General features: G+C 69.0%; 48 protein-coding genes, 1 tRNA gene and 1 other RNA gene (1 of these 50 cut by a window edge). 26 read left to right on the top strand and 24 right to left on the bottom strand.

All coding sequences use genetic code 11. The annotated features are described in order from the left end of the window. Positions 1-196: hypothetical protein (locus BJP32_RS17670; protein ID WP_233126789.1), on the top strand; the 196-nt coding region annotated here is incomplete at its 5' end. 151 nt (positions 197-347) lie between these two features. Here the strand turns inward: BJP32_RS17670 and rnpB are convergent. The 5 genes from rnpB to BJP32_RS09255 form a co-directional block, all read right to left on the bottom strand. Next, positions 348-726, bottom strand: an RNA gene (gene rnpB / locus BJP32_RS09275) — RNase P RNA component class A. 79 nt (positions 727-805) lie between these two features. Continuing rightward, entirely contained in the window at positions 806-1567 is a 762-nt protein-coding gene (locus BJP32_RS09270; RefSeq protein WP_003165841.1) for an N-acetylmuramoyl-L-alanine amidase, read from the bottom strand. A 10-nt stretch (positions 1568-1577) separates the two neighbouring features. Then, positions 1578-1901 (bottom strand): hypothetical protein, encoded by a 324-nt coding sequence (locus tag BJP32_RS09265; RefSeq protein WP_040345987.1) that lies wholly within the window; start codon positions 1899-1901, stop codon positions 1578-1580. Positions 1902-2022: 121 nt separating this feature from the next. Further along, positions 2023-3822: a signal peptide peptidase SppA gene (gene sppA, locus BJP32_RS09260; RefSeq protein WP_040345990.1), complete on the bottom strand. Its 1800-nt coding sequence runs from the start codon at positions 3820-3822 to the stop codon at positions 2023-2025. A 151-nt stretch (positions 3823-3973) separates the two neighbouring features. After that, positions 3974-4744, bottom strand: coding sequence for an SIMPL domain-containing protein (locus tag BJP32_RS09255; RefSeq protein ID WP_076223754.1), 771 nt, complete (start codon positions 4742-4744; stop codon positions 3974-3976). A 189-nt stretch (positions 4745-4933) separates the two neighbouring features. Between BJP32_RS09255 and BJP32_RS09250 the strand changes: the two genes are divergently transcribed. The 9 genes from BJP32_RS09250 (at position 4934) to BJP32_RS09210 (ending at position 12664) form a co-directional block, all read left to right on the top strand. Beyond that, positions 4934-5009 (top strand) — tRNA-Ile (locus BJP32_RS09250). 36 nt (positions 5010-5045) lie between these two features. Then, complete coding sequence (locus BJP32_RS09245) at positions 5046-5801, top strand: hypothetical protein (RefSeq protein ID WP_076223753.1); 756 nt, start codon at positions 5046-5048, stop codon at positions 5799-5801. A gap of 20 nt (positions 5802-5821) precedes the next feature. Beyond that, positions 5822-6316: a GAF domain-containing protein gene (locus tag BJP32_RS09240; RefSeq protein ID WP_040346014.1), complete on the top strand. Its 495-nt coding sequence runs from the start codon at positions 5822-5824 to the stop codon at positions 6314-6316. Next, positions 6313-7209: an ROK family protein gene (locus BJP32_RS09235; RefSeq protein WP_040346019.1), complete on the top strand. Its 897-nt coding sequence runs from the start codon at positions 6313-6315 to the stop codon at positions 7207-7209. The genes BJP32_RS09240 and BJP32_RS09235 overlap by 4 nt, the downstream gene beginning before the upstream one ends. A 63-nt stretch (positions 7210-7272) precedes the next feature. Next, positions 7273-7950, top strand: coding sequence for an SDR family NAD(P)-dependent oxidoreductase (locus BJP32_RS09230; protein WP_076223751.1), 678 nt, complete (start codon positions 7273-7275; stop codon positions 7948-7950). After that, entirely contained in the window at positions 7950-8768 is an 819-nt protein-coding gene (locus BJP32_RS09225) for a CoA ester lyase (protein WP_076223750.1), read from the top strand. Before BJP32_RS09230 ends, BJP32_RS09225 begins: the two co-directional genes overlap by 1 nt. A gap of 172 nt (positions 8769-8940) precedes the next feature. After that, entirely contained in the window at positions 8941-11004 is a 2064-nt protein-coding gene (locus tag BJP32_RS09220) for a capsular polysaccharide biosynthesis protein (protein WP_233126788.1), read from the top strand. Positions 11005-11153: 149 nt separating this feature from the next. Next, entirely contained in the window at positions 11154-12299 is a 1146-nt protein-coding gene (locus BJP32_RS09215) for a beta-ketoacyl-ACP synthase III (protein ID WP_046653144.1), read from the top strand. Positions 12300-12397: 98 nt separating this feature from the next. After that, positions 12398-12664 (top strand): hypothetical protein, encoded by a 267-nt coding sequence (locus tag BJP32_RS09210; protein ID WP_003165854.1) that lies wholly within the window; start codon positions 12398-12400, stop codon positions 12662-12664. 75 nt (positions 12665-12739) lie between these two features. Here BJP32_RS09210 and BJP32_RS09205 read toward each other — a convergent pair whose 3' ends face one another. From BJP32_RS09205 to ctrA, 4 genes are all read right to left on the bottom strand, one after another. Beyond that, positions 12740-13267: a porin family protein gene (locus BJP32_RS09205; protein ID WP_046653142.1), complete on the bottom strand. Its 528-nt coding sequence runs from the start codon at positions 13265-13267 to the stop codon at positions 12740-12742. Positions 13268-13477: 210 nt separating this feature from the next. Then, positions 13478-14011 (bottom strand): porin family protein, encoded by a 534-nt coding sequence (locus BJP32_RS09200; RefSeq protein ID WP_003165856.1) that lies wholly within the window; start codon positions 14009-14011, stop codon positions 13478-13480. Positions 14012-14363: 352 nt separating this feature from the next. Beyond that, entirely contained in the window at positions 14364-17054 is a 2691-nt protein-coding gene (ppdK, locus tag BJP32_RS09195; protein ID WP_076223746.1) for a pyruvate, phosphate dikinase, read from the bottom strand. Positions 17055-17289: 235 nt separating this feature from the next. Continuing rightward, positions 17290-17991 carry a response regulator transcription factor CtrA gene (ctrA, locus tag BJP32_RS09190; RefSeq protein WP_003165857.1) on the bottom strand — a complete coding sequence of 234 codons (702 nt, stop codon included), beginning with the start codon at positions 17989-17991 and terminating at the stop codon, positions 17290-17292. A gap of 373 nt (positions 17992-18364) precedes the next feature. Here ctrA and BJP32_RS09185 point away from each other — a divergent pair, with 373 nt between their 5' ends. The 4 genes from BJP32_RS09185 (at position 18365) to BJP32_RS09170 (ending at position 21465) form a co-directional block, all read left to right on the top strand. Continuing rightward, a complete protein-coding gene (locus BJP32_RS09185) occupies positions 18365-18736 on the top strand; it encodes a chromosomal replication initiator DnaA (RefSeq protein ID WP_076223745.1) in 372 nt (123 codons plus the stop codon). Further along, entirely contained in the window at positions 18733-19449 is a 717-nt protein-coding gene (locus BJP32_RS09180; protein WP_076223743.1) for a DUF6456 domain-containing protein, read from the top strand. The genes BJP32_RS09185 and BJP32_RS09180 overlap by 4 nt, the downstream gene beginning before the upstream one ends. A 113-nt stretch (positions 19450-19562) precedes the next feature. Further along, the gene (locus BJP32_RS09175) at positions 19563-20366 is read left to right on the top strand and encodes a hypothetical protein (protein WP_076223741.1); all 804 of its coding nucleotides are present in this window, start codon (positions 19563-19565) and stop codon (positions 20364-20366) included. A 40-nt stretch (positions 20367-20406) separates the two neighbouring features. Continuing rightward, positions 20407-21465: a linear amide C-N hydrolase gene (locus tag BJP32_RS09170; RefSeq protein WP_076223740.1), complete on the top strand. Its 1059-nt coding sequence runs from the start codon at positions 20407-20409 to the stop codon at positions 21463-21465. 22 nt (positions 21466-21487) lie between these two features. Here the strand turns inward: BJP32_RS09170 and BJP32_RS09165 are convergent, their stop codons facing one another. Both BJP32_RS09165 and BJP32_RS09160 read right to left on the bottom strand, forming a co-directional pair. Beyond that, positions 21488-21781, bottom strand: coding sequence for a hypothetical protein (locus BJP32_RS09165; protein WP_003165862.1), 294 nt, complete (start codon positions 21779-21781; stop codon positions 21488-21490). A 72-nt stretch (positions 21782-21853) separates the two neighbouring features. After that, positions 21854-22291 (bottom strand): SufE family protein, encoded by a 438-nt coding sequence (locus BJP32_RS09160; protein WP_040346929.1) that lies wholly within the window; start codon positions 22289-22291, stop codon positions 21854-21856. 146 nt (positions 22292-22437) lie between these two features. Here BJP32_RS09160 and BJP32_RS09155 point away from each other — a divergent pair, with 146 nt between their 5' ends. Next, positions 22438-24075, top strand: a complete 1638-nt coding sequence (locus BJP32_RS09155) for a HAMP domain-containing sensor histidine kinase (RefSeq protein ID WP_198935271.1) — start codon at positions 22438-22440, stop codon at positions 24073-24075. Between the two features lie 3 nt (positions 24076-24078). On the opposite strand, the gene BJP32_RS09150 is transcribed toward BJP32_RS09155, so the two are convergent. Continuing rightward, a complete protein-coding gene (locus tag BJP32_RS09150) occupies positions 24079-24702 on the bottom strand; it encodes a LysE family translocator (RefSeq protein ID WP_040346032.1) in 624 nt (207 codons plus the stop codon). A 101-nt stretch (positions 24703-24803) separates the two neighbouring features. Between BJP32_RS09150 and BJP32_RS09145 the strand changes: the two genes are divergently transcribed. Then, entirely contained in the window at positions 24804-25244 is a 441-nt protein-coding gene (locus tag BJP32_RS09145) for a DUF6389 family protein (RefSeq protein WP_076223738.1), read from the top strand. Here BJP32_RS09145 and BJP32_RS09140 read toward each other — a convergent pair. Then, positions 25241-26104, bottom strand: a complete 864-nt coding sequence (locus BJP32_RS09140) for a hypothetical protein (RefSeq protein WP_076223736.1) — start codon at positions 26102-26104, stop codon at positions 25241-25243. The two genes, BJP32_RS09145 and BJP32_RS09140, sit on opposite strands and share 4 nt — an antisense overlap. 55 nt (positions 26105-26159) lie before the next feature. Here BJP32_RS09140 and BJP32_RS09135 point away from each other — a divergent pair, with 55 nt between their 5' ends. Then, positions 26160-26489 carry a DUF1491 family protein gene (locus BJP32_RS09135; protein ID WP_076223735.1) on the top strand — a complete coding sequence of 110 codons (330 nt, stop codon included), beginning with the start codon at positions 26160-26162 and terminating at the stop codon, positions 26487-26489. A gap of 370 nt (positions 26490-26859) precedes the next feature. Continuing rightward, positions 26860-27240 (top strand): hypothetical protein, encoded by a 381-nt coding sequence (locus BJP32_RS09130; protein WP_076223733.1) that lies wholly within the window; start codon positions 26860-26862, stop codon positions 27238-27240. Here the strand turns inward: BJP32_RS09130 and BJP32_RS17500 are convergent. Continuing rightward, entirely contained in the window at positions 27237-27377 is a 141-nt protein-coding gene (locus BJP32_RS17500) for a hypothetical protein (protein WP_198935270.1), read from the bottom strand. The two genes, BJP32_RS09130 and BJP32_RS17500, sit on opposite strands and share 4 nt — an antisense overlap. Before the next feature lie 158 nt (positions 27378-27535). Between BJP32_RS17500 and BJP32_RS09125 the strand changes: the two genes are divergently transcribed. Next, complete coding sequence (locus BJP32_RS09125; protein WP_076223732.1) at positions 27536-29164, top strand: peptide chain release factor 3; 1629 nt, start codon at positions 27536-27538, stop codon at positions 29162-29164. Between the two features lie 3 nt (positions 29165-29167). Here the strand turns inward: BJP32_RS09125 and BJP32_RS09120 are convergent, their stop codons facing one another. From BJP32_RS09120 to BJP32_RS09110, 3 genes are all read right to left on the bottom strand, one after another. Then, a complete protein-coding gene (locus BJP32_RS09120) occupies positions 29168-29932 on the bottom strand; it encodes an SDR family oxidoreductase (RefSeq protein ID WP_076223730.1) in 765 nt (254 codons plus the stop codon). Between the two features lie 77 nt (positions 29933-30009). Continuing rightward, positions 30010-30612 carry a YitT family protein gene (locus BJP32_RS16915; RefSeq protein WP_233126787.1) on the bottom strand — a complete coding sequence of 201 codons (603 nt, stop codon included), beginning with the start codon at positions 30610-30612 and terminating at the stop codon, positions 30010-30012. Positions 30613-30647: 35 nt separating this feature from the next. Continuing rightward, positions 30648-31799: an MFS transporter gene (locus BJP32_RS09110; protein WP_076223729.1), complete on the bottom strand. Its 1152-nt coding sequence runs from the start codon at positions 31797-31799 to the stop codon at positions 30648-30650. A 56-nt stretch (positions 31800-31855) separates the two neighbouring features. Between BJP32_RS09110 and BJP32_RS09105 the strand changes: the two genes are divergently transcribed. The 5 genes from BJP32_RS09105 to BJP32_RS09085 all read left to right on the top strand — a co-directional run bounded on the left by BJP32_RS09105 (position 31856) and on the right by BJP32_RS09085 (position 35491). Beyond that, on the top strand, positions 31856-32758 hold the full coding sequence (locus BJP32_RS09105) for a LysR family transcriptional regulator (protein ID WP_076223727.1): 903 nt from the start codon (positions 31856-31858) through the stop codon (positions 32756-32758). Between the two features lie 121 nt (positions 32759-32879). After that, positions 32880-33248: a hypothetical protein gene (locus BJP32_RS09100; RefSeq protein ID WP_076223780.1), complete on the top strand. Its 369-nt coding sequence runs from the start codon at positions 32880-32882 to the stop codon at positions 33246-33248. Between the two features lie 128 nt (positions 33249-33376). Next, a complete protein-coding gene (locus BJP32_RS17855; RefSeq protein ID WP_076223725.1) occupies positions 33377-34624 on the top strand; it encodes a hypothetical protein in 1248 nt (415 codons plus the stop codon). Between the two features lie 85 nt (positions 34625-34709). Further along, a complete protein-coding gene (grxD, locus tag BJP32_RS09090) occupies positions 34710-35060 on the top strand; it encodes a Grx4 family monothiol glutaredoxin (RefSeq protein ID WP_003165880.1) in 351 nt (116 codons plus the stop codon). A 5-nt stretch (positions 35061-35065) separates the two neighbouring features. After that, positions 35066-35491: a thioesterase family protein gene (locus BJP32_RS09085; RefSeq protein ID WP_076223723.1), complete on the top strand. Its 426-nt coding sequence runs from the start codon at positions 35066-35068 to the stop codon at positions 35489-35491. A 152-nt stretch (positions 35492-35643) separates the two neighbouring features. Here BJP32_RS09085 and glyS read toward each other — a convergent pair whose 3' ends face one another. Continuing rightward, the gene (gene glyS, locus BJP32_RS09080) at positions 35644-37713 is read right to left on the bottom strand and encodes a glycine--tRNA ligase subunit beta (RefSeq protein ID WP_076223722.1); all 2070 of its coding nucleotides are present in this window, start codon (positions 37711-37713) and stop codon (positions 35644-35646) included. Continuing rightward, on the bottom strand, positions 37713-38612 hold the full coding sequence (locus BJP32_RS09075) for a glycine--tRNA ligase subunit alpha (RefSeq protein ID WP_083673952.1): 900 nt from the start codon (positions 38610-38612) through the stop codon (positions 37713-37715). Before BJP32_RS09075 ends, glyS begins: the two co-directional genes overlap by 1 nt. A 111-nt stretch (positions 38613-38723) precedes the next feature. Between BJP32_RS09075 and BJP32_RS09070 the strand changes: the two genes are divergently transcribed. Next, positions 38724-39470, top strand: a complete 747-nt coding sequence (locus tag BJP32_RS09070; protein WP_083673946.1) for a polysaccharide deacetylase family protein — start codon at positions 38724-38726, stop codon at positions 39468-39470. A gap of 100 nt (positions 39471-39570) precedes the next feature. On the opposite strand, the gene BJP32_RS09065 is transcribed toward BJP32_RS09070, so the two are convergent. From BJP32_RS09065 to BJP32_RS09045, 5 genes are all read right to left on the bottom strand, one after another. Then, positions 39571-42768: an autotransporter domain-containing protein gene (locus tag BJP32_RS09065; protein WP_083673945.1), complete on the bottom strand. Its 3198-nt coding sequence runs from the start codon at positions 42766-42768 to the stop codon at positions 39571-39573. A gap of 425 nt (positions 42769-43193) precedes the next feature. Next, the gene (locus BJP32_RS09060; RefSeq protein WP_076223718.1) at positions 43194-44093 is read right to left on the bottom strand and encodes a hypothetical protein; all 900 of its coding nucleotides are present in this window, start codon (positions 44091-44093) and stop codon (positions 43194-43196) included. Between the two features lie 35 nt (positions 44094-44128). After that, positions 44129-45028: a 4-(cytidine 5'-diphospho)-2-C-methyl-D-erythritol kinase gene (locus BJP32_RS09055; RefSeq protein WP_046652059.1), complete on the bottom strand. Its 900-nt coding sequence runs from the start codon at positions 45026-45028 to the stop codon at positions 44129-44131. A gap of 7 nt (positions 45029-45035) precedes the next feature. Next, positions 45036-46913, bottom strand: coding sequence for a tetratricopeptide repeat protein (locus tag BJP32_RS09050; RefSeq protein ID WP_046652061.1), 1878 nt, complete (start codon positions 46911-46913; stop codon positions 45036-45038). A 101-nt stretch (positions 46914-47014) separates the two neighbouring features. Further along, a complete protein-coding gene (locus tag BJP32_RS09045; protein ID WP_233126793.1) occupies positions 47015-48670 on the bottom strand; it encodes an electron transfer flavoprotein-ubiquinone oxidoreductase in 1656 nt (551 codons plus the stop codon). A gap of 191 nt (positions 48671-48861) precedes the next feature. On the opposite strand from BJP32_RS09045, the gene BJP32_RS09040 reads away from it, so the two are divergent. After that, positions 48862-49539, top strand: partial view of a uracil-DNA glycosylase family protein gene (locus BJP32_RS09040; RefSeq protein ID WP_076223716.1) — the 5' portion only. It continues 132 nt past the right edge of the window; only the first 678 of its 810 coding nucleotides appear in the window; its start codon is at positions 48862-48864; the stop codon falls past the right edge of the window.

Below are 49539 nucleotides of genomic sequence, written 5' to 3'. Positions count from 1 at the left end.
CGGTTCGATCAGCGTCGTGGAGACTGTAAAATCAGAACATACACAGAACAAAATGAGTATTCACAGCCTGTGGACGGGTTCTAACGCCTTGATTTCAACGGAATGGTTAATGAGCATCCCTCTCCCGATTGGAGAGGGCTTGAGCCTCCAAGAGCGTAGCGATTGGCAAGGCGAAAGGGTGAGGGTTCGCGGCTGAAGTCGGCCGAAGGCCGTGGCTGAGCGTCAACACGACGGCTTACGCCGACTGACTGGACAAGCCCCTCACCCTTTCGCGCAAGAACGATCGCTGACGCTCTCGTGCGCTCAAGCCCTCTCCCGCCGGGAGAGGGTCAGTTGTTCCTGAAATAAACACCAGACGGCCTGTAAGCCGGGTTCTGTTCCGCCCGAAAGCGGCGACGATCATTCCTCTGGGCCGCCCATTGCTGGACGGCTCTCGCGACCTACCCGGACGCCTGGGGCGGTGAGCCCTGCGGAGCGAGCCCCGCGCGACGTCCCTATTTGGTCTTGCTCCAGGCGGGGCTTGCCATGCCGTCGACGTTGCCGCCGACGCGGTGGGCTCTTACCCCACCCTTTCACCCTTCCCTGAGCCGAAGCCCAGGCGGTTTGCTTTCTGTGGCGCTATCCCTCGGGTCACCCCGGGCGGGCGTTACCCGCCGCCTTTTCACCGTGGAGCCCGGACTTTCCTCGACAGGAGCAAGCCCCCGCCGCGACCGCCCGGCCGTCTGGCGAGCGCTAGATGCGCGCGAATGGGCGGAAGGTCAATGCGGATGAACAGCCCCTCTCCCGATGGGAGAGGGTCATGTTTTTAATCCAGCACGCCGGTGACGCTCTCGACCGAAGCCAGCTGGAGCAATCCCACCAGTCGCGCTCGCGTCTCGCCGTCGGCGATCCCATCGACGCGATCGGGCCGCCAGTGGCGCTGGAAGGCCTCGACCGTCAGGCGGGTTTCCTCGTCATAGGCCCCGCCCGGCTGCACCCCATAGCCCAGTCGGTGCAGGCCCGAGCGCAGGACGATGACGCCCAGCCCTTCGTCGCCGGGCGACAGGGGCGCGCCCAGGGCGCCGATGCGTTCCGGCGCCGGGTCGAACCACAGGCCGTGTCCCGCCTCCGCCAGACGCTTCCACGGGAACAGCTCGCCGGGATCCTGCTTGCGCTCGGGCGCCAGGTCGGAATGGGCGATGATGCGGGCGTCGGGGATGGACCAGCGGGTGCGGATGTCGCCGACCAGGGCGATCACCGCCTCGATCTGCGGCTCGGGGAAGGGGCGATAGCCGAACTCATGGCCCGGATTGACGATCTCGATGCCGATGGAGGCGGCGTTGACGTCGGTCTCGCCCTGCCAGGCGCCGCGCCCGGCGTGCCAGGCCCGGCGCTCCTCCGGCACCAGACGCAGGATGGAGCCGTCCTCGTCGACGACATAGTGGGCCGATACCTTGGCCTCTGAGTCGCGCAGACGCGCGATCGCCTCCTCGGCGGTCTCCATGCCGGTGTAGTGCAGCACCAGAATGTCCGGCGGGCCGCGCCGGGCGTCGAAGTTCGGGGACGGCGCGTCGGTGAAGGCGATCATGAGGGGCCGATCAGCGCCCTTCCTTTTCCCAGCCGTAGGCCACCCAGGTGTCGCCGACCTTCTTGGCGTCGATGACGCCGTCGTCGCGACGACGGCGGGCACTCATGGTGCGGCGGGCGCGCAGGGCGAAACCGGCGAAGAAAACCAGCACTCCGCCGACGACGGCGATCATGGCCACGGCGGCGGCGGTGAAGACGGCCAGCAGGGCGCCGACCGTCACGGCCAGTGCGGTGGCGATCAGGCCCGCGACCCAGACGAAGGGCGCCAGCAGGCCGGAACCGGGCCGACGGCGCGCGTTGAAGCCCAGCTGGCCCATCGGGTCGGAGTTGATCATGAACTCAAAGCCTCTCTCAGCGTCCTGATGAACGCCTGAAGCGCAATGTCGGTCCATCGACCTGAACGGTCAATGCACTGCGACATCACGCGCCAGTCACATTTGTTGTCCCGGTCAAGCCTCAGAAGGCCGGCTGATCCGCCAGGACCACCGCGCCGCGGCTGCGCATGCGATCGGCCTCGACGCGGGTCAGCACGGCCTGGGCGGCGGGATCGCCCATCACCTGACCGACCTTGACCATGGCCTCGGCGGCCTGACCCGAGGCGCCGAAGGCGGTCGCCAGGGCCTCCCACGGCGTCTGCGGTTGCGGGAAGCGCTTGAAGCGGACCGTCTCGGACGACGGGATTTTGGCCAGCTGACGCGCCTTGGCGACAGCCTCTTCCAGACCGCCCAGCTGGTCGACCAGACCCAGGCCGTGCGCCTGAGCGCCGGTCCAGACACGGCCCTTGGCGATCTCACGCACGCGCTCGACCGGCATCTTGCGGCCCTTGGCCACACGGGCCACGAACTCTTCGTAGATGCGGTCCATCGAGGCGGCGAAGGCGGCGCGCTGCCCCTGATCGAAGCTCTGCGTCGTGGAGAAGGCGTCGGCGTAGTCGCCGCCGACCGACAGGCCGCGCATGTCGACGCCGAAGCGGCCCAGGGCGTCGGCCAGGACGAACTTGCCGCCGAAGACGCCGATCGAGCCGGTCAGGGTCGAGGGTTGGGCCACGATCCAGTCGGCTTCCGAACTGATCCAGTAGCCGCCGGACGCGGCGTAGGCGCCCATCGACACCACCACCGGCTTGCCCGCCGCCTTGGCCGCACGCACGGCGGCCAGAACCTGTTCAGACGCTTCCGGAGAACCGCCCGGCGAGGAGACGCGGAAGACGATGGCCTTCACGTCCTTGTCCTCGATGGCCTCATAGATGGCCTTGGCCGTGTCGTCCGAGCGGATGCTGGTCCCGCCGCCGAAGGGCGAGTCGTTGTCGCCGCGGCCGGTCATGATGGCGCCCTCGCCGCCCACGATGGCGATGGCCGACTTGGCCGAGCCGGAGCCTGAGGTGTTACGCGTTCCCTTCAGCGAGGCGTATTCGCCGAATTTGACGATCTTGGCGTTCTTGCCCGCCTTGGTCTTGGCGGCGGCCTCGGCTTCTTCGACCTGGCCGATCTTGTCGACCAGCTTCAGCGACAGGGCCTGCTCCGCCGGATAGGGGCCGGCCTCGATCACGGCCTTCAGGGCCTCGGGCGTGGTCTTGCGGTCGCGGGCGATATTGGCGATGGCGCTGTCGTAGATGGAGCCCATCCAGGCGACCATGGCCTCGCGGTGCGGAGCGGTGAAGTCGCTCTGCGTGAATTCGTTGACGGCGTTCTTGTACTCATACCGCTGCTCGAAGTCGGCCTTGACGCCGTACTTCTGGAAGGCGCGGCCCAGGAAGACGCTGTCGACAGCCAGACCCGTCGCCTGGAAGTTCGCCGTGTTCTGCAGCCACAGCTGATCCGCGCTGGCGGCGACCATATAGCTGGACGTCACGGCGCCGATCGGCGCAAAGCCCTGGCTGTGAGCGATCACCGTCTTGCCCGAGGCGCGGAAGCGAGCGATCGCCTGGCGCACTTCGTCGGCCGAGGCGGGCGTCATCCCGACTTCAGGCGCGCGCACCAGCAACACCTTGACGTTGTCGTCGGCCGCCGCCTGAGCCAGCACGTCCACGACCTGAACCACCGACAGGCTGGAGCCGCCGAAGGACGCAAAGGGATTGACCGGCGTCTGATCCGTCAGGCCGCTGCGCAGATCCAGCTCCAGCACCGTATGGGCGGGCGTGGTCGGCTTGGAGGCCCCGGCCGCCATGGCGAAGAAGATCAGCGCCACCACGGGCAGAACGACGAAGAAGGCCACAAGCCCGGCGAAGACGCCCAGCATGGTGAGGAAGAACTGCTTCATGGAAAGGCGGACGTCCAGGATCGCGGCCAGAGGCGGCCAAGCGTGAGGATAGAGGCCGAGCCCGGCGCGTCAAATGAACGGACGGTAATAAACTCATGAAAAAGGGGCCCGCCGTCGCCGGCGAGCCCCCTCCTTCATCGCAAGGTCGCGATCAGCGGCCGATGTCGTAGGTTCCGCTGATATCGATGCGAACCGTCAGCTCGCCCGCTGAAACCGGGGTCGAGGCGCCGCCCGCGTCCATGGCGACGCGGGCGTACATGACCTCAGGACGCGGCTGCGGCGCATAGCCCCCGCCCTCGGTCAGGGAACGCACCGGCCCCAGGTCGACGCCCAGGGCCTGGGCGTACAGGCGCGCCTTGTCCTGCAGGGCGCGCACGGCCAGCACGCGGGCCTGGTCCTCGGCCGCCTTCGGATCCTTCAGGCCGAAGCTGATGCCGTCGATCTGATTGACGCCTGCCGTGACCACGGCGTCAGCGGTCGTCCCGACCTTGCTCAGGTCGTTGATCGTCACCGTGACGCGGTTCGCGGCCTGATAGCCGCGCAAGCGGGGCGGTTCGTTCTGCTGATAGTCGTATTGGGCCGACAGGTTCAGCCCCGAGGTCTGAATGTCGCGCTCGGCGATCCCGGCGCGGCGCAGGGCGGCGACGACGCGGGTCATCTGCTGGGCGTTCTGGGCCATGGCCTCCTGAGCCGTCGGGGCCTCGGTCACCACGCCGAAGTTGATCGTGGCCTGATCCGGCGCGACCTTGACCTCGCCATAGGCCGACAGGTTCAGGGCGGGTTGTTGAGCCATGGCGTGCACCTGCATGGGGGAAGCGCCGCCGGGCTGGGATTGGGCGCCAGAAGCGGCAGACGCGACGGCCGGCGCCGCCAAGGTCATCAGGGCCGTGCCCAGCATCAGGGCGCGTGCGGTGCGGGTCATTACGAGGTCTCCGTCGAATTCATTTGGGCGGGCGTGTTCGCCAGCCACGGCCTAACTTGACCGTTTCAAGCTGAACGAACGCAAAAGACCCCTGTGCAGGTTCCGTTCATCGGCGTGAAAAGCGTGACAGGTCCAAGGCGGCTTTGCAGCCGACGCCCCGCCTGCTAGGCACCCCTTGCTGTGCTTCGGGGGCCCGTAGCTCAATGGTTAGAGCCGACCGCTCATAACGGTCTGGTTGGGGGTTCGAGTCCCTCCGGGCCTACCAAATCCGAACGCCTTCATCTCCATACAAGGACGCGTCATGACCGCCCTTCTCCTCGCCGCCCTTCTGGCCTCCGTTTCCCCGGAGCCCGCCTTCGAGGCTCTGGAGCCGCTTCCGGCATCCGCTCAGGGCGAGGCCATCCCGGCCTGCACCGTCGATCGCCGCTGGTGCGCCCTGATCGAGACGGACGAGACCCAGGAGCGCCAGGTGCTGCGCGTCTATGACGGCCTGCCCGGCGGCCGGGCGCCCGTGGCCTCACACCTCATCGAGAGCGAGAACTCGGAAGGCTTCTGGAGACCGAGCGCCATCTTGCGTCGCGCGGAAAGCGACGACGTCATCCTCGGCGCCGACATGGAGCTGCAGGCCATGTATTCGGGCGGCGGGGGCATGTCGTCCTATCGGACGCTGGTGCGGTTCACGCCGGGCGCGGCGCCGCAGGAGATGCTGACCGTTCCCATGTTCGGGTCGCTGATGATCCGCGCCTGCTTCGGCGAAGAGGACATGAAGCAACGCGCCGGCGCCTGCCACGACGAATATGAGTTCGCCGCCGAGCTGAAGGCCGAGGGCGACGCCTTCCCGCCGCGCCTGACCTACGCCTCCACCGCGACCACCTTCCCCGGCCGGGTGTCGCGCAATGAGGACTCCCTCGCTAAGCCGCCGCTGAAGCCGAAGGATCTGGTCAAGGTCGTCGACGCCAAATGCTCCGTGCACCGCGTCTTCACTTTCGATCCGGCGGCGAACGCCTATGTTCCCGACGCGCCCCTGCCTGACTGCGGCGACTATACCGTTCCCTAGATTGCGTTGAGCCCCACCTGATGTCCTACGTCGCCCGTGACGACCGCCCCGCCGACAAGGCTGAACGCTACGCCGAGGTCGAGGCCGAGATCCTGGCCGTTCTGGACGGCGAACCGAACCTGACGGCGCGCATGGCGACGGTCGCGTCGATGCTGGCGGACGCCTTCCCCGTCTTCTTCTGGACCGGCTTCTACGTCGTGGACGCGGCCAAGGGCGATGAACTGGTCGTCGGTCCGTATCAGGGCACGCTGGGCTGCCTGCGCATTCCGTTCGGGCGCGGCGTCTGCGGCGCGGCGGCCAGGACGCGCGAAACCCAGGTGGTCGAGGACGTCCACGCCTTCCCCGGCCACATCGCCTGCGACAGCCGCTCGGCCAGCGAGATCGTGGTTCCGGTGCTGGACGCGGCGGGCGGGTTGATCGCCGTGCTGGACGTGGACGCGACCGAGACGGCCGCCTTCGACGCTGTGGATGCGGCGGCGCTGGAACGGCTGATGGCCAAGGTGTTCGGCGCCTGATGCGGATCGGCGTCGACTTCGGCGGCACCAAGATCGAGGCGGCGGCGCTGGATGCGTCCGGGGCCTTCGCCGCGCGAATCCGCGAGCCGAATCCCGGAACCTATGACGCCGCCCTCAACCTCGTCGCCGACCTGATCGCGCGAGTCGAGGCCGAGGCCGGACCGGCGCGATCGATCGGCCTGGCCATTCCCGGCTCGCCCTCGCCGCGCACCGGGCTGATCCGCAACGCCAACTCCACCTATCTGAACGACCGCCCTCTGGCCGACGATCTGCAGGCTGCGCTGAACCGCCCAGTGCGGCTGGCCAACGACGCCAACTGCCTGGCCCTGTCCGAGGCCGCCGACGGCGCAGGCGCGAGCGCCGCCAGCCTGTTCGGCGTTATCCTGGGCACCGGCTGCGGCGGCGGGCTGGTCATCGACGGCAAGCTGGTCGAGGGGGCGCACGCCGTCGCCGCCGAGATCGGCCACATCTCCCTGCCGTGGCCCTCGGCGGAGGAGGCGCCCGGCCCCGCCTGCTGGTGCGGCCTGAGCGGCTGTCTCGAGACCTGGATTTCCGGCACGGGCTTCCAGCGCGATCATGAAGCCGCGGCCGGGCGGGCATGGACGGCGCAGGCGATCGTGGACGCGGCGCGTGCAGGCGACGCCCAGGCCGCTGCGGCGCTGGACCGCTACATCGACCGGCTGGGACGAGGCCTGGCCATGATCGTCAACCTGACCGACCCGGAGGTCTTCGTGCTGGGCGGCGGCATGTCGAACGTGGTCGAGCTTTACGACCGCCTGCCTGACATCGTGGCGCGCTACGTCTTCTCCGACAGCTGGGAGGGGCGGATCGTTCCGGCCAGATGGGGCGATTCCTCGGGCGTGCGCGGCGCCGCGCGGCTGTGGGACGCCTGATCGCCGATTGATCCCGCGACGCGCGACGCTATGGTCCGCGCCGAACCATTCAGGAGCGAGACGATGGGCGAACGGGTTGCAGCAATCACCGGCGGGCACGGCGCCCTGGGGCGGGCCGTGGTCGAGGCCGCGCAGGCCGCCGGCTGGACCGTCGCCGTCATCGATCACGCCAGCGGCCACGTCGTCCCTGACGGCGTGCTGGAGGTCGGCGGCGTCGACCTGACCGACGCGGCCCAGGCCAAGGCCGCGATTGAGGCCGTGGTCGCCCGCTTCGGCCGTCTGGACGCCCTGCTGAACATCGCCGGCGGCTTCGTCTGGAGCCCGGTGGAGGGCGACGGCGACGAATTCGACCGGATGCACGCCCTCAACGTCAAGACGACGCTGAACGCCAGCCGCGCCGCCCTGCCCCATCTGAAGGCCTCAGCCGAGGGCCGCATCGTCAACGTCGGCGCCAACGGCGCGATCAAGGCCGGGCACGGCATGGGCGCCTACGCCGCCTCCAAGGCCGGGGTCCACCGCCTGACCGAGGCGCTGGCCGAAGAACTGAAGTCGACCTCGGTGACGGTCAACGCCGTCCTGCCCTCCATCATCGACACGGCGACCAACCGCGCCGACATGCCCGACGCCGATCCGGCCAAATGGGTCGCGCCCGCCGATCTGGCCGCCGTCATCCTGTTCCTGGCCTCGCCCGAGGCGCGGGCCGTGACGGGCGCCCTGATCCCCGTCACGGGCAAGATCTGATGCGCGCGCGCAGCGTCCTCTACCTGCCCGCCTCGAACGCTCGAGCGATCGAGAAGGCGCGCACCCTGCCGTGCGACGTGGCGGTGCTGGATCTGGAGGACGCCGTCGCGCCCGAAATGAAGACTGAGGCTCGCGCGGCCGCCGTCGCGGCGACTCAAGAAGGCGGCTTCGGCCCGCGCCTGGGCGTGCGGATCAACGGTCTGGACACGCCGTGGGGCGCCGACGACCTGAAGGCCTTGCGCGCGGCGCCGGTCGAACTGATCGTCGCGCCCAAGGTCGAGAGCGCGGCCATGGTTCACGCCCTGTCGGCGGCGCTGCGTCCCGGCGTAGACCTGTGGGCAATGATCGAGACGCCGCGCGCCCTTGTGGACCTGCGCGACATCGCCGGGGCGGACGGGGCCCTGAGCGGCCTGATGCTTGGCGTCAACGACCTGGCCAAGGATATGAAGACCGGCGCCGCGCCCGACCGGGAGCCGCTGAAGCCGTGGCTGGCGGCGATCGTGGCCCACGCCCGCGCCAACGGCCTGAGCGTCATCGACGGCGTGTTCAACCGCATCAAGGACGAGACGGGCTTCGCGGCGGAGTGTGTGCAAGGCAGGCTGTATGGTTTCGACGGCAAGAGCCTGATCCATCCGTCGCAAATTGAGGGGGCGAACGCGGCGTTCGGCCCGTCGCCCGACGAGATCGAATGGGCGCGCAAGATCGTCGCCGCCTTCGCCGCGCCCGAAGCCGCCGGTCTGGGCGTCATCCGCGTCGAGGGCGAGATGGTGGAGGGGCTGCATCTGCAACAGGCGCAGGATTTGCTGGCGGCGCTGTAATCCCTTCTCCCCTTGTGGGAGAAGGTGGCGGCCGAAGGCCGACGGATGAGGGGTTTCACCGTCGGTTGAGAGACCCCTCATCCGACCTCGCTCCGCTCGCCCACCTTCTCCCACAAGGGGAGAAGGAAGCATGGGGTGGCGCCCTGACTCTACAAACCGTAGACACCATCCCATGACCGCACCGCTTCCGCCCTCGTCGAAAACCCGCGCCTGGGTCTGTGCGCCGGGGGTGTTGAAGGTGCCGTTCCTCTCCGCCTTCCTGCCCGATTACGACCTGTCCGCCCTGCCGGGATCGTCGATCGAGGCCGTCCTCGGCTGGGGCATGAAGCCGACGGCAGAGGCGGGCCGACGCTGGGCGGCGAAGCACGACAAACCCTACATCGCGCTGGAGGACGGCTTCCTGCGCTCGGTCGGCATCGGCGAGAGCGGAGCGACCAGCCTCAGCCTGATCGTCGACGATCTGGGCGTCTATTACGACGCCACCCGACCCAGTCGGCTGGAGCATCTGATCCAGACCGCGCCCGACTGGTGCGACGCCGCTATGAAGGCCCGCGCGCGGGGCCTGATCGACCGCATCGTCGCCTCCGGCCTGTCCAAGACCAATATGGGCGGGCCGCTGGACGCAAGCCTGCTCAAGCCCGGCCGCCGGGTGCTGATCGTGGACCAGACCTTCGGCGACGCCTCCATCGGCTATGGACTGGCGACCGAGGCCAGCTTCTCCGACATGCTGGCGACAGCCCGACGGGACGAGCCGGACGCCCAGCTGATCGTCAAGCGCCACCCCGCCGTGGCCGCAGGGCGCAAGCAGGGCTGCATCCCGGCGGATCAGCTTCAGGGCGTCACCCTGATCGACACGGACGTGCGGCCCGCCGATCTGCTGGCGGCGGTGGATGCGGTCTATGTCGTGACATCGGCGCTGGGGTTCGAGGCCCTGTTGCGCGGCCTGCCGGTGCGCTGCTTCGGCGCGCCCTTCTATTCAGGCTGGGGGCTGACGACCGATGCGGTGCAGACCGGACGGCGCGGCGCAGCGCGCGATCTGGAGCAGATCGCGGCGGCAGCCCTGATCGCCTACACCCGCTATGTCGATCCCGTCACCGGCCAGCGGTGCGAGGCTGGACAGGCGCTGGAACGGCTGATCGCCCTGCGCGACCGGGCCGACCGGCTGGCGGGGGACTGGGCGGCCGTCGGCTTCGCCCCGGCCAAGCGGCCGCCGGTGCGCCGTCTGCTGAACTCGCCCAAGGGCCGCGTCCGCTATTTCTGGCGCTCCCCCGCCGCCGTCGCCCATGCGCGGGCGACGGGCGGCAAGCTGATCTGGTGGGCCGGCAAGGAGACGCCGCAGATCCGCGCCGCCGCCGACGTCTTCGAGGGGCCGGTCGTGCGGATGGAGGACGGCTTCATCCGCTCGCGCGGCCTGGGCTCCGACTTCTTCGGCGCCCTGTCGGTCGCTCTGGACGATCAGGGCGTCTACTACGACCCGACCCGGCCCAGCCGTCTGGAAAGCCTGATCGAGGCGGGCGAACCCTCGCCGGATCAGGCCGCGCGCGCCGAGGCGCTTCGTGTTCGGGTGGTCGAGGCGGGCCTGTCGAAATACAATCTAAAGGGCGCGGGCGTCCCGGCCCACTGGCCGACCGACAAGCCCATCCTGCTGGTCGTGGGTCAGGTCGAGAACGACCGCTCGATCATGATGGGCTGCGGGCCGGACCTGCGCACCAACTCCGGCCTGGTGAAGGCGGCGCGGGCGGATCATCCCGACGCCTTCCTGATCTATCGCAACCACCCGGACGTGACGGCGGGCAACCGGCCCGGCCTGCTGGACCATGCGGCGATGGAGGAGGTCGACGCCTCGGCCGACGATCTGGACATCGTGGACTGCCTGAACGCCTGCGACCGGCTGGCCACCCTGACCTCCCTGACCGGGTTCGAGGCCCTGATGCGGGGCAAGCCGGTCAGCGTCTACGGCCGCCCCTTCTATGCCGGATGGGGTCTGACCGACGACCGGCTGGCGTTTGAGCGCCGCACCCGTCGCGCCAGCCTGCAAAGCATCATCCACGCCGCCCTGATCGGCTATCCGGTCTATGTCACGCCGGACGGCTGGCCGTGCGAGGCCGAGGATCTGGTCGAAGCCCTGATCGCCGCGCGCGACCATCCCCTGCCCGCCCCGCCGCGCGGCCGCATCAATCGCTGGTGGCGCGGCATAAAGGCCAGTCTCGACCGCAGCCCTCCCCCGGCCTATTGAGGACGTTCGTCATCGCAACGGACTGAGTCCGGCCCGCGAGGCGCCCGAACTTCGCCGCGAGGCGCCGACATAAGGCTTGTCGAGCGCCGGGGACTCCATGTTCCCTCATGCAGCGAGGCGCCGCGCGCCGAGCGTCAGGGAACTACACAGTGCAAAAAGCCGTCATCTCCGCCACCGGCCTGTTCACCCCGGAACAGTCGATCTCGAACGAGGAACTGGTCGGCGCCTACAACGCCTGGGCCGAAGACTGGAACGCCGCCAACGCCGAGGCCATCGCCGCCGGAGAGATCGAGGCCAAGACGCCTTCGTCCGAAGCCTTCATCGAGAAGGCCTCGGGCATCAAGGCGCGCTATGTCATGGACAAGTCGGGCGTCCTCGACCCCGAGCGGATGCTGCCCAGCCTGCCCGCGCGCGGCGACGACGAACTGTCCATCCTGGCCGAAATGGCGGTGAAGGCCGCTGAGGACGCCATCAGGGCCTGGGGCAAGCCGGTCAGCGAGATCGGCGCCGTCATCTGCGCCGCGTCGAACATGCAGCGCCCCTACCCCGCCATGGCCATCGAAGTGCAGCAAGCTCTGGGGATCGAGGGCTTCGCCTTCGACATGAACGTGGCGTGCAGTTCCGCCACCTTCGGCATCAAGACGGCGGCGGACTTCGTGGCCTCCGGCTCGGTCAAGGCCGTGCTGATGGTGAACCCGGAAATCTGCTCGGCGCACCTGAACTTCAAGGATCGCGACAGCCACTTCATCTTCGGCGACGTCGCCACCGCCGTCATCATCGAGGCCGAGGATCAGGCCGGACCGGGCGGCTGGGACATTCTGGGCACCAAGCTGCAGACCAGCTTCTCAAACAACATCCGCAACAATTTCGGCTTCCTGAACCGCGCCGCCCTGCCGACCGACGGGCATGAGCCGGTCTCGTCCGACGGCCTGACCGACAAGATGTTCGTCCAGCAGGGCCGCAAGGTCTTCAAGGAGGTGGTGCCGATGGTGTCGACCATGATCCTGGATCACGCCGCCGAGCTGAACCTGGACACGCACGGGCTGAAGCGCCTGTGGCTGCACCAGGCCAACATCAACATGAACACCCTGATCGGCAAGAAGGTGCTGGGTCGCGAGCCCGAGCCGAGCGAGAACGTCATCATCCTGGACGACTACGCCAACACCTCTTCGGCCGGGTCGATCATCGCCTTCCACCTGCACAACGACGGCTTCGCGCCGGGCGAGACGGGCCTGATCTGCAGCTTCGGCGCAGGCTATTCTGCGGGCACGGTTTTTGTGCAAAAGCGCCCCTGATCGCCCTGATCAGGAATCAATATTTCCGGCGCCGCTTGCACTGTTCGGAAATTTTTGCAAACCGTAACGCGTCGAGAAGCAGGGGGGACGGCGCCCGAATGACTCAGACAGCTTCGCCTTGGGCTGAAAAACTCAGTGATCCGCTGGCGCACGATGTGGCCACGGTGTTGCAACGCATGGGCGGTTCGGCCCATCAGGATATGGTGATCAATTGCGTCGCGGCGCTGAAACGCCAACGCGGCGAGTCGGTGACTCAAGACCTCAAAATGAAGATCATCGAGGTGTTCGAACGCTATCGCGACTTCTTCATCCGCCCCTTCGGCGAGGGGTCGCTGCGCTGGGCCCTGGCGCCGGGCGTCGCCTGACCGCCTAAAAAATCGACCAACGAAAAAGGCCCGCTCCGACTGGAGCGGGCCTTCGTCATTTCAGACCATCCGCGCTTAGAAGCGTCGGATGTAGCTGACCGAATAGGCGTCAGCCTCGCCGCGATCGTCGCGGAAGTCGCGGCGGGTCCAGTCGGCGCGGACGCCGTTGACGCCGTCCAGGTAGTAGTTGGCGCCGACGCCGTAGTTCCAGCTGTCGCCGCCGACCTTGCTCTCAGAGCCGGCCAGCTCCTGCTTCAGCTCCGTGTGGCCGTAGCCGCCGCGGGCGAACAGCTCCAGCTTGTCGCCGACGGGATACTTGCCGACGACATAGCCGGCCGCGTCCCACTCGTGCTTGATCTGACCGTCGACGCCGGCGACGGTGATGTCCTTGTCCTTGACCCCCACGCCGACCTCGGTCTCCACGGCCAGGTAGCGGTTCAGGTTGACGCCCAGGCGGCCGGATACGGCGCCGGTCTGGGCCGTATCGCCTTCCATGTGCGTGTAACCCAGCGAACCATAGCCACGCGGCTCAGGGTTCGATTGAGCAAACGCCGGAGCGGCGAGAACAGACATAGCGGCGGCGGCGAGAAGAACGTTACGCATTATTTCATACTCCTTAGATGATGTGACTTCTGTGATCACATGCCCCATCCAACGAATCTTAAATGGTTGCGTCGCCACACTCGTTCCATAGGCGAAGCGACCAAACACGACATGAGTTACGCAAAAGACACACACGCCGTTACCTAAATGACGCAAAAGAAGGGCGCGCTCCGCCGGGAAGCGCGCCCAACCGATCCGCCGGGAATCGGATCAGAAACGACGGACGTAGTTGACCGAGTAGACGTCCACTTCGCCGCCGTCGTCGGTGAAGTCGCGACGGGTCCAGTCGCCGCGCAGGCCGTTCTGGCCGTCGAAGTAGTAGTTGGCGCCGACGCCGTAGTTCCAGCTTTCGCCGTCGGCCTTGCGCTCGACGCCGGCCAGTTCGGCCTTCATCTGCGTGGTGCCGTAGCCGCCGCGTGCGAACAGTTCGAAGTTCGGCGTGACCGGCAGGGTCCCGACCGCATAGGCGGCCAGATCATAGTCGTGCTCGATCTTGCCCTTAGCGCCGGCGATGGTGAAGTCGTCGTCCTTCACCCCGATCGAGCCTTCGCCCTCGACGCCGAAATAGGGGTTGAACTTGGCGCCCAGACGGCCGGTGACGGCGCCCAGGTTCCCATCCGAATGGTCCAGCTGCGAATAGCCGAGCGTGCCATAGTAGGTGGGGCCGCCCGGCTGCACGACCTGGGCCGCGGCCGGCAGGGCGAATACAGAAAGGGCGGCGGCGGCGAGAATAACGTTACGCATGAGCTTCAATCACTCCTTATTGTGATGAACAGGCCGGGCCTGACCACCTTGCGGAGAAACAAAGCTCAAGCGCACAGCGCCGTTCCCTGTGCTTGATACAGCAGTCTATGACTGTGCGAACAGAAGCACACACCGCGTTCCGCCAAGGATGACTATTTTGCGACATGAAAAAGGCGAGCGTTTATTCTCCCTCCCCTTCATGGGGAGGGTGGCTGAGCCCGCAGGGCGAAGCCGGGTGGGGGCGGTAAGGCAAATCAAGCGCTGAGGTCGAGACCTGGATCACCCGGCCCTCCCCACCCGGTCGCTTCGCGACCACCCTCCCCATGAAGGGGAGGGAGAGGCGTCCGTAGCCTCAGCGGTCCTTTTCACGCTCCTCGCCCGAGCGCGCGCTCAGCGCGGCCTGCGCCGCCGCCAGCCGGGCGATCGGCACCCGGTAGGGCGAGCAGGAAACGTAGTCGAGGCCGACCGTCTCGCAGAAGGCGATCGACGACGGGTCGCCGCCGTGTTCGCCGCAGATGCCCATCTTCATGCCGGGCTTGACCGAACGGCCCCGCTCCTCGGCGATGCGGATCAGGTCGCCCACGCCGTTCTGGTCCAGACGGACGAAGGGGTCTGTTTCGAAGATGCCCTTGTCCAGATAGGCCTGCAGGAAGTGGCCGGAATCGTCGCGGCTGATGCCGAAGGTCGTCTGCGTCAGGTCATTGGTGCCGAAGCTGAAGAACTCGGCGTGCTCGGCCAGATCGGCGGCGCGCAGGGCGGCGCGGGGCAGCTCGACCATGGTGCCGACGAGGTAGTCCACGCTGTCCCCGGCGTCCGCGAAGACGGCTTTGGCCGTGCGGTCGGTCAGTTCGCGCAGATACTTCATCTCCAGACCCAGGGCGACCAGCGGATGCATGATCTCCGGGATCGGGGCGACGCCCGAGGACGCCTTCACCTGCAGCGCCGCCTCCAAGATGGCGCGGACCTGCATCTCGTAGATTTCCGGATAGGCCACGCCCAGACGGCAGCCGCGGTGGCCCAGCATGGGGTTGGTCTCATGCAGTTCGCGGGCGCGGCGCTTCAGCTTGGCGGCGTCCAGGCCTTGCGTGGCGGCCAGGGCGTCGATGTCGGCGTCAGTGTGCGGGATGAACTCATGCAGCGGCGGGTCCAGCAGACGCACGGTGACGGGGAGCCCGCTCATGATGGTGAACAGCTCGACGAAGTCGGCCTTCTGGAACGGGGCGATCTTGGCCAGGGCCACGCGGCGGCCCGCCTCGTCGTCGGCCAGGATCATCTCGCGCACGGCGGCGATGCGGGCCTCGTCGAAGAACATGTGCTCGGTGCGCGACAGGCCGATGCCCTCGGCGCCGAAGCCGCGCGCGGTGCGGGCGTCCAGCGGGGTCTCGGCGTTGGCGCGGACCTTGAGGCGACGAATGCCGTCGGCCCAGCCCATCAGGGTCTGGAAGTCGCCCGTCAGCTCCGGCTCGATCATGGCCACGGCGCCGTCCAGCACCTCGCCCTTGCCGCCGTCGATGGTGATGACCTCGCCCGCCTTGAAGGTGCGGCCGCGCGCAGTGAAGGTTCCGGCCTTCTCATTGATCGAGATCTCGCCCGCGCCCGAGACACAGGGGCGCCCCATGCCGCGCGCCACGACCGCTGCGTGGCTGGTCATGCCGCCGCGCGCCGTGACGATGCCGCGCGCCGCGTGCATGCCGTGAATGTCTTCCGGCGAGGTCTCGTCGCGGACCAGGATGACGGCGTCGCCGTTCTGGCCCAGACGCTCGGCTTCGTCGGCGTCGAAGACGATCTTGCCGGTCGCCGCGCCCGGCGAGGCGGGCAGGCCCGCCGCGACGACAGTACGCGCCGCCTTGGGGTCCAGCGTCGGGTGCAGCAATTGGTCCAGCGCCGCCGGTTCGACGCGGCTGACGGCCTCATCCTGAGAGATGACGCCTTCGGAGGCCAGATCAACGGCGATCTTCAGCGCCGACTTGGCCGTGCGCTTGCCGTTGCGGGTCTGCAGCATCCACAAGCGGCCCTGCTCGACCGTGAACTCGATGTCCTGCATGTCGCGGTAGTGGCTTTCCAGCCGCCCCACCACGTCCACGAACTGGGTGAAGACCTCGGGCATCGCCTCTTCCATCGACAGCGCCGTCTCGCCCATCTCCTCGCGGCCCGCCTTGGTCAGGGACTGCGGCGTGCGGATGCCCGCCACCACGTCCTCGCCCTGGGCGTTGATCAGGAACTCGCCGTACAGCTTGTTCTCGCCGGTCGAGGGGTTGCGGGTGAAGGCGACGCCCGTGGCCGAGGTCTCGCCCATGTTGCCGAACACCATCGACTGGACGTTGACGGCCGTGCCCCAGCTTTCGGGGATGTCGTGCATGCGGCGATAGAATTTCGCCCGGTCGTTCATCCAGCTTTCGAACACGGCGCCGACGGCGCCCCACAGCTGGGCCTGCGGATCCTGCGGGAAGGGCTTGCCCAGTTCGCGCTCGACCAGGGCCTTGTAGTCCGCGACCACCTTCTCCCAGTTCTCGGCGGTCAGTTCGGTGTCGACCGAGACGCCCAGACGATCCTTGTGGTCGTCCAGCACCTCTTCGAAATAGTCGTGGCCCAGACCCAGCACCACGTTGGAGTACATGGTGATGAAGCGGCGATAGGAATCGAAGGCGAAGCGACGGTCGCCCGACAGCTTGGCCAGACCCTCGACCGTCTCATCGTTCAGGCCCAGGTTCAGGACGGTGTCCATCATGCCCGGCATGGAGGCGCGGGCGCCCGAGCGCACCGACACCAGCAGGGGGTTGGCGGCGTCGCCGAAGGTCTTGCCCACCACGCCCTCGACGTGGGCCAGGGCGGCCTTGACCTGATCGGTCAGGTCGGACGGATAGGTTTCCTGATTGGCGTAATACCAGGTGCAGACCTCGGTGGTGATGGTGAAGCCGGGCGGCACCGGCAGGCCGAGGGACGACATCTCGGCCAGGTTCGCGCCCTTGCCGCCGAGAAGGTTCTTCATCGACGCGTCGCCATCGGCGGAGCCGCCGCCGAAGCCATACACCCACTTGGTCATTTCGTAGTTCCTGAACCGTGGTCTCGCGAGACTGAGTCCCGCCTTATGCGGGGTTTCACTAGCGCGCTGCACCTGCGAAGGCGAGGCCGTAGGCGTAACAATCCGTGAGAGGATGTATCCGCTCGCCATCGTCTTCAGCCCCAAACCATGGAGCGGACAAAGGAAAACGCCCGCCGGTTTCCCGACGGGCGTTTGCATTCGTTCAATCCTGAGTGGAGGCTCAGGCCGGATCCGTTCAGGCGGCGACGGTGATCGCGCCTTCGGCCGGGTCGCGCAGGACATAGCCGCGGCCCCAGACGGTCTCGATGTAGTGCTTGCCGCCGGCGGCCGTCGCCAGCTTCTTGCGCAGCTTGCAGATGAAGACGTCGATGATCTTCAGTTCCGGCTCGTCCATGCCGCCGTACAGGTGGTTCAGGAACATTTCCTTGGTCAGGGTCGTGCCCTTGCGCAGGGAGAGCAGCTCCAGCATCTGATATTCCTTGCCGGTCAGATGCACGCGGTGGCCGTTCACTTCGACGGTCTTGGCGTCCAGGTTCACCGCGATCTCGCCGGTATGAATGATGGCCTGGGCGTGGCCCTTGGAGCGGCGGACCACGGCGTGGGTGCGCGCGATCAGCTCGTCCTTGTGGAAGGGCTTGGTCAGATAGTCGTCGGCGCCGCCGCCGAAGGTCTTGACCTTGGTGTCGATCTCATGGCTGCCCGAGAGGATCATCACCGGCGTATTGATCTTGCCGTTGCGCAGCTGGCGCAGAACCTCAAGCCCGCTCATGTCCGGCAGGTTCAGGTCCAGCAGAATGAGGTCGTAGTCATAGATCTTGCCCAGATCGATGCCTTCCTCACCCAGGTCGGTCGTATAGACGTTAAAGCCTTCCGACTTGAGCATCAGCTCAATGCTTTGGGCTGTCGCGTGGTCGTCTTCGATCAGCAGGACGCGCATTCTTGCCCCTCCAGGCAAAACTTGGGATAGCCGCGCGGGAGCGGCGGCCAGGTAACCTTGTTCCAACGTTAACGGGCCAAAACCTTAAGAAGGGTTAACGCATCCCGATATGAAACGCCTAAGGTGATTTGCGAATCGCCGTCCAGAGTCCTGAGTCAAGGATTCGTTAATTTATTTGGCGCCGCCCCCTCATTCCCCTGTTGACGTCTGGCGCGTCTTCCACAGGGGACGTGCACAACCGCCCCCGCCGATGCCGGACCCCGCCTGGGGAAGCGACCGTTTCTGACGCTTGATAGGATAACATTCCTACCTCGGTCGCCGAACGCACTCATAATGGCGACATCCACAGGAATGGCGGGAGGAAGCGCAGATCATGGAACCCTATCGCGTGCCGGTGACGGAGGGCGACCGCATCCGGGCGGACGCGGCCCTGTCGCTGGCGGCCCTGGCGCTGGGCGTGCCCGTCGCCGAAATGACCCGGCGCGAGCGGGTGCGGCCTCGGGCCTGTCGGGCGCGCTGGTCGGCCATGTATGTGGCGCACGTCTCCTATGGCTGGCCGCTGGAGCGGGTGGCCCACGCCTTCGGCCTGAACCGGGCGACGGCCGGCGCCGCCTGCCGCTGGGCCGAGGATGAGCGCGATCGGCCTGATTACGATGTCCTGATGGACGGGCTGGAGGGGGCGCTGCGCGCGGTGATGGAGCTGCCCCTGGTCGATCTGGCGCCCGAGATCGGAGCCCGCCGATGAGCCGCCAACTGGAACGCGCCCGCAGCCTGCTGCAACGCCCCGGCGCCTGGCTGGATCAGGCGAACGGCGCCTATCCCTTACGCCTCGGCGGCGACCGGCGCAGCCGGGTGGTGCTGACCCTGGACGAGGCCGTCTTCCGCGCCGTGATCGAGCAGCCGGGCCTGCGCCTGCGCGAAGGCGGCGGCTGGCTGCCTCGCGCGGCCAACGACCATGCTCCCGCCTCGGCCCCGCCCGGCCGCCCCGGCGTCATCGAGGGCGAGCGCGCGGTGATGGAGGGCGACGGCCGCCTGACGATGCGCCGCGCCAATCTGGGCGAGAGCCCGATCCTGTGGCTGGCCCGGCGCAAGGATCAGTCGGGCCGTCCGTGGCTGACGCCGGCCGAGGTGGCGGCGGGCGAGCGCCTGCGCGCCGAGGCCGAGATCGCGGCGGCCGGTCCGTCTCTGACCATGCGCTGGGACGCCTTGCCGACCTCGCGTTCGGGCGGCGGAGGCGTGCGGATCGAGCCGGGCGACCGCGCCCTGTCGGCCTCGGCGCGGGTGCAGGCGGCGCTGGACGCCTGCGGCCCGCGCCTGCGCGCCATGGTCGAACAGGTCTGCATCCACGGCACGTCGCTGCAACTGGCGGAACAGGCCCTGTCCCTGCGCCGCCGACAGGGCAAGACCCTGCTGAAACAGGGTTTGCAGGCTCTGGCCGAGCACTACGGCCTCGCATGACGGCGCGCCGCCGTCATGCGGGACGCACAATCAAAGATTACTGATCTACGATTACTTAAGCATGGCCGTTCTACCCAAGGGCGATCCTCCCGGTCGCAGTGAGTAGACTCCCCATGACGTTCCTCCGCCCCGCCTCGCTTCTTCTCGGACTGGCGGGCCTCGCCGTCGCCGGGTCCGCCAGCGCCCAGACCGGCGTCAAGGCCGGCGCCGACGACCAGTGGCGCGTCACCGTCAGCCCCTATGTCTGGGCGACTTCGCTGGACGGCAATGTCACCCTGGCCGGGCACAAGGCGCCGGTGGACGTGTCCGCCTCGGACGCCTTCGACCAGCTGGAGAGCGTCGTCATGGGCGACGTCGAGGTGCGCAAGGGCCGCTGGGGCGCCTTCGTCGACTATCAGTACGCCAAGACCCATGAGGGCGTGTCCCTGATAGGCGTTCCGGCCGAGTTGGGCACCCGCTCGACCACCGTCTCGGGCGGGGTGCTGTTCCGCCTGATCGACGATCCCGTCGGCGGCCGCACCGCCTTCGGCGACGCGCGCAGCTTCCGTGTCGAGCCGCTGATCGGCGCCCGCTGGAGCAAGCTGCGGGCGGAGTTGAACACGCCGCTGGGCGCCACGCAGAAGGGCGCCGAATGGACCGACCTGCTGCTGGGCCTGCGGGTCGAGAGCGACGTGTCCGAACGCTGGACCCTGCGGACCCAGGTCGACGCCGGCGGCCTAGGCGATGACGACCGTCACAGCCTGGCCTGGCAGGCGCTGGCCTCATACCGCACGCCGCTGGCGGGCGGCGCCGTCTCGGTCAACGCCGGCTATCGGATGCTGCACCAGAACTATGAGCAGGACGATTTCACCGGCCAGCGCTTCGACTGGAAGGTGACTCGCCACGGCCCGGTGCTGGGCCTGTCGCTGACCTACTGATCCTCCCTCCCCCGATGATCCGCTCACCTCAGGAGACGACATGCGTAATGGAATGAAGAAGGGCGTCGCCGCCCTGGCCGCCGCCTTCATGCTGGCCGTTCCGGCGGCCGAGGCCTGCACCCGCCTTGTCTATCACGGCCACGACGGCGCGGTGATCACCGCCCGGTCGATGGACTGGAAGGACGAGATCATGACCAACCTCTGGATCTTCCCGCGCGGCATGGCGCGGGACGGGTCTGGCGGTCCCAACTCCCTGACCTGGACGTCCAAATACGGCAGCGTCATCGCCAGCGGCTATGACATCTCGACCGTCGACGGCGTGAACGAGATGGGCCTGGTCGCCAACGTCCTGTGGCTGGTGGAGTCGGAATACCCGACGTATGACCCGAACAAGCCCGCCCTCAGCATCGCCGCCTGGGCGCAATACGCCCTCGACAACTACGCCACCGTGGCCGAGGCGGTCGAAGGCCTGCGCGACGAGCCGTTCGTTCTGGTCAGCGACAATGTGCCGGGGCAGGAACGCCTGACCACCCTGCACCTGTCCCTGTCGGACAGCAGCGGCGACAGCGCCATCTTCGAATACATCGACGGCAAGCTGGTGATCCACCACAGCCGCGACTACCAGGTGATGACCAACTCGCCGACCTTCGATCAGCAGTTGGCGCTGAACACCTATTGGCAGGGCATCGGCGGCACGGTCATGCTGCCGGGCACCAACCGAGCGGCCGACCGCTATGCGCGCGCCTCCTTCTACGCCAACGCCATTCCCAAGTTCGAAGACCAGAACATGGCCGTGGCCAGCGTGTTCAGCGTGATCCGCAACGTCTCGGTGCCGTTCGGCATTTCGACGCCGGACCAGCCGAACATCTCCTCGACGCGCTGGCGCACGGTCGTGGATCACAAGCGTCAGCTGTACTTCTTCGAGTCGGCCCTGACGCCGAACACCTTCTGGGTGGACCTGAAGAAGATCGACTTCTCTGCGCGCGCCCCGGTCAAGCGGCTGGAGCTGGGCGAGAACCAGATCAACACCCACGCGGGCGACGCCACCGCCAAGTTCAGCAACGCGCGAGCCTTCCCCTTCCTCGGCCCGCAACAGTAGGCCGCGACAAGGCGGTCGGGGCTCAGAAAATCCCGACCGCCGCCTCGGCCCAGATCACCAACACGGCCAGGACCACCGCCCCGGCCAGCGCCAGCCGCACCAACGGCGTCCGCGCCTTCCACAGCAGCAGCTCCAGCAGCAGGCCCGCCCCGATCAGCAGGACGGCGGCGAACAGGAAGTCCTGCGCGTCCCAGGCGACCTCGGAGGTGAACTGCATGGCCGCCAGCGGCGTCAGCAGGATCAGCCCGACCGCGCTCCAGCCGGCCGTTCGGATCGGATTGAAGAAGGAAGGCGCGCGTTTCGTCAGGACCGGCATCGGACCGCTCCGCACAGGATAGAACGCCTCATCATGCGCCCGATCGCGTTCGACCGGAAGCGAGAAGCGCAGTCAGCCCGCCGCCAGCGCCGCTTCGCGGATGCGGCCGACCATGCTGTTCAGGCCGTTGGCGCGTTGCCGCGTCAGGGCCGAAGGCAGGCCCAGACGGTCCAGCGCCGCCCTGGCGTCAAAATCCAGAATCTCAACCGGCAGCCGTCCCGAATAGAGCCGCAGCAGCAGGGCGATGTTGCCCTTGGACAGGGCGCTGTCGCTGTCCGCGTCAAAGAACAGGCGATCGCCCTCGGCCCGCGTCGACAGCCAGACCTGGGCGGCGCAGCCCGGCACCTTGTTCGCCTCGATCCGCGCCTCTTCGGGCAGGGGCGGCAAGTCCTTGCCCAGGTCGATGACGTATTCGATGCGTCCCTCCCAATCGCCCAGCAGGTCGAACTCCTCGACCAGTTCGGCCAGGGTCTCGTCGATGGAGCGGGCGGGAGCAGCGGTGGAGGTCATGGGCGCGACATAGGCCGCGCGCGCCCTCGCCACAACCGCCCCTCTCACACCCGGTTCTTCGCTCCCCCGACAGGCGAGCGCGCTAGGGGGCGCTTGGGGCGCAGTCTAATCTATAAGGCTGATTCAACCCCTGCGCCCGGATGGCCGTGACGTCTAGGACCGCCCTTCTCGATCCCATCCGCCGCCCCGAAGCCGCCGAGGCCGGGGACGGCGCCGCCGTGGCCGCCTGGCACGCCGGGTGGACGGCGGTGGTCGGGCTGAGCGCCCTGGGCGCCGCCTGGCTGGGGCGCCCCCTGGCCGCGCCCGAGGCGTTGGCCCTGGCCGTCATGGCCGCGCCGGGCGTGGCGGGTCTGGCCCTGCTGGCGCGCGACACCACGGCGTTGAGAACCGCCCTGACGACGCTGTGGGCCCTCGCGGCCCTGACGGCGGCGGCCCTGGCGGGCGGCGCGGCCGGACCGCTGGCCGGCTTCGTCTTCGCCCCCCTGGCGGCGGGGCTGGCGCTGGGCGGGCGTCGCCGGGCGGGCCTCGGCGCCCTGGCCTCGGTCGGCGCGGCCCTGGTCGGCGTCATCTCCACCGCTGTCGTCGGACCGGCGACGCCGGGCGGCGGCCTGGCCGGCGCCTCGGCCCTGATCACGACGAGCGCCGCCCTGCTGGGTCTGGCCCTGGGCCTGCGTCGCCAGTCGCGCCGCCTGACCGCCGCTGAAGACGCCGTGGCGCGAGTCGAGGCCGTCCTGTCGGGCCAGCCGGGCCTGACCCTGACGCTGGACGCCGACGGCCGCTATCGCGCCCTGTCCGCCTATGGCGCGGCGCCCGCCGCCCTGCCCGTCGATCTGCTGTTCGAGGACGGGCTGCTGGCCGCCGTGGACGAGGCCGACCGCGCCGCCGTCCTGACCGCCCTGGCTCGCGCACGGAACGGAGGCGAGGCGCAGGTCCGCTTCACCCCGCGCCTGGCGCTGGACCGCCGCATCCTGCTGGTCGCGCGACGGCTCGATAAGGGGCCGCGTCTGATCGTCCAGGCGCTGGACGCCACCTTGCAGCACGCGCGCGAGGCCGAACTGGACGCCGCCCGCGCCGAGGCTGAGGCGCAGAATCTCGGCAAGACCCGTTTCCTGGCTCACATGAGCCACGAACTGCGCACGCCGCTGAACGCCGTGGTCGGCTTCTCCGACGCCATGCGGCAGGAGCTGTTCGGCCCCGTCCCGCCGCGCTACGCGGACTACGCCGCCTCGATCCATGAGGCGGGCGGCCACCTGCTGGACCTGATCAACGACGTGCTGGACGTCAGCCGCATCGAGGCCGACCGCTATCAACTGTCGCTGGAGCGTTTCGACGCGCGCGAGCCGGTGCTGGCGGCGCTGGCCCTGGTCCGCATTCAGGCCGACGACAAGGGCGTCGAACTGGCCGCCGTCCTGCCGCCCGAGGCGCTGAGCGTCCGCGCCGACCGCCGCGCGCTGAAGCAGATGGCGCTGAACCTGCTGGCCAATGCGGTGAAGTTCACGCCGCCCGGCGGAACCGTCACCGTGTCGGTGCAGGCGGCCGACGACGCGCTGGAGGTGACGGTGGCCGATACCGGCGTCGGCATTTCGGCTGAAGATCTGGCGCGTCTGGGCCGCCCCTATGAACAGGCGGGCGACGCCGAACAGCGGGCGCAGGGGTCAGGTCTGGGGCTGGCGCTGGTGCGCGCCCTGGCCGGGCTACACGGCGGGACGCTGGCGCTGGACAGCGCGCTCGGCGTCGGCACGGCGGCGACGGTGCGCCTGCCGCTTGAGACGCCGGACGCCTGAGCCTCAGACCTTCGAGGCGGCCAGCTTCAGCCCGAAGCCGATGAAGACCACGCCGACCACCCGGTCCATCGTCCGCACCACGGCCGGACGGCGCAGGAACCGGCCCAGCGGCGCCGTCGCCAAAATCAGCCCGGCGAACCAGACGATGGTCAGCGCCACATGCACCCCGACCAGGAAGAAGGTGAAGGCCGCGACATTGGCCCCCTGCGGCACGAACTGGGGCAGGAAGGTCACGTAGAAGACGCCCACCTTGGGGTTCAGCAGATTGGTCAGCAGGCCCCGCCGAAAGGCGACGGGACCACTGGGGGGCAAGGCAGCGCCCGGCTCGCCCAGGCTCCTGCGCGGCTTGAACAGCATCCGCGCGCCCAGCCAGACCAGATAGGCCGCGCCCGCCCACTTCACCACCGTATAGGCCAGCTCCGACACCCGCAGCAGCGCCCCGAACCCCAGCGAAACCGCCGCGCCCCAGATCAGACAGCCCAGCAGGATGCCCGCCCCGGCGAAGACGGCCGAACGCCCGCCCTCGGCCGCCGCCGATCTCAGCACCATCGCCGTGTCCACCCCCGGCGTGATCGTCAGAATGGTGATGGCGACCAGGAAGGCGGCGAACAGGGCGGGATCGAACATGGCGCGCACTGGAACACGCCGTATCGCCCCGCCGCAACCGCCAAACTGGACGGCGCCGCGCTCGGCATAGGAAAGACGCCTCCGGCCCAGCGAGGACGCTCATGGACGAAACCGCCTATCGCGCCGCCCTGCGCGCCACGCTCGACGCCCACGACGGCCCGGCGCTGGCGCGCATCCGCGCCCTGCAGGCCGCCCTGCCCGAGGCGGCGCGCGAAATCCACGTCGTCGTCTTTCCCGATCAGGACGGCGAAGGCGCCTTCAGCGTCCACGTCAGTCTGGACGGCCCCGACCTCTACGTCCTGAACCGGGCGATCGAGCCGCACCGCACCCTGTTCGAGGTCGTCCACGGCGAGGAAGGTTGCGAGCCCGACGTGCCGATGTTCGGACGCGATCCCGGCTTCAGCGTTCAGGACGCCATCGTCGATACGGCCGCCGACTGGATCGAGGCCCTGTGGCCCCGCGGCGGGCGGGCGCCCGTGCCCGTCATGATCTATGGCGACGAGGATTACGGCTCCGCCGTCCCGCGTCGGGTGGAGCCCTAGACCGGTCCCATGGCCAGGAAGGCGCGGGCGGCGGCGAAGTCGCCCGCCTCGAACCGCGCCGTCGCCACGCTGTCGTCGCGAAACAGGAACTCGATCAGGAAAGGCTCGCGCGGGTCCAGCGTCGCCAGAGCCTCAGCCGCGCTGTCGGGAAAGCGCCAGACCTCGCCCGCCCGCGCCCCGGACGCCAGCAGGTCGCGCGGCGCCAGATCGGACCCGGCGGCGAAGACGGCGCGGCGCGCGGCCTCGGGCGGCAGGCCGTCCCCCGCCAGCCACGGCCGGGGCGAGCGCGCCGCATCGCGCATGACGATGCGCGCGGCATAGGGCCGGGGCTTGCCGACGAAGGAGACGACCGCCGCCGGGCGCGCGTCCTGCGGCGCCTTGCCGGTCAGGCCGAACCGCACGGGCGAGGCGCCGGTCGCCCCGTCCTGAAACAGGCGCCAGCCGTCGCGGGCGCTCTCGAAACGGTCGGCGCTCCACACGGCCTTGTCGCCGGGGAAGTTGATCCGCGCCGCGCGCGACCATCCGGCGAAGGCGTGGCGCACCCGCGTCTTGACCCGGCCCAGCTCGGCGTCGTTGCAGGGGGTGGCCTCGGCCCGCGCCGTGGCCCGCGCGGCTGTGGCGGCCAGTTCGGTCGCCGGGCGCCCGGCGCGCAGGGCCGCCCCGCGCGCCTGCAGGGTCGCCGCCTCCAGCGCCTGTGTCAGACGCGGTTCGAACAGGCGGCACTTGTCCTGCGCCGCCCGCACGAAGGCCCGCTCATAATAGACGTCGCCCGCCGCAGTCGCCGTCCCGGCCGCGAGGGTCAGGGCGACGATCGCGGCCAGCGTTCTGCTGACTATGCGGGGCGACAGCGCTATCTTCATGCCGCCACCCTAGCCGCCGCCGGTTCCGGGTCCGTGTCCAAACAAGGTGAACCAATTGCTTCTTTCCACTGACGTCTGGGTCGGCGCCCTGATCCGCCGCGCCGAACTAGAAGGCGCCAACGCCGTGGTGGTGAAGAAGGGCGACGCCCGCGCCGGGGCCGTCATCGTCAAGGCCTATGACACCGCCGCCCGCACCGCCCGCCTGTGGACCGAGGCGACCGGCCAGGACGGCGAGCCCTTATGGATCCAGCCCGTCGCCAGCGAATTCGAAAGCGAATTGGACGCCTATCTGGACCGCCAGCGCCGCTATGACCCCGACCTCTGGATCATCGAGATCGAGGACCGGCAGGGACGACACTTCCTGACCGAGAAGACGCAGGGCTAAACGTCGGCCCCCTCTCCCGATGGGAGAGGGCTTGAGCACGAGAGCGTCAGCGATCGTTCTTGCGAGAAAGGGTGAGGGTTCACGGATGAAGTCGGCCGCAGGCCGCGTCGCGGCGGCTTACGCCGACTGACGGGACAAGCCCCTCACCCTTTCGCCTATTCCAATCGCCTCCGGCTCTTGGAGGCTCAAGCCCTCTCCCGCCGGGAGAGGGTTTTACCGCCAGAACCGCCCTCAAGCAGCGCAAAAGCGCGTTAGGGCCGCTGAAAATGGTAACCGGCCCGTTCACCGCGTTCGTGAACCGGACCGCAAGCGCAGGCGCCCTACAACCCGTCGCATGGGGCTAGAACGGTCCTGCGAGCGGGCGCGGTCCATGCTGTTTCTCTTGAACGATGTCGTCTTTGATCTGGACGAGGCCTGCCCGGCCCCGAGCCATGACGTGCGCCGCTTCGAGACCTTATCCTGCGACTATGTGTTGGAGATGGGTTGCGAGCTGTTCGCCGAAGACCCGCTGCTGCATCGCACCGACCCGGCTCGCGCGCGCCGTCTAGCTTGGCTGATCGCGCACAAGGCGCAGGGCGTCAACGCCGCCCTGTTCGCCGCGCCCGAAGCCGGTTGCGCGCCCGAACTGGTCGAGCCGCGCTTCTGCGCCCTGCCGGAAGTCGTCCTGCGCCACCTGCAACAGCGCGCCCGTCGCGGCGCGCTGACCGCCGCCACGGCGGACAAGGCGGTCTGGGGCCGACTGGCCGCCTAGAGCAGGATTCCGAACACCGTGTGCACCACGGCGGCGGCTGTGACGATCAGGGCGAAACCGGCCAGAAAGCAGACCAGCGGATGAATCTTGCGCTCGTTCTGTACAGGCGCGACCTTGCCTGGATGGGCCAGAGCCATGACGTTTCCCTTCCCTCGTGCGGCGGACTCATGGCCCGCCGTCTCCCGAAAACGAGCATGCCTCGAATAACCCTCATACGCGAAGGGTCTCTCACGGCATCGTGAACGTCGACAATTGAGCCCCGGCGCGGTAGGTCGCGCGTCCTAAAGGAAGCTCCATGTCCAAACTGACCCTTGCCCAGGAGGCCGACCGCCGTCGGACCTTCGCCATCATCGCCCACCCGGACGCCGGTAAGACGACCCTGACCGAGCACATCCTGCTGGCGGGCGGCGCCGTGCGCGCGGCCGGGGCGGTCAAGGCGCGCGGCGAGAACCGCCGGGCGCGCTCGGACTGGATGAAGATCGAGAAGGAGCGGGGCATTTCGGTCACCGCCTCGGTCATGACGTTCGAACACGACGGCAAGATGTTCAACCTGCTGGACACGCCGGGCCACGAGGACTTCTCGGAAGACACCTATCGCACCCTGACCGCCGCCGACTGCGCCATCATGGTGCTGGACGCCGCCAAGGGCATCGAGCCGCAGACGCTGAAGCTGTTCGAGGTCTGCCGCCTGCGCGACATTCCGATCATCACCTTCATCAACAAGCTGGACCGCGAAGCCCAGGATCCGATGGCCCTGCTGGACGAGATCGCCTCGCGCCTGCAGTTGGACCCCGCCCCCATCTGGTGGCCGGCCGAGAGCGGCAACCGCCTGCGCGGCCTGGCCGAGGTCGGCGGCCAGGGCCGGTTCCAGCCCTACACCCGCAAGACCTCCGACAACGACGGCGAACACCCCGCGCCCCTGCCCTTCACAGACGCCGCCGCCTTCTTCGAAGGCACGGAGCAGGCCGACATGGTCGATGCGCTGGAGCTGGTCGAGGCGGGCTATAAGCCGTTCGACCGTCAGGCGTTTCTGGAAGGCCATATGACGCCCGTGCTGTGGGGCTCGGCCCTGCGCCACTTCGGCATCGAGGAACTGCTTAAGGCCATCGGCGAATGGGCCCCGTCGCCCAAGACCATGACCGCCCGCAAGGAGGCGCCGCCGGAAACCCGCAACGCCCCCACGCCCGAAGACATCACCGTCGAGCCGAGCAAGGACGAAGTCACCGGCTTCGTCTTCAAGGTTCAGGCCAACATGGACCCCAACCACCGCGACCGCATCGCCATGTTCCGCATGGCCTCGGGCAGCTTCAAGCGCGGCATGAAGCTGAAGGTCCAAAACACCGGCAAGCAGTTGTCGGTGAACGCCCCCATCATGTTCTTCGCCTCGGACCGCGAACTGGCCGAAGAGGCCTATGCGGGCGACGTCATCGGCATTCCGAACCATGGCGTGCTGCGCGTCGGCGACAGCCTGTCGGAGAGCGGCCTGGTGCGCTTTGCGGGCCTGCCCAACTTCGCGCCGGAAATCCTGCAGCGCGTCCGCGTCAAGGATCCGCTGAAGGCCAAGCACCTGCAGAAGGCGCTGGTCGGCCTAGCCGAGGAAGGCGTGACCCAGCTGTTCCGCCCGGAACTGGGCGCGGACTTCATCGTCGGCGCCGTGGGCCAGCTGCAGTTCGAGGTCATGGCCGACCGCCTGGGCGAGGAATACGGCCTGGACGTCGTCTTCGAGCCGTCGCCTTACGCCGAGGCCCGCTGGGTGTCGGGGGCAAAGGCCGACCTTGAGGATTTCGCCGGCAAATACCGGCCCCAGATGGCGACCGACATCGACCAAAACCCGGTCTTCCTGGCCAAGTCGGCGTGGGAGACAGGCTATGTCTCCGAACGCTTCCCCAAGGTGACCTTCACCAAGACCAAGGAACGGGGCTGATCCTCAGGTCTTGGTGATCGACACCCCGCCGTCGACCAACATGGCCGTCCCGGTCATGAAACTGGAAGCATCGGATGCCAGGAACAGGGTGGCGCGGGCGATCTCGTCCGGGCTCGCCATCCGCTTCAGGGCGTGCATCCCTTCGACGAAGGCGATGATCTCGGGCGTGTGGGCGAACTCGCGCCCGGCCTCGGTGTCCGTGCCGCCGGGCAGCAGGCAGTTGCTGCGGACGCCTTTCGCTCCGTATTCGGCGGCGATGACCCGCGACAGGCCGACCAGCCCCGCCTTGGCCGCCGCATAGGCCGCCATGCCCGGCATGCCAATGGCGTGGCCGACAAAGGTCGAGGTGAAGATCAGCGAGCCGCCGCCGCGCGCCAACAGGGCCGGAATCTGATGCTTGGCGCCCAGGAAGGCGGCCGTCAGGTTCAGGTCCAGCGTCTCGCGCCAGCGCTCTGGCGCGATCTCATGCGTCGGCTCATTGGCGCCGATGGCCCCGGCGTTGTTCAGGGCGATGTCCAGCCCGCCGAACCGTTCGACCGCCGCCTGCACCAGCCGCTGGGCCAGAGCCTCGTCGCGGACGTCGCCCGGCACGGCGACGGCGCGCCCGCCCTCGGCCTCGATGGCGGCGACCAGGGCCAGAAGCTCGGCCTCGCGCCGGGCGGTGACGACCACCGCCGCGCCTTCGCGCGCGAACAAGCGGGCGGCGGCGGCGCCGATGCCGGAGCTGGCTCCGGTGATGACGGCGACCTTGTCGATGAGTGCAGGCATGACGACCTCGTGCGTGAAAGAGGCCGCCTTCCTTTCACGCCCTCAGGCCGCGGTCTGGCGAGGTTCGGACTCGGCGTTCAGGTCGAGGGCGCCGCCCGCCGCTCGCCGCGCCCCAGCGCCTGGAGCCACGGCAGGAAGACCTGGATCAGCGGGCCGATGCCCACGGCGAAGACCACCGTGCCCAGGCCCACCGAGCCGCCCAGCAGCCAGCCTCCGGCCAGGACGCTGACTTCGATCAGCATTCTGGACACGCGGATCGACCAGCCCAGGCGTTGATTGAGGCCGATCATCAGGCCGTCGCGCGGTCCCGTGCCCATGCCCGCGCCGATATAGGCCGCCCCGCCCATGGCGGTCAGCGTCACCCCCGCCGTCATGAAGGCCAGCCGCAGCGGCAGGCCCGTAATCTCGGGCAGGACGGCCAGGGCCGCGTCCATCGACAGGCCGATGACGAAGATGTTGAACAGCGTGCCCAGCCCCGGCTTCTGGCGCAGCGGAATCCACGCCAGCATCACCAGAACGCCCATGATGATCGAGGCGGTCCCCAGGCTCATGCCCGTCTTCAGCGACAGGCCCTGGTGAAAGACGTTCCACGGGTCCAGCCCGAGGTTGGAGCGCACCATCATGGCGGCGGCCACGCCATACAGGCACAGGCCCAACTGAAGCTGGATGAAACGACGCATGAACATAGACCCCTTCTGCCCGATCGGCGGGGGATTTAAAGGCCCGGCCTTTGTCTGAGGCCGAAGGTCATGGCGAACATGATCAGGCAGACGCCGCTGGAGACCAGCAGGGCCAGACCCGCCGAGCGATCCAGCACCACGCCGTACAGCGCCGGCGCCGCCGCCTGGACGAAACGAGCGGGCGTCAGCATCAGGGCCTGGCGCGCGCCATAGTTCTGGCGCCCGAACAGATGCAGCGGCAGGACGCCCGAGGCCACCGCCAGCAGGCCGTTGCCCGCCCCCTGCCCCAGGGCGACGGCGCCTGCCGCGCCCTTGCCGCCGACGAAGGCGATCAGCGCGCCGAGCGGATGCAGCAGGGTCGCCGCCCGCGCCGCCGCCACGGGCGAGCCCTTTCCCGACGCCGCCAGGACAATCAGGCGCACCGCTATGGCGGCGCTCGCCATCAGGCCCGCCGCCAGGGCCGCCTCGGCCGCCGTCAGACCCAGCCGGGTCAACAGACGCGGCAGGTGGGCGCTCATGGCCGTCGCCACCCACCAGGCCCCGGCGAACAGGATCGCCAGGCGGATCATGGTTCCGTCCCAGCGCACAGGCCCGGACGCCGGTCGATGGCCGCCCGCTCGCCCGTCCGGCAGCACCGCCGCATACAACGGCAGGCACAGCAGCAGATGCGCGCCCGCCCAGACGAAGCAGGCGCCGCGCCAGCCCAGGGTCTCGATCATCGCCAAGGTCAACGGCCAGCCGAGCGCCCCGCCGAAGGCGCCGAGCAGAGAGACGGCGGCGATCGACTTCTTCGCCGCCTCGCCGTGTAGGGCCACCAGGACGGCGTAGGCCGGGCCGTACAGCCCCACCCCCATGCCCGCGCCCAGCATCAGCACCCCTGCGACCATGAGGATCGGCTCGCGCGCCAACCCCAGCAGGGTCAGGGCCAGGGCGAAGATCACGGCCGCCGCCGACAGCACCTCGCGTCCGCCGCGCCGGTCGATCCAGCGCCCGCCGAACGGACTGAGCGCCGCCGAGACCAGGAAGGCCCCCGACAGGGCCGTGAACACCACGCCCGGATTTGTCCCAACGCCCGCCGCCAGCGGCTCGGCCAGCACCCCCATCAGATAATAGCTGGAGGCGAAGGAGACGATCATCCCCAGCCCCAACACGGGGACGATCAGACGGGAAACGGCGGCGTGCGACATGGCGCGCTCTGTCAGCGGATTTGCCCGCACGACGAAAGCGACCTATCGAACACCTCATGTTCGAAAACCTCACAGCTTCAGGCGCCATACCCTCGCTGAACGCCCTGCGCGCCTTCGAGGCCATGGCGCGCACGGGCGGCGCCACCCGCGCGGCGGCCGAGCTGAACGTGACCCACAGCGCCGTCAGCCGACAGGTCAAGGCGCTGGAGGCGCAACTGGGCCTGCGCCTGTTCGAGGGGCCGCGTCACGCCCTGACACTGACCGAGGCCGGGCGCGGCCTGCTGCCCGGACTGACCGCCGCCTTCGACCAGATCGCCGCCGCCGTGGCCGAGGCGCGCGGGACCGGGCGCGACCTGCACGTCGCCGTCAACGCCAGCCTGGCGGTCAAATGGCTGATCCCGCGTCTGGCCGACTTCAACCGCCTGCATCCCCAAGTGCGGGTCCACTTGGTCGAACTGGCCCCGCACGCCGTCAGCCGACGCGGCGCCGACATGCTGCTGCGATTGCTCGACACGCCTCGGATCGAGGCTCTGGGCGCGATCGCCGTCATTCCCAATGCGGTCGGGCCGGTGATCGCCCCCGCCCTGGCCCAAGACGACGCGCGGACGGCGGTCTTGACCGCGCCGCGCCTGACGCCGCGCACCCACGCCACGGCCTGGAAGGATTGGGCCGGTCTGAGCAGACGGCGGCTGCCCCCCGCGCCCGAGCGGCCGGTCGCCCATCTGCATTTCGCCCTGGACAGTGCCCTGGCGGGCTGGGGCGCGGCGGTGCTGCCCTGGGCGTTGACGGCCGAGGCCGTGACGGACGGACGCCTCCTGGCGCCCTTCGGCTTCGCCCGCGACGACGGGGCTGTAGCGGCCATCCCCGGCGCAGGCGAGATGTCGCAAGATCGTCGCCTGCTCCTGCGCTGGCTCTCCGACCAGGGCCGCGCCATGCCCGCGGCGCCGGATGCAACCTGAAGCTTTGCTGAACACGGCTTTCATCCGTCGCGGGGACGTGGTTCTCTAAGAGGACGCAAATCGGCCGCGCCGCGCCGTCATGATCCGGGCCGTCGCCGTTCGCGGCCCCTGTGGAGTTCAGATGCTGCTCGTCGCCTTCACCGCCGTTCTGGCGCTGGTTCAAGGTCAGGCTCAGGCTCAGGCCCAGCCCCCTGCTCCGGCCCCTCGGCTCGTCTCCTATGACGAGGCGGTGCGGTGCGCTGGACTGACCCAGGCCGCGTCCGAGCTGGAAGGCGGCGAAAGCCGTTACGGCCGCGAGCTTTACGACGCCGCCCTCTATTGGTCGCTGGCGGCCATGCAGGCGGCGACGACCGCCGGGCGCAACCCTACGGCGGCCGAGAACGACCAGACCCGCGCCCGACTTCAGTCCGTGCGCCGCCTGTCGGCAGGCGACGCCGAGGCGCGCTCCGCCCTGCAACGCTGCCGCAAGGCCGCGCCTCGCCTGGGCTAGAGACGAAAAACCGGCCGCCCACCGTTTTTCTCATCATATGGTTAAGCCGAACCCTTCGAACGGCGCTGCGTTTGCTTGGACGACCCCCGGATCACCCTCGTGATCCCGAAGCGGGACGACGGAGCGCCATGTTCGAATTCGGCAGAGATCTGAGACGGCTGTTCGAGAAGGCGCGCGACAGCGACGATCTCGGCTGGCTGGAGCTGATCGGCGCAGGGCTTGTGGAGGTCGAGGCCCGTCAGCAGGCCACGGATGCGGGCCGCGTCTCCTGCGCCCGCCCCTTCGAAGCCGCCCTGCGCGCCGCCGCCCTGTGGCGCGAGCACGCCCGCCGCTGCGGCGCCGCCGCCAGCATCGACCGCGCCGAGGCCGCCGGACGCGACGCCGCCAAGATCGCCGCCAACGACGATCAGGCCGTGCGCGCCGCCCTGGACCTGGCTCAAACCGGGATGCTGGCGTTCGATCTGCGCGGCGGCCCTGAACGCCTGACAGCGGCGCTGGGCCTGCTGGGCGACCTGCCCGCCGCGCGGCGCGCCGACACCGCCGCCGCCATGGCCGCCCTGCACGCCCGCCTGCGCGCGCGTCAGGCCCTTCTGTCCGGCCGCCTGCCTGAACTGACCGAGGCGACCGCCCTGCTGAACGCCGCCCTGGCGCGAATGAAGGCCGGGCGCGCGGCCGAGGACGAGCTGCGCATGGATCGCGCCGTGGTGACGCTGGAGGCCGGGCTGATCGCCCGCGACCCGCGCCTGCTGGACCAGGCGGGCCGCGACCTTCGCGCCCTGGTCGAGGCCGCCTCGCCGGAACAGCGCCCCCTGAGCCGCGCCCGCGCCCTGGCCCTGTGCGGCGCGGGGATGGCCGCCCTGGCCGCCGTGGCCGAGGACGCCGCCGCCCGCGACCAGGCCCAGGCCCTGTTCGACGCCGCCGCCCAGTTGTTCACCCCCGACCACAGCCCGCTGGACTGGGCCGCCATTCAGGTGATGCGCGCCGAGCGCGAGACCCTGCCGCCGCTGGTGCTGGTCCAGGCCGAGGCCCTGACCGAGGGCGGCGGCCTGATCCTGGGCGCCCTGGCCCACGAACAGCGGGTGGCCCAGGAGGCTGCGCGCGCGGGCGCCGCCGGCGACCTGACCGCCCTGCTGGAGATCGAGGGCGCCCTGCGGCGTCGCCTGGTGCGGCCTTCGGTCTCGGCCACGCCGCTGGACTGGGCGGCCGAGCAGATCGGCCTGGCGCGCATCGCCCTGGCCCGCGCCCGCTGGACCGGCGAAACGCCCCGCGCCGTCGGCCTGATGCTGGCCGAGGCGGCCCAGACCGCGCGCGAGCACGGCGCCGCCGGCCTGGCCGAACGCGCCGAACGGCTGACGCCGCGCCCACAAACCGTCTGATCGAACGCGGCCGAGACGCCGCCCGGCCTTGACCCGGCCCCATTGGGCGCCTAGCTCACGGGCTTCGCAGAAGGGTTCCGACACAGTGACCGAACAAACCGCCGCCGATCCCGTCCACGCCTTCATCGCCCAGACGGTGGCCGAGCATGACGTGGTGCTCTTCATGAAGGGCACGCCGGATTCGCCGCGCTGCGGCTTCTCCTCGGTCACGGTTCAGATCCTGGATCACGTGGGCGCCCCCTTCGTCGGCGTCGACGTGCTGCAGGACGAAGCCCTGCGCGAAGGCATCAAGGCCTTCACCGACTGGCCGACCATCCCACAGCTCTATGTGAAGGGCGAATTCGTCGGCGGCTCGGACATCGTGCGCGAGATGTTCCAGTCGGGCGAACTGGCCGCCCTGATGTCCGAAAAGGGCGTCGCCCTCGGCGAAGCCTAAGCTCGATGGCCCGGCCGCAGCTGCAACCGCGTGAGGACCGCGAGGTCTTCGTCGTCCCGCTGGACGTGCGGCCGGAACACATCGACGAGAACAACCACGTCAACAACGTCGTCTACGTCGGCTGGCTGCAGGACGTGGGCACGGCCCACTGGAACGCGCGCTTCGACGACGAGACGCGCGCCCGCTGGTCGTGGATCGCCCTGAGGCACGAGATCGACTACCTGCGCGCCATCGCGCCCGACGCGACCGGCGTCGTCGCCCGCACCTGGGTCGGCGACCCGCAGGGCCCGCGCTTCAACCGCTATGTCCGCATCGAGGACGCCGAAGGCCGCCTGTGCGCGCAAGGCCTGTCCGAATGGTGCCTGGTCGACGCCCAGACCCTGCGCCCCGCCCGCATTCCCGCCGAGATGCTGGGACCGTTCACGGCCTAACCTCCCTTCTCCCCTTGTGGGAGAAGGTGGCCCGTCAGGGCCGGATGAGGGGTCTTGCGACGGTCAATGAGGGGCGAGGCGAATGTCCCGCAACCCCTCATCCGTCCGGCTTCGCCGTCCACCTTCTCCCGCAAGGGGAGAAGGACGATGGATCAGCCCGCGATCTGGCCGAAATCGGCCACCAGGTTCATCACGCCGCGCACCTGAACCAGCAGCTTCAGGCGGTTTTCGCGCTCTTCGGCTACGTCCGAGTTGACCATGACGGCGGTGAAGAAGGCGTCCACCGGGCCGCGCAGGGCGGCCAGGGCCGTCATGGCGGCGGCGAAATCCTCGGCCTCCAGCGCCGCGTCCACGGCCGAGGCGGCGGCGGCGGCGGCGAAGGCCAGGGCGGTCTCTTCCGCCGGCTGGTTCGGCAGGTCGGTGGCGACGGCGCCCTGCGGCAGCGGCCCCTTCTTCTCCTCGGCCTTGAGCAGCTGGGCGGCGCGCTTGTAGCCCGCCAGCAGGTTCGCCCCGTCGTCCGTCGCCAGGAAGGCGGCCAGCGCCTCGACCCGACGCACGATCCGCACCAGATCATCGTCGCCCAGCGCGAAGACGGCCGCCACGAGGTCGTGACGCTGGCCCTTGTCGCGCAGGAGGACAGTCAGGCGGTCGGCGAAGAAGGCGCTGAGTTCAGTCTCAACCGCGAGCTTGTCGACCGCGCGCTGAACATGTCCCTTCTCCAAGGCCGCCATGGCCGGTGAGAAGGCGTCGCGGCGCAGGCCGACGCGAGCTCCATTCTCCAGCACCAGCCGGATCACGCCCAGCGCCGCGCGGCGCAGCGCATAGGGATCCTTCGACCCCGTGGGCTTTTCATCGATGGCGAAGAAGCCGACCAGGGTGTCCAGCTTTTCGGCCATGGCCACGGCGACCGTGACGGGGGCGGTCGGGACGGTGTCGCCCGGTCCCTGCGGCTTGTAGTGGTCGCGGATGGCGTCGGCGACCGCGTCGGGCTGACCGGCCAGACGGGCGTAGTAGCCGCCCATGATTCCCTGCAGTTCCGGGAACTCGCCCACCATGCCCGAGGCCAGATCGGCCTTGGACAGGCGCGCGGCCTGTTCCGCCTGAGCCGCGTCGGCGCCGACCAGCGGGGCGATCTCGCGCGCCAGGGCGGCGATGCGGTCGACCCGCTCGGCCAGCGTGCCCAGCTTGGCGTGGAAGGTGACGTCCTTCAGCTTGGCGTTCCAGGCGTCGAAGCCGACCTTCTGATCCTCGGTCCAGAAGAACTCGGCGTCGCTCAGACGCGCCGACAGCACCTTGGCGTTGCCCGCCGCCAGAGCCTGACCGCCGTCTGTCGCCTCGACGTTGGCCACGACGACGAAGTGGGGGGCCAGGCCTTCCTTGCCCGGTTCGCGCACGGCGAAATACTTCTGGTGCACCTTCATCGACAGCTGGACCACTTCCGGCGGCAGGGCCAGGAACTGCGGGTCCATGTCGCCCAGGATCGGCGTCGGCCATTCGGCCAGGCCCGACACCTCGTCCAGCAGGCCGTCGTCATCGACCAGGGCCAGCCCCTTGGTCGCGCAGACGGCCTTGGCGCCCTCGAGGATGCGCAGCTTGCGGTCGGCGGCGTCCAGCAGGACGAAGTTGCGCTCCAGCTTCTGGCGATAGTCGGCGAAGTCCTTGACCGCGAACGGCTGGCCCGCGCCCATGAAGCGGTGGCCCTCGGTCACGTCGCCCGAGGGAATGCCGTCGACCTCGAACGGGATCACCGCGCCGTCGAACAGGGCCAGAATGCGCTTGATCGGCCGCACCCAGCGCAGGGTTCCCGCGCCCCATCGCATCGACTTGGGCCAGGGGAAGTGGCGGATGATGTCGTCGACGCTCTCGGCCACGACCTCGGTGGTCGCGCGGCCCTTGCTGCTGATTTCGGCGAACCAGACGCCGTCGCGCTCGACCAACTGGTCCTGCGTCAGGCCGGTCTTGCGCAGGAAGCCTTCCAGCGCCTGCGCGGGCGCCGAGGTCTTCGGGCCCTTCAGCTCTTCATTGCGGTCGGGCGTGGCGGCGGGCAGGCCGTCGATCACCAGCGACAGACGGCGCGGCCCGGCATAGGTGGTCAGCGCGTCCCAGGTCAGGCCCGCGGCCTTCAGGCGATCGGACGCCATGCGCTCCAGGTCGCGCGCGGCGCCCTGCTGCATGCGGGCGGGGATTTCTTCGGAGAAGATTTCGAGGAGAAGCTGGGACATCAGGCGGTCGCCCTTTCATGCTCGACTTGAGCGAGGGCGCAGGCTTTGCACAGGTCGCGGATGCGGCCGATGTAGCTCTGGCGTTCGGCGACGGCGATGGCGCCGCGGGCGTCCATCAGGTTGAACAGGTGCGAGGCCTTCAGCACCTGGTCATAGGCGGCCAGCACCAGCGGCTGCCCCTGCGGCCCCTTCATGGTCAGGAAGTGGGCGGCCTCGCGCTCCATGTCCTCGAAACGGCGCTTCAGCGCGGCGACGTCATAGCCGTGGAAGTTGGCTTCCGACTGCTGGCGCTCGTTCTCGAGGAAGACTTCGCCGTAGGTCAGGCCCTCCTTGTTGAACTTCAGGTCATAGACGTTGTCGACGCCCTGGACATACATGGCCAGACGCTCCAGCCCGTAGGTCAGCTCGCCCGAGACGACGTCGACCTCGATGCCGCCGACGCCCTGGAAATAGGTGAACTGCGTCACCTCCATGCCGTCGCACCAGACCTCCCAGCCCAGGCCCCAGGCGCCGACGGTCGGGTTTTCCCAGTCGTCCTCGACGAAGCGGATATCGTGCAGGCTGGGGTCGATGCCGATGGCGCGCAGGGAGTTGAGATACAGCTCCTGCAGGTTGTCGGGGTTCGGCTTCAGGATGACCTGATACTGGTAATAGTGCTGCAGCCGGTTGGGGTTCTCACCATAGCGGCCGTCGCCGGGGCGGCGCGACGGCTGGACATAGGCGGCCTTCCACGGCTTCCTGCCCAGCGCCCGCAGCACGGTGGCGGGGTGCAGGGTGCCGGCGCCGACCTCGATGTCATAGGGCTGCAAAATGGCGCAGCCCTGCTCGCTCCAATAGTGGTGCAGGGTCAGGATCAAGTCCTGAAACGAGAGAGGTTCAGCAGCGGCCACGGTCGACATTTCGGTCCGATTTCGGGAGGCGCGGACCATAGGGCCGCCACGCTTCGCCAGCAAGGCGAGCGGACCGAAACCTTCATCCTTCTGCAAGCGCCGTTGCGCTAGAAGGCGCCCATGATGCAGCAACGGATCGATCAGATGCGCCGCCGGGCGGCGCGCTACCTTGGCGTCAGGCCGACGACAGTCGCGCCCGCGCGCGGGATTCTCAGCCTCAGCTTCGACGACTTCCCGGCCAGCGCCTGGACCGAGGCCGGGCCAATCCTGGCCGAACACGGGATCAGGGCGACCTATTACGTCGCGGGCGGCCTGTGCGGCGGCGAGAACATCGGCAAGGCCCAGTTCGAGGTCGAACACCTGCAGGCCGCGCATGAGGCCGGGCACGAGGTCGGCTGCCACACCTTCGACCACGTCAGCGCCCTGCGCCTGAGCCCCGCCCAATTGACGGACCAGTTGGCGAGAAACGCCGCCTGGGTGGCCGAGCGGCTGGACGGCCACGTCATGACGACCTTCGCCTGGCCCTTCGGCGACGTGGCCCTGGGCGCCAAGACGGTGATCGACGAGCGGTTCCTGCTGGGACGCGGCGTGCGCGACGGGGTCAACGCCGGACGCGCCGACCGGGCCAATCTGCAGGCCATCGGCCTGGAGTCCCGCCGCCTGCCCCACTACGACCTGGAGGCCCTGGTCGCCCGCGCGGCCGAGGCGCCCGGCTGGCTGATCGCCTATGGCCATGATGTCGAGAGCGATCCCACCCCCTACGGCTGCACGCCCGAGGATCTGGACCGCCTGATCCGCCTGGCCAAGGCGGCCGGGCTGGAGATCCTGCCGGTCGGCGAGGCGTGGGAGCGGTTGGGCGGCGCCTAGTTCCCGCTCATCCCGCCCAAAGAAAAACACCGCCGCCCGCTGAGGGCGACGGCGTCTGTCCGTCAAGATCGCCGGGGCCGAAGCCCCGACGCCCGCCTTATCAGAACCGGAAGCTGACGCGGCCGGTCAGGCGGTGATCCTTGTAGTCGTCGTTGAAGACGCCCGAGTAGCCGACCTCGATGTTGGTCGACTTGGACGCCTCGATGTTGAAGCCCAGGCCCGCCTGCAGCGCGCCCGAGTTCAGGTCGGCGCCTTCGACGCGGAACACCGGACCGTCCGAGAAGGCCGCGTTGAACACAGGGCCGTCGCCGCTCAGGTCTTCGGTCCAGGCCAGGTGGCCGATCGCCGACAGCGCCGGACGGCCGTTGCCGCCCGCCAGATGCGTCTCGGAGCGCAGACCCGCCGTCAGCAGGTCCGAGGTCTGGGAGACCTCGCCCGACAGGGCCGCGTCGCCGCCGCGCTCGACCACGTCCGCATCATATTCGACGCGGGTGTAGTTCAGGTACGGCTCCAGCACGGTCGAGGCCATGACCGGCTTACGCCACGACACTTCGCCGTAGGCCTGCCAGGCTTCGCCGTCGTAGCGGCCGGTCAGCTGCTCGTTGAAGCGGTTCAGCGAGGCCGAACGGTCGGTGCGGGTGCGCGAGTCCATCCAGGCGCCGCCCAGACGGAAGTCGAGGCCGCCCAGCGTCGCGGCGCCGTAGACGCCGATGTGCTGGGTCTTGACTTCGCCCGTCGACAGCAGACGGCTGGCGCGGATTTCCGACTGGCTCTCACCGACGGCGACCCCGATGTGGGCGCGGCCGTTCAGCGTCTTCTCGACGCCGGCCAGATAGCCGGTGGCCTCGCTGCGGAAGCCCGCCAGTTCGCCGTTGTCCTGACGCCCGCTGCCGAACACGCCCGAGGCCCAGACGGCGACGCCGCGGCCGTCGGTCGCCTCCGTCGCGCCGTTGCGGCCGCGTGTCAGCATGGCGTCCCGGATGAAGCGCGAGTCGCCCGTGGCGACGCCCGCCAGGGTGGCGTGAACCTCGCCCGTCAGGCTGTTCAGAGCGCCGCGGACGTTGGCGACGCTGCCGTCCAGAATGGCGTCTTCCAGCGCTGTGTTACGGCCCGCTGACGGCGTCATGGCCGAAGCGGTCATGACGTCGAGCGCCGCGCCGACCGACTTCTGGTTCGGCGTCACGCCGACCGAGGCGATGGTCACGTCATTGCGCGCCAGCGTCAGCTGCACGGCCTTGGCGCTGTAGGCCAGGATCGGCTTCAGGAAGGCCAGGTCGCTTTCGGCCCCCGCGAAGACGCCGGTGACGCCGCCCTCGGACTGCAGGATATTCATCCGCGTGCGCAGGTTCCACTCGCCCTGGTCGGCCTTCAGGATGACCTTGCCGCCTTCCAGCGTCGTCGCGCCTTCCACGGCGACGCGCGAGTGCTGGGCGCCGTTCACGCTGGAGCGGATCCACAGATAGGAGCCGTCCTTGAACACCAGATTGTCGGCGATGGTCAGCGTGCCGAACGGGTTGGCCGCATCGCCCGGCGCCAGGACGCCGCCCTTGTCGACGATCACGTCGGCCAGACGGCCCACGCCGCCCAGCATGCCCAGATCGGCCACGGTCGAGGTCGAGTTCAACAGGCTGCCGTTGACGGTCAGCAGGCCGCCCTCGACGCGGGTCGCGCCGGTGTAGTCGTTGGCGCCCGTCAGGATCAGCTCGCCGCCGCCCTTCTTGACGATGCCGCCGATGTCGTCGGGGTATTCGGCCAGCACCTCGGCCGAGTAGCGGTCGCGCGCGTCGCCGATGTCGTTGCTCCACACATCGACCGTGCCGACGCGGACATTGACGTCGCGCACGTCGCGCAGGGCCGTCGGGCCCTTCAGCGCGACCTCCATCTGCGGCGCGCCCCAGCCGGACTTCAGGTCCACGCCCGGCGTGTCCAGATCCAGCGAGCTGGACACCAGGATGTCGCCGATCAGGGCCGTGTCGTACTCGGCGAAATGCTCCATCAGCAGGGCGGCGAAGCCCGAGATGTTCGGCGCCGCCATCGACGTGCCCGTATAGGCGGCGTAGTCAGGCCCCGTGTAAGTGACCAGCGTCTTCAGACGCTCCACCAGCAGAGCATTGGCCTGGGTCAGCACGTCGGACGAGAACTCCGGCGTCAGGATCGCCATATTGGCGGGCGAAACCAGCAGACTGGCCAGTTGAGAGGTGAAGCCGTCCGGGTCGCCGAGACGGCCGCCCGAGATCAGGGTGATGGCCACGGCCTCCTCGGCCACGCGGCGGCGTGCGGCGGCCTCGTCGAACGGAAGACCGGCGTCCTCGGCGGCGTATTTGGCGTCCAGATAAGCGTTCAGCGCGCCCAGGAAGCGGTTCACCGAAGCGCTCTGCAGCGCCGCGACCGTCGTCGCCGCATAGAGCGGGCGGTAGTCAGCCGGACGGTACTGGGCCACGATGGCGTTGAAATCGAATTCGAAGCCGGGCACGGCCGACACGATCTGATGGCCCGGACCCGCGACGCACCAGGTCGCGGTCTGACCGCAGAAGCTGGTCGAGGCGCTGGGCGTCAGATCGGCCTTGTAATTGGCGACCGACAGCCAGTTGTCGCGCAGGCGCGGATCGAACATCGGCGCAGCGGCGTCAATGCCCGCGTGAGCGCCGTAGCCGTTGCCCGCCGAAAAGACGACCAGAACGTCATTGTCGAGCACCGGCTTGTAGAAGTCGCCGTAGTTGCTGCGCGGGCCGAAGGTCTGACGCACCAGCGCTGCGGACGCATTATAGGCCAGGCTGTTGCTTGAACCCCAGCTGTTGTTGATGATCCGCACCTCGCCCGTCGCGGCCAGGTCAACGATGTTGGTCTGGGCCGTGCTGACGATGTCGCCGTTGATGTAGACGTCGCGGAACCACAGGAAGTCGCCGGCGGCGAAGTTGGTCGTGGCCGAATAGATGTTGGCGCCGAAGGCGTTGCCGAACATGGCCTCGCCCTCGATGCGGGCGCCGCCGATGGTGCCGGCGACGTGGGTGCCGTGGCCTTCCCAGCCGCGACGGGGGTTGATGCGGCCGTCGTTGCCGTAGTCGCTCGAAACGACCGTGTTCAGACCCTTGATCTTGCCTTCCCCGCCGAACAGCGGGTGATCCATGTAGACGCCTGCGTCATTGACGCCGATCGTCAGCCCCTTGCCCGTCAGGCCCAAGGCGTAGGCGTGCTCCAGCCCAAGATAGGCCTTGGAGTAATCGACCGAGAATTGAGCGTCTTCGCGCCAGGACGTCAGCGCCGCGTCGTAATCCGCAGTGCGCGACCCGTCCGCCATGTAGAACCCGCCCGGCGGCGGCGTAACACTCGTCTGAGCGGAAACATCACTCGCCCAAACCAGGGCGGAACCAGCGGCTGCAACCAAGAGGCCAGCCTTGAACGCGTTAATCATAGATCCCCACAAGAGCGACAATGGCTATTCGAAGAGAGGCCGCCTCCGTCTCGACAGCCCCATGACCGCCGCTCCACGCGCCCCTCTCCGCATCATTTGAGACGGAAACCTCCGCCTACTGTCAATCATGGAACGAAGATCATTCACCAAAACGCCCATCAACCAAAATGGTCACGCTTGAGTGTCTCGAAATTAGAATTTCCCTCCAACCCCCGCCCTTCATGACTCCCAGGGGTTTGGGCGCCGCCTCAATCGGCCCTTTCTTCGCCCAAATTGAGCCACAGCCGCGTCACTCCGCCGCACTTCTCGCCTTAGGGTTGAAGCAACCCTCGCGCCTCGGCCCAGCGAATCAGCGGTTTGCGAGGCCAGCACAGCAGCCAGGAGCAGGCGCTGTATTCGCCCGCCTCGATCATGGCGCGGCGGGTGGGCGATGAGACGGAGGCGCGCTCATCGTGGATTTCGCCGCCGCCCTGATGGATCATGAAGGCGCCGTTGTTCACGGGCGTGGCCCGCAGATAGGTCAGGCGCGGGCTGATGATCTCCAGCGGCGGATCGAAGAACCAGCTGGAGCCGATGACGCCCGCCAGTTCGGGCCGCGTCTTCAACAGAGCGGCGGCGGCGGCCCAGTTCCGCTCCCAGCCCGCTTCGTTGAAGTCCGACAGGTCGCGCGCCTCGGTGTGCGTCTCCAGCCACGGACGCCAGCCGCCCGCCTGGACCCAGGCGATCAGCGGACCGGGACCGCGCCCGCCCAGCATGTGCCGCACCACCAGCCCCGGCCCGACGGGCGAGGACAGGTCCAGCATCTGGGTGTTGCTGCCCGGCACGCTGAGCGCGAGGGACACCCGCACGTCCTTGGCCCAGAAGTCGGGATCATACGGATCCGCCCCGCTGTCCAGATAGGCGGCGAGCCGGTCCACATAGGTCGGATAGCCCGCCAGCACGGCCTGCGGCAGGCGCTCGGCGGCGATGCGGCCGGGCAGCTCCAGCGCCCAGGCGGCGATCAGGCCGCGCCTCTGGTCGTCGTTCGCGCCCTCGCCCAGCAGGCCGTCCACGGTGCGGGCGGCCAGTTCGAAGTCCCAGTGCGGGGCGACCTCGGCGGCGGCGCGGGCGGCGGCGTCCTTGAGCTCGTTCACGCGGGCGCGGTCGGCGGACGACAGGCGCGACAGGGCGCGTTCAAAGGCGGCGGTCTGTTCGGGCGTCAGTTGGGTCATGGCCGCCAGCTTGACCGCAGGGGCTGTAAATCCGGTTAAATAACTGCACGCGGTTCGATGTCCGGCGCGCCCAGCACCACCGGCCGCGCCCACCAGCCCGGCCGATCCAGGGCGAAGGCGGCCTCGATCGCCGCCGCGCGGTCGTCGAACAGGCCGAAGACCGTCGCGCCCGATCCCGACATCCGCGTCAGCCGACAGCCCGGCGCGGCGCGCATGGCGGCCAGCGCCTCTTCAATGCCCGGCGTGACGGCCAGGGCGGGCGCCTCCAGATCATTCCGCTGTGTCGCCAACCAGTCGATGACGGAGGCGACATTCCAGTCAGCGGGCGATTGCGGTCGATCCGCGTCCCCGGCGGGCGCGGCGTCATAGGCGCGATAGACCGCCCCCGTCGGCGACGGCAGGCCGGGGTTCAGCAGCACGCCGTGCAGCGTGGGCAGGCGCGGCTCGTCTTCCAACGCCTCGCCGATCCCCGAAGCCCAGGCCGGGCGGGCGCGCAGACACATGGGGCCGTCCGCCCCGGCGGCCAGGGCGAGTCGCTCCAGTTCCGCCTCAGCCATGTCGAGGCCCAGCAGGCGCGCCGTCAGCCGCAGCGCCGCGCCTGCGTCCGCCGAGCCGCCGCCCAGCCCGGCGGCGATGGGCAGACGCTTGTCCAGGGTCACGGCCACAGGCGGTTCGCCGATCCCGGCCGCCGCGCCCAGGGCGCGCAGGGCCTTGAGGATCAGGTTGTCGCCCTGCCCGTCCAGACCCGCCGCGAACGGCCCCTCGACCGTCAGCGACAGGGCCTCGGCGCGGCGCACCGTCACCCGGTCGCCGACATCAGCGAAGACGGCCAGGCTGACCAGGGGATGATAGCCGTCGGCCTGCACCGGCCCGACGTGCAGCAGCAGGTTGATCTTGGCCGGCGCCAGGCCGCTCAGAGCGTCGGAAACGGACATGGCGGCGTCAGTCGGCCGCGCCGCCCGCAGACCCCAGCCCCTTGTCCCCGGTCGGATCCTGGCCCAGGCGGTCGCGCAGCTTGGCCTCGACCTCGCCGCGGCGCTTGTCGTCGACCTCCAGCGTCAGGACGCGGTTCCACTGGAAGCCCGCCTCGCGCTGACGGCCCACAGCCCAGTAGGCGTCGCCCAGGTGGTCGTTGATCTCGGCGTTGGCGGGCTCCTTGTCGACGGCGCCCTCCAGATTGACCACCGCCGCCTCATACTGCCCTTGGCGGTACTGGGCCCAGCCGAGGGAGTCCTGAATGTTGCCGTCCTTGGGCTCGGCGGCGTGGGCGCGGGCGATCATGGCGGCGCCCTCCTGCACCCGCGTCCCGGTGTCGACCCACAGATAGCCGAGATAGTTCAGCAGGGTCGGATTGTCGGGCTGCATCTGGAGGGCGGCCCACAGCTCGGCCTCGGCCTCGGTGTCCCGGTCGAGGGATTCATAGGCCGCGCCGCGCAGGAAATGGACCTCGAAACCCTGATCCGCCGTATTCAGCAGCGGGCCGTTCAGCAGCTCCAGCGCCGCTTCGTGCCGTTCCATCTGCATCAACTGGCCGGCCAGCATATAGGCCACGCCCGCCTCGTCGGGACGGGCGGCGGCGGCGCGGCGCAGTTCGACCAGGGCCTCTTCATCCCGTCCCGCCTTGCCCAGGCTGATGGCCGTCTGGATGCGGGCGGCGGCGTAGAGGGCGGGCGAGGCCTCGCTGACCTCCGCCAGGGCCGCCCGGCCCGCCGGTTCGATCCCGCCCTGGATCAGGGTCTGGCCGATCAGAAGCTGGGTGTTGTCGTTGGGGTCCAGGTTCTGGGCCAGGCGCAGATAGACGACGCCGAACTCATGGGCGCGCTGGGCGATCATCTGGTCCGCAGCGGTGCGCAGCGCCTGGGCGGCGCCCTGGCGGAAGCTGGGCAAGGCGGGCGGGCGGCCCTTGGCCAGCACCCGCTCGCGCCCCTGGATCACGCGCCGGTCGGCCGTTCCGGCGGTGATGGCGGCGTCATACTGGACCAGGGCGTCGTCGCGCCGACCGCGCCGCTCCAGGAACTCGCCGTACGGTTGGCGGAATAAGGCGCCGGTGATGGCGTGGCTGGTCAGGTCGCGCCATTCGGCGTCGGCCTCGTCATAGCGGCGGCGCTGCTCCAGCAGGCGGGCGCGGTTGGCGCGCGCCACCATGACGCTGACCGGATCGAAATCGGCGGGCGGCAGGGCCAGGGCGCGATCCCAGTCCTTGGCGGCGGCGGCGATCCAGCCCTGGACGTAGAAGCCCGCCCGGTCATGCGGCTCGCCGACCGGGGCGTCCTTCAGCAGGGCGTCGGCGCGCCGGGCGTCGCCGCCGGCATAGGCCTGCACCGCCTGAACCAGGCGCCCGGCCTGGACGATGACCGGCGACACCTCGGGGTCAGTCGGGGCGATCCGCCCCGCCTCGTCCAGATCGCCGGCCAGAAGGGCGGCGGTGAAGGCCTGTTCGCGCACGCGCGGCTGTTCCGGCGTCAGGGCGTAGACGCGGCTGAGATAATCGGCCCCGACCGCGCTCTCGCCGCTGGTCAGGGCGTTGCGGCCCGCCAGATAGAGGCCGAAGGCGCTGTTCTTATGGGCGTCGAGCGGGATCGGCGCCCAGACGGCGGGAATGGGCGCGACCTCGGGTTCTTCGGGCGTTTCCGGCGCATCCGCGATGATGATGTGCGGGACGGGATCGCCGTTCGGCTCAGCGTCCTGCCCTGCCGGAGCTTCGGCCGGCGTTTCCGGCGCAGGCTCGGGCGCCTGCTGCGCCAGGGACGGCGCGGCCAGCGACAGCGCAAGGGCGGAAGCCGCCAGGAACAGGACAGGACGAGAAGAGACGAAACGCATGGCCGGACCCTTCACGCTTTCCCTTTCGCCCGCAAGATCATGTGCGGGAAAAGCCGCACAACACTTCTGCCTCCCCATGAAGGGGAGGGAGAATCTCTGGCTTACATGTTCGGATAGTTCGGACCGCCGCCGCCTTCGGGCGTCGTCCAGACGATGTTCTGCGACGGATCCTTGATGTCGCAGGTTTTGCAGTGGACGCAGTTCTGGGCGTTGATGACGAAGCGCGGATCGGCGCGGTTCGCCTCGTCCGCATAGACGACCTCGTACACCCCGGCCGGGCAGTAGAGGCGTGCGGGCTCGCCGTACTTGGGCAGGTTGACGTTGATCGGCACGGACGGGTCCAGCAGCTTCAGGTGCGCGGGCTGGTCCTCGGCGTGGTTGGTGTTGGAGATGAAGACGCTCGACAGCTTGTCGAACGACAGCTTCCCGTCCGGCTTGGGATAGGCGATCGGCTTGTGCTGCGAGGCAGGCTCGGTCGAGGCCGCGTCGGTCTTGCCGTGGCGCATGGTGCCGAAGAAGGAGAAGCCGCCCGTCAGGTGGTTGACCCACAGGTCGAACATGCCGACCGCCCCGCCCATCATCGTGCCCAGCTTGGACAGCAGGGGCTTGGCGTTGCGGACGACCTTCAGCTCCTTATGGACCCACGAGCGCAGATAGGCTGCCTGATAGGCGCTCAGCACGTCGCCCTCGCGGCCTTCCATGACGGCGTCATAGGCGGCGTCGGCGGCCAGCATGCCGGTCTTCATGGCGTTGTGGCTGCCCTTGATGCGCGGCACGTTCACGAAGCCCGCCGAACAGCCGATCAGGGCGCCGCCGGGGAAGGCCAGCTTGGGCACCGACTGGAAGCCGCCCTCGGTGATGGCGCGGGCGCCGTAGGAGACGCGCGTGCCGCCCTCCAGATGCTCGGCGATGGCCGGGTGATGCTTGAACTGCTGGAACTCGTCGAACGGCGACAGGAAGGGGTTCCTGTAGTTCAGGTGGACGACGAAGCCGACAGACACATAGCGGTCGCCGAAGTGATACAGGAACGACCCGCCGCCCGTCTTGTCGTCCAGCGGCCAGCCGGTGGTGTGCTGGACCAGGCCGGGCTGGTGCTTCTCGGCCGGGATCTGCCACAGCTCCTTCAGGCCGATGCCGAACTTCTGGGGATCGGCGGCGTCGCACAGGTTGTGGCGGGCCATGATGGTCTTGGCCAGCGAGCCGCGCACGCCCTCGGCGATGAAGACGTATTTGCCGTGCAGTTCGAGGCCCGGCTGGAACTCGCCGGTCGGCTTGCCCTCGCGGTCGATGCCGAAGACGCCGGCGACGACGCCCTTCACCCGGCCGGTTTCTTCTTCCCAGACCACATGGCTGGCGGCCATGCCGGGATAGACTTCGACGCCCAAGCCTTCCGCCTGTTCGGCCAGCCAGCGCGCGACATTGCCCAGCGAGGCGATGTAGCAGCCGTCATTGTGCATGAAGGGCGGCATGGCGAACATCGGCAGGGAGGCCTGTCCCTGCGGCCCCAGCACCAGGAATTTGTCCTTGGTCACCGGCGTCTCGAGCGGGGCGCCGCGTTCCTTCCAGTCGGGGAACAGCTCGTTCAGCGCCTTCGGGTCGATGACCGCGCCCGACAGGACGTGGCCGCCGATCTCGGCCGATTTCTCGAGCACGGCGACGGAAATCTCCTTGCCGTCCTTTTCCGCCCGCTGCTTCAGGCGGATGGCGGCCGACAGGCCGGCGGGGCCGCCGCCGACGATGACGACGTCATATTCCATGACCTCGCGCTCGACGCCCGCCAGGGCCTCGAGCGGCGGCAGGTTGTCGATGACGGCTTCCTGCCATGCGTTCTTGGCGCCGCCTTCGATCATTTCCTCGGCCATGTCCCCTGAATCCTCGTTGTCGTCGTGGTTATCCGCCTTATCGGGAGGTGACGCGGGGGCGGTCAAGGCCTATTGCCTATAGTCAGATGAACGCCCCTTCCCTCGATATGGCTGCCGCAGAGGCCCTGTTCGCCTTCTGGCGCGACGCAGGCGTGGACGCCTGTTTCGAGGCGGAACCGGTCGACCGCACCGTCTTCGTCGCCCCCGTCGCGGCCAAGGGTCCGGCCACGATCACCCCCTTGCGCGCCCCCGGCGCCCCGCCGTCCGTCGATGAGGCGGCCGTCGAGGCGCGTCGCCTCGCGGCGACGGCGACCACCCTGGACGAACTGGCCGAGGCCGTCGCCGCCTTCGAGGGCTGCCCCCTGCGCGCCATGGGCGCCCGGCAATCCGTCTTCGCGCGCGGCAATCCGCAAGGTTCGCTGATGATCGTCGGCGAAGGCCCCGGCGCCGAGGAAGACGTGCGCGGCCAGCCCTTCGTCGGCCATGCGGGCCAGCTGCTGGACCGCATCCTGACGGCGGCGGGCCTGCTGGACGAGGCCTTCATCACCAACACCGTCTTCTGGAAGACGCCCGGCAATCGCACCCCGACGCCGCAGGAACAGGCGGTCTGCGCCCCCTTCCTTGAGCGCGCCTTGGCCCTGCTGAAGCCCAAAGCTGTGCTGCTGGTCGGCGCGGCGGCGGCCAAGGCCGTGCTGAAGACCGACGACGGCATCATGCGGACGCGCGGCCAGTGGCGCGAATGGCGATTGTCCGAAGACGGAATC

Source organism: Brevundimonas sp. ZS04 (assembly GCF_001956865.1).
Classification (GTDB): Bacteria; Pseudomonadota; Alphaproteobacteria; order Caulobacterales; family Caulobacteraceae; genus Brevundimonas; species Brevundimonas diminuta.
The sequence above is the reverse complement of the archived record's forward strand: the minus strand, read 5'-3'. Positions and strand labels throughout refer to the sequence as shown.

What these genes read in the sequence shown, in the direction of transcription:
- BJP32_RS09270 (WP_003165841.1), bottom strand. Translation starts at nt 1,567, where the DNA reads ATGATCGCCTTCACCGACGCGCCGTCCCCGAACTTCGACGCCCGGCGC.
- BJP32_RS09265 (WP_040345987.1), bottom strand. Translation starts at nt 1,901, where the DNA reads ATGATCAACTCCGACCCGATGGGCCAGCTGGGCTTCAACGCGCGCCGT.
- sppA (WP_040345990.1), bottom strand. Translation starts at nt 3,822, where the DNA reads ATGAAGCAGTTCTTCCTCACCATGCTGGGCGTCTTCGCCGGGCTTGTG.
- BJP32_RS09255 (WP_076223754.1), bottom strand. Translation starts at nt 4,744, where the DNA reads ATGACCCGCACCGCACGCGCCCTGATGCTGGGCACGGCCCTGATGACC.
- BJP32_RS09245 (WP_076223753.1), top strand. Translation starts at nt 5,046, where the DNA reads ATGACCGCCCTTCTCCTCGCCGCCCTTCTGGCCTCCGTTTCCCCGGAG.
- BJP32_RS09240 (WP_040346014.1), top strand. Translation starts at nt 5,822, where the DNA reads ATGTCCTACGTCGCCCGTGACGACCGCCCCGCCGACAAGGCTGAACGC.
- BJP32_RS09230 (WP_076223751.1), top strand. Translation starts at nt 7,273, where the DNA reads ATGGGCGAACGGGTTGCAGCAATCACCGGCGGGCACGGCGCCCTGGGG.
- BJP32_RS09225 (WP_076223750.1), top strand. Translation starts at nt 7,950, where the DNA reads ATGCGCGCGCGCAGCGTCCTCTACCTGCCCGCCTCGAACGCTCGAGCG.
- BJP32_RS09220 (WP_233126788.1), top strand. Translation starts at nt 8,941, where the DNA reads ATGACCGCACCGCTTCCGCCCTCGTCGAAAACCCGCGCCTGGGTCTGT.
- BJP32_RS09210 (WP_003165854.1), top strand. Translation starts at nt 12,398, where the DNA reads ATGACTCAGACAGCTTCGCCTTGGGCTGAAAAACTCAGTGATCCGCTG.
- BJP32_RS09205 (WP_046653142.1), bottom strand. Translation starts at nt 13,267, where the DNA reads ATGCGTAACGTTCTTCTCGCCGCCGCCGCTATGTCTGTTCTCGCCGCT.
- BJP32_RS09200 (WP_003165856.1), bottom strand. Translation starts at nt 14,011, where the DNA reads ATGCGTAACGTTATTCTCGCCGCCGCCGCCCTTTCTGTATTCGCCCTG.
- ppdK (WP_076223746.1), bottom strand. Translation starts at nt 17,054, where the DNA reads ATGACCAAGTGGGTGTATGGCTTCGGCGGCGGCTCCGCCGATGGCGAC.
- ctrA (WP_003165857.1), bottom strand. Translation starts at nt 17,991, where the DNA reads ATGCGCGTCCTGCTGATCGAAGACGACCACGCGACAGCCCAAAGCATT.
- BJP32_RS09185 (WP_076223745.1), top strand. Translation starts at nt 18,365, where the DNA reads ATGGAACCCTATCGCGTGCCGGTGACGGAGGGCGACCGCATCCGGGCG.
- BJP32_RS09180 (WP_076223743.1), top strand. Translation starts at nt 18,733, where the DNA reads ATGAGCCGCCAACTGGAACGCGCCCGCAGCCTGCTGCAACGCCCCGGC.
- BJP32_RS09175 (WP_076223741.1), top strand. Translation starts at nt 19,563, where the DNA reads ATGACGTTCCTCCGCCCCGCCTCGCTTCTTCTCGGACTGGCGGGCCTC.
- BJP32_RS09170 (WP_076223740.1), top strand. Translation starts at nt 20,407, where the DNA reads ATGCGTAATGGAATGAAGAAGGGCGTCGCCGCCCTGGCCGCCGCCTTC.
- BJP32_RS09165 (WP_003165862.1), bottom strand. Translation starts at nt 21,781, where the DNA reads ATGCCGGTCCTGACGAAACGCGCGCCTTCCTTCTTCAATCCGATCCGA.
- BJP32_RS09160 (WP_040346929.1), bottom strand. Translation starts at nt 22,291, where the DNA reads ATGACCTCCACCGCTGCTCCCGCCCGCTCCATCGACGAGACCCTGGCC.
- BJP32_RS09150 (WP_040346032.1), bottom strand. Translation starts at nt 24,702, where the DNA reads ATGTTCGATCCCGCCCTGTTCGCCGCCTTCCTGGTCGCCATCACCATT.
- BJP32_RS09145 (WP_076223738.1), top strand. Translation starts at nt 24,804, where the DNA reads ATGGACGAAACCGCCTATCGCGCCGCCCTGCGCGCCACGCTCGACGCC.
- BJP32_RS09140 (WP_076223736.1), bottom strand. Translation starts at nt 26,104, where the DNA reads ATGAAGATAGCGCTGTCGCCCCGCATAGTCAGCAGAACGCTGGCCGCG.
- BJP32_RS09130 (WP_076223733.1), top strand. Translation starts at nt 26,860, where the DNA reads ATGCTGTTTCTCTTGAACGATGTCGTCTTTGATCTGGACGAGGCCTGC.
- BJP32_RS17500 (WP_198935270.1), bottom strand. Translation starts at nt 27,377, where the DNA reads ATGGCTCTGGCCCATCCAGGCAAGGTCGCGCCTGTACAGAACGAGCGC.
- BJP32_RS09125 (WP_076223732.1), top strand. Translation starts at nt 27,536, where the DNA reads ATGTCCAAACTGACCCTTGCCCAGGAGGCCGACCGCCGTCGGACCTTC.
- BJP32_RS09120 (WP_076223730.1), bottom strand. Translation starts at nt 29,932, where the DNA reads ATGCCTGCACTCATCGACAAGGTCGCCGTCATCACCGGAGCCAGCTCC.
- BJP32_RS16915 (WP_233126787.1), bottom strand. Translation starts at nt 30,612, where the DNA reads ATGCGTCGTTTCATCCAGCTTCAGTTGGGCCTGTGCCTGTATGGCGTG.
- BJP32_RS09110 (WP_076223729.1), bottom strand. Translation starts at nt 31,799, where the DNA reads ATGTCGCACGCCGCCGTTTCCCGTCTGATCGTCCCCGTGTTGGGGCTG.
- BJP32_RS09105 (WP_076223727.1), top strand. Translation starts at nt 31,856, where the DNA reads ATGTTCGAAAACCTCACAGCTTCAGGCGCCATACCCTCGCTGAACGCC.
- BJP32_RS09100 (WP_076223780.1), top strand. Translation starts at nt 32,880, where the DNA reads ATGCTGCTCGTCGCCTTCACCGCCGTTCTGGCGCTGGTTCAAGGTCAG.
- BJP32_RS17855 (WP_076223725.1), top strand. Translation starts at nt 33,377, where the DNA reads ATGTTCGAATTCGGCAGAGATCTGAGACGGCTGTTCGAGAAGGCGCGC.
- BJP32_RS09085 (WP_076223723.1), top strand. Translation starts at nt 35,066, where the DNA reads ATGGCCCGGCCGCAGCTGCAACCGCGTGAGGACCGCGAGGTCTTCGTC.
- glyS (WP_076223722.1), bottom strand. Translation starts at nt 37,713, where the DNA reads ATGTCCCAGCTTCTCCTCGAAATCTTCTCCGAAGAAATCCCCGCCCGC.
- BJP32_RS09075 (WP_083673952.1), bottom strand. Translation starts at nt 38,612, where the DNA reads ATGTCGACCGTGGCCGCTGCTGAACCTCTCTCGTTTCAGGACTTGATC.
- BJP32_RS09070 (WP_083673946.1), top strand. Translation starts at nt 38,724, where the DNA reads ATGATGCAGCAACGGATCGATCAGATGCGCCGCCGGGCGGCGCGCTAC.
- BJP32_RS09065 (WP_083673945.1), bottom strand. Translation starts at nt 42,768, where the DNA reads ATGGCGGACGGGTCGCGCACTGCGGATTACGACGCGGCGCTGACGTCC.
- BJP32_RS09060 (WP_076223718.1), bottom strand. Translation starts at nt 44,093, where the DNA reads ATGACCCAACTGACGCCCGAACAGACCGCCGCCTTTGAACGCGCCCTG.
- BJP32_RS09055 (WP_046652059.1), bottom strand. Translation starts at nt 45,028, where the DNA reads ATGTCCGTTTCCGACGCTCTGAGCGGCCTGGCGCCGGCCAAGATCAAC.
- BJP32_RS09050 (WP_046652061.1), bottom strand. Translation starts at nt 46,913, where the DNA reads ATGCGTTTCGTCTCTTCTCGTCCTGTCCTGTTCCTGGCGGCTTCCGCC.
- BJP32_RS09045 (WP_233126793.1), bottom strand. Translation starts at nt 48,670, where the DNA reads ATGGAATATGACGTCGTCATCGTCGGCGGCGGCCCCGCCGGCCTGTCG.